The organism is Bradyrhizobium sp. JR4.1, assembly GCF_040548605.1.
Taxonomy (GTDB): domain Bacteria; phylum Pseudomonadota; class Alphaproteobacteria; order Rhizobiales; family Xanthobacteraceae; genus Bradyrhizobium; species Bradyrhizobium canariense.
On the sequence record NZ_JBEPRY010000003.1, the window covers coordinates 447,170 to 504,840 of the forward strand.

General features: G+C 64.7%; 48 protein-coding genes (2 of these 48 running past the window's edge). 24 read left to right on the top strand and 24 right to left on the bottom strand.

From position 1 onward, the window contains the following. The 4 genes from ABIB90_RS10710 to fabA all read left to right on the top strand — a co-directional run. A protein-coding gene (locus ABIB90_RS10710; RefSeq protein WP_354167683.1) for a helix-turn-helix transcriptional regulator crosses the window boundary here: on the top strand, positions 1-829 show its 3' portion. The gene continues 137 nt to the left of window position 1, outside the view; 829 of the gene's 966 nt are visible here — the last part of the coding sequence; the start codon falls outside the window, past its left edge; the stop codon is at positions 827-829. 298 nt (positions 830-1,127) lie between these two features. Then, positions 1,128-2,714 (top strand): DEAD/DEAH box helicase, encoded by a 1,587-nt coding sequence (locus ABIB90_RS10715; protein ID WP_007591547.1) that lies wholly within the window; start codon positions 1,128-1,130, stop codon positions 2,712-2,714. A gap of 166 nt (positions 2,715-2,880) precedes the next feature. Beyond that, positions 2,881-3,948, top strand: coding sequence for a GGDEF domain-containing protein (locus ABIB90_RS10720; protein ID WP_354128166.1), 1,068 nt, complete (start codon positions 2,881-2,883; stop codon positions 3,946-3,948). 108 nt (positions 3,949-4,056) lie between these two features. Next, entirely contained in the window at positions 4,057-4,587 is a 531-nt protein-coding gene (gene fabA / locus ABIB90_RS10725) for a bifunctional 3-hydroxydecanoyl-ACP dehydratase/trans-2-decenoyl-ACP isomerase (protein ID WP_354128165.1), read from the top strand. Positions 4,588-4,661: 74 nt separating this feature from the next. Here the strand turns inward: fabA and ABIB90_RS10730 are convergent, their stop codons facing one another. From ABIB90_RS10730 to ABIB90_RS10765, 8 genes are all read right to left on the bottom strand, one after another. After that, positions 4,662-5,087, bottom strand: a complete 426-nt coding sequence (locus tag ABIB90_RS10730; protein WP_354167678.1) for a TfoX/Sxy family protein — start codon at positions 5,085-5,087, stop codon at positions 4,662-4,664. Positions 5,088-5,217: 130 nt separating this feature from the next. Further along, complete coding sequence (locus ABIB90_RS10735) at positions 5,218-5,628, bottom strand: HesB/IscA family protein (protein ID WP_081747958.1); 411 nt, start codon at positions 5,626-5,628, stop codon at positions 5,218-5,220. Positions 5,629-5,702: 74 nt separating this feature from the next. Further along, a complete protein-coding gene (locus ABIB90_RS10740; protein WP_007591551.1) occupies positions 5,703-6,074 on the bottom strand; it encodes an SUF system Fe-S cluster assembly protein in 372 nt (123 codons plus the stop codon). Next, positions 6,071-7,318: a cysteine desulfurase gene (locus tag ABIB90_RS10745; RefSeq protein WP_354167674.1), complete on the bottom strand. Its 1,248-nt coding sequence runs from the start codon at positions 7,316-7,318 to the stop codon at positions 6,071-6,073. Before ABIB90_RS10745 ends, ABIB90_RS10740 begins: the two co-directional genes overlap by 4 nt. Then, positions 7,315-8,619 (bottom strand): Fe-S cluster assembly protein SufD, encoded by a 1,305-nt coding sequence (gene sufD, locus ABIB90_RS10750; RefSeq protein WP_354167671.1) that lies wholly within the window; start codon positions 8,617-8,619, stop codon positions 7,315-7,317. The genes ABIB90_RS10745 and sufD overlap by 4 nt, the downstream gene beginning before the upstream one ends. Before the next feature lie 11 nt (positions 8,620-8,630). Beyond that, positions 8,631-9,380, bottom strand: a complete 750-nt coding sequence (gene sufC, locus ABIB90_RS10755) for a Fe-S cluster assembly ATPase SufC (RefSeq protein ID WP_027517718.1) — start codon at positions 9,378-9,380, stop codon at positions 8,631-8,633. A 131-nt stretch (positions 9,381-9,511) separates the two neighbouring features. Further along, complete coding sequence (gene sufB / locus ABIB90_RS10760; protein WP_354167668.1) at positions 9,512-11,008, bottom strand: Fe-S cluster assembly protein SufB; 1,497 nt, start codon at positions 11,006-11,008, stop codon at positions 9,512-9,514. A gap of 116 nt (positions 11,009-11,124) precedes the next feature. After that, the gene (locus ABIB90_RS10765) at positions 11,125-12,264 is read right to left on the bottom strand and encodes a cysteine desulfurase family protein (protein WP_354167665.1); all 1,140 of its coding nucleotides are present in this window, start codon (positions 12,262-12,264) and stop codon (positions 11,125-11,127) included. A gap of 344 nt (positions 12,265-12,608) precedes the next feature. On the opposite strand from ABIB90_RS10765, the gene ABIB90_RS10770 reads away from it, so the two are divergent. Together ABIB90_RS10770 and ABIB90_RS10775 are read left to right on the top strand one after the other, a co-directional pair. Beyond that, positions 12,609-13,256: an alpha/beta hydrolase gene (locus ABIB90_RS10770; protein ID WP_007591562.1), complete on the top strand. Its 648-nt coding sequence runs from the start codon at positions 12,609-12,611 to the stop codon at positions 13,254-13,256. Positions 13,257-13,263: 7 nt separating this feature from the next. Continuing rightward, positions 13,264-13,776 carry a DUF1697 domain-containing protein gene (locus ABIB90_RS10775; protein WP_354167661.1) on the top strand — a complete coding sequence of 171 codons (513 nt, stop codon included), beginning with the start codon at positions 13,264-13,266 and terminating at the stop codon, positions 13,774-13,776. On the opposite strand, the gene ABIB90_RS10780 is transcribed toward ABIB90_RS10775, so the two are convergent. The 3 genes from ABIB90_RS10780 to ABIB90_RS10790 form a co-directional block, all read right to left on the bottom strand. Continuing rightward, positions 13,773-14,096 carry a DMT family transporter gene (locus tag ABIB90_RS10780; protein ID WP_354167658.1) on the bottom strand — a complete coding sequence of 108 codons (324 nt, stop codon included), beginning with the start codon at positions 14,094-14,096 and terminating at the stop codon, positions 13,773-13,775. The genes ABIB90_RS10775 and ABIB90_RS10780 overlap by 4 nt on opposite strands. A 10-nt stretch (positions 14,097-14,106) precedes the next feature. Beyond that, on the bottom strand, positions 14,107-14,784 hold the full coding sequence (locus ABIB90_RS10785) for a glutathione S-transferase family protein (protein ID WP_354167655.1): 678 nt from the start codon (positions 14,782-14,784) through the stop codon (positions 14,107-14,109). Between the two features lie 107 nt (positions 14,785-14,891). Then, positions 14,892-15,995 carry an anhydro-N-acetylmuramic acid kinase gene (locus tag ABIB90_RS10790; RefSeq protein ID WP_354200677.1) on the bottom strand — a complete coding sequence of 368 codons (1,104 nt, stop codon included), beginning with the start codon at positions 15,993-15,995 and terminating at the stop codon, positions 14,892-14,894. 164 nt (positions 15,996-16,159) lie between these two features. Between ABIB90_RS10790 and tyrS the strand changes: the two genes are divergently transcribed. From tyrS to ABIB90_RS10805, 3 genes are all read left to right on the top strand, one after another. Then, complete coding sequence (gene tyrS, locus ABIB90_RS10795; RefSeq protein WP_007591570.1) at positions 16,160-17,413, top strand: tyrosine--tRNA ligase; 1,254 nt, start codon at positions 16,160-16,162, stop codon at positions 17,411-17,413. Positions 17,414-17,470: 57 nt separating this feature from the next. Then, positions 17,471-18,742 (top strand): MFS transporter, encoded by a 1,272-nt coding sequence (locus tag ABIB90_RS10800; protein ID WP_354167648.1) that lies wholly within the window; start codon positions 17,471-17,473, stop codon positions 18,740-18,742. A gap of 220 nt (positions 18,743-18,962) precedes the next feature. Continuing rightward, positions 18,963-19,367 (top strand): DoxX family protein, encoded by a 405-nt coding sequence (locus ABIB90_RS10805; RefSeq protein ID WP_007591572.1) that lies wholly within the window; start codon positions 18,963-18,965, stop codon positions 19,365-19,367. Positions 19,368-19,460: 93 nt separating this feature from the next. On the opposite strand, the gene ABIB90_RS10810 is transcribed toward ABIB90_RS10805, so the two are convergent. Then, positions 19,461-19,781 carry a hypothetical protein gene (locus tag ABIB90_RS10810; RefSeq protein WP_219682609.1) on the bottom strand — a complete coding sequence of 107 codons (321 nt, stop codon included), beginning with the start codon at positions 19,779-19,781 and terminating at the stop codon, positions 19,461-19,463. Between ABIB90_RS10810 and ABIB90_RS10815 the strand changes: the two genes are divergently transcribed. After that, a complete protein-coding gene (locus ABIB90_RS10815) occupies positions 19,764-21,458 on the top strand; it encodes a methyl-accepting chemotaxis protein (RefSeq protein WP_354167644.1) in 1,695 nt (564 codons plus the stop codon). The genes ABIB90_RS10810 and ABIB90_RS10815 overlap by 18 nt on opposite strands. A 185-nt stretch (positions 21,459-21,643) precedes the next feature. On the opposite strand, the gene ABIB90_RS10820 is transcribed toward ABIB90_RS10815, so the two are convergent. Then, the gene (locus ABIB90_RS10820; RefSeq protein ID WP_354167788.1) at positions 21,644-25,441 is read right to left on the bottom strand and encodes a YhdP family protein; all 3,798 of its coding nucleotides are present in this window, start codon (positions 25,439-25,441) and stop codon (positions 21,644-21,646) included. 204 nt (positions 25,442-25,645) lie between these two features. Between ABIB90_RS10820 and ABIB90_RS10825 the strand changes: the two genes are divergently transcribed. Then, positions 25,646-26,338, top strand: a complete 693-nt coding sequence (locus tag ABIB90_RS10825; protein WP_354128187.1) for a peroxiredoxin — start codon at positions 25,646-25,648, stop codon at positions 26,336-26,338. A gap of 110 nt (positions 26,339-26,448) precedes the next feature. Beyond that, entirely contained in the window at positions 26,449-27,798 is a 1,350-nt protein-coding gene (locus ABIB90_RS10830) for a M23 family metallopeptidase (RefSeq protein WP_354167641.1), read from the top strand. 18 nt (positions 27,799-27,816) lie between these two features. On the opposite strand, the gene ABIB90_RS10835 is transcribed toward ABIB90_RS10830, so the two are convergent. The 6 genes from ABIB90_RS10835 to ABIB90_RS10860 all read right to left on the bottom strand — a co-directional run bounded on the left by ABIB90_RS10835 (position 27,817) and on the right by ABIB90_RS10860 (position 36,256). Continuing rightward, positions 27,817-29,052, bottom strand: coding sequence for an ABC transporter substrate-binding protein (locus ABIB90_RS10835; RefSeq protein ID WP_354167638.1), 1,236 nt, complete (start codon positions 29,050-29,052; stop codon positions 27,817-27,819). A 125-nt stretch (positions 29,053-29,177) separates the two neighbouring features. Next, positions 29,178-30,053 (bottom strand): DMT family transporter, encoded by an 876-nt coding sequence (locus tag ABIB90_RS10840; RefSeq protein WP_354167635.1) that lies wholly within the window; start codon positions 30,051-30,053, stop codon positions 29,178-29,180. A 13-nt stretch (positions 30,054-30,066) separates the two neighbouring features. Next, entirely contained in the window at positions 30,067-30,948 is an 882-nt protein-coding gene (locus ABIB90_RS10845) for an NAD(P)-dependent oxidoreductase (RefSeq protein WP_007591584.1), read from the bottom strand. Next, a protein-coding gene (gene prfB, locus ABIB90_RS10850) for a peptide chain release factor 2 (protein ID WP_354167631.1) occupies positions 30,948-32,079 on the bottom strand; the annotation gives its coding sequence in 2 pieces (ribosomal slippage) (positions 30,948-32,009 and positions 32,011-32,079; 1,131 coding nt in all). The genes ABIB90_RS10845 and prfB overlap by 1 nt, the downstream gene beginning before the upstream one ends. Before the next feature lie 111 nt (positions 32,080-32,190). Continuing rightward, positions 32,191-34,692 carry a penicillin-binding protein 1A gene (locus tag ABIB90_RS10855; protein ID WP_354167628.1) on the bottom strand — a complete coding sequence of 834 codons (2,502 nt, stop codon included), beginning with the start codon at positions 34,690-34,692 and terminating at the stop codon, positions 32,191-32,193. Between the two features lie 271 nt (positions 34,693-34,963). Next, positions 34,964-36,256, bottom strand: coding sequence for an N-acetylmuramoyl-L-alanine amidase (locus ABIB90_RS10860; RefSeq protein WP_354167625.1), 1,293 nt, complete (start codon positions 36,254-36,256; stop codon positions 34,964-34,966). Between the two features lie 704 nt (positions 36,257-36,960). On the opposite strand from ABIB90_RS10860, the gene ABIB90_RS10870 reads away from it, so the two are divergent. Next, positions 36,961-40,035 (top strand): Rne/Rng family ribonuclease, encoded by a 3,075-nt coding sequence (locus ABIB90_RS10870; RefSeq protein ID WP_502916954.1) that lies wholly within the window; start codon positions 36,961-36,963, stop codon positions 40,033-40,035. Positions 40,036-40,100: 65 nt separating this feature from the next. Here ABIB90_RS10870 and ABIB90_RS10875 read toward each other — a convergent pair whose 3' ends face one another. Further along, positions 40,101-40,784, bottom strand: a complete 684-nt coding sequence (locus ABIB90_RS10875; protein WP_007591591.1) for a helix-turn-helix domain-containing protein — start codon at positions 40,782-40,784, stop codon at positions 40,101-40,103. A 208-nt stretch (positions 40,785-40,992) separates the two neighbouring features. Here ABIB90_RS10875 and ABIB90_RS10880 point away from each other — a divergent pair, with 208 nt between their 5' ends. The 3 genes from ABIB90_RS10880 to ABIB90_RS10890 all read left to right on the top strand — a co-directional run bounded on the left by ABIB90_RS10880 (position 40,993) and on the right by ABIB90_RS10890 (position 45,050). Continuing rightward, positions 40,993-42,489, top strand: a complete 1,497-nt coding sequence (locus ABIB90_RS10880) for an amidase (protein ID WP_354167616.1) — start codon at positions 40,993-40,995, stop codon at positions 42,487-42,489. Between the two features lie 84 nt (positions 42,490-42,573). After that, positions 42,574-43,800 (top strand): MFS transporter, encoded by a 1,227-nt coding sequence (locus tag ABIB90_RS10885; RefSeq protein WP_354167613.1) that lies wholly within the window; start codon positions 42,574-42,576, stop codon positions 43,798-43,800. Between the two features lie 17 nt (positions 43,801-43,817). Then, positions 43,818-45,050 (top strand): NAD(P)/FAD-dependent oxidoreductase, encoded by a 1,233-nt coding sequence (locus ABIB90_RS10890; RefSeq protein ID WP_354167610.1) that lies wholly within the window; start codon positions 43,818-43,820, stop codon positions 45,048-45,050. A gap of 71 nt (positions 45,051-45,121) precedes the next feature. Here ABIB90_RS10890 and ABIB90_RS10895 read toward each other — a convergent pair whose 3' ends face one another. Next, complete coding sequence (locus ABIB90_RS10895; protein ID WP_354167607.1) at positions 45,122-45,958, bottom strand: helix-turn-helix transcriptional regulator; 837 nt, start codon at positions 45,956-45,958, stop codon at positions 45,122-45,124. Positions 45,959-46,047: 89 nt separating this feature from the next. Here ABIB90_RS10895 and ABIB90_RS10900 point away from each other — a divergent pair, with 89 nt between their 5' ends. Beyond that, positions 46,048-46,926: an SDR family oxidoreductase gene (locus tag ABIB90_RS10900; protein WP_007591600.1), complete on the top strand. Its 879-nt coding sequence runs from the start codon at positions 46,048-46,050 to the stop codon at positions 46,924-46,926. A gap of 26 nt (positions 46,927-46,952) precedes the next feature. Here the strand turns inward: ABIB90_RS10900 and ABIB90_RS10905 are convergent, their stop codons facing one another. The 3 genes from ABIB90_RS10905 to ABIB90_RS10915 form a co-directional block, all read right to left on the bottom strand. Beyond that, positions 46,953-48,287 (bottom strand): dicarboxylate/amino acid:cation symporter, encoded by a 1,335-nt coding sequence (locus ABIB90_RS10905; protein WP_354167604.1) that lies wholly within the window; start codon positions 48,285-48,287, stop codon positions 46,953-46,955. A gap of 83 nt (positions 48,288-48,370) precedes the next feature. Then, entirely contained in the window at positions 48,371-48,925 is a 555-nt protein-coding gene (locus tag ABIB90_RS10910; RefSeq protein ID WP_063992558.1) for a biotin transporter BioY, read from the bottom strand. Between the two features lie 87 nt (positions 48,926-49,012). Next, positions 49,013-50,200: a pyridoxal phosphate-dependent aminotransferase gene (locus tag ABIB90_RS10915; RefSeq protein ID WP_219682597.1), complete on the bottom strand. Its 1,188-nt coding sequence runs from the start codon at positions 50,198-50,200 to the stop codon at positions 49,013-49,015. A gap of 202 nt (positions 50,201-50,402) precedes the next feature. On the opposite strand from ABIB90_RS10915, the gene ABIB90_RS10920 reads away from it, so the two are divergent. From ABIB90_RS10920 to ABIB90_RS10950, 7 genes are all read left to right on the top strand, one after another. Next, positions 50,403-51,806: a M48 family metalloprotease gene (locus ABIB90_RS10920; RefSeq protein WP_007591606.1), complete on the top strand. Its 1,404-nt coding sequence runs from the start codon at positions 50,403-50,405 to the stop codon at positions 51,804-51,806. A 112-nt stretch (positions 51,807-51,918) separates the two neighbouring features. Beyond that, complete coding sequence (locus ABIB90_RS10925; RefSeq protein ID WP_354167599.1) at positions 51,919-52,686, top strand: DsbA family protein; 768 nt, start codon at positions 51,919-51,921, stop codon at positions 52,684-52,686. Between the two features lie 200 nt (positions 52,687-52,886). Beyond that, complete coding sequence (locus ABIB90_RS10930) at positions 52,887-53,762, top strand: DUF1236 domain-containing protein (protein WP_354167596.1); 876 nt, start codon at positions 52,887-52,889, stop codon at positions 53,760-53,762. Between the two features lie 228 nt (positions 53,763-53,990). Beyond that, positions 53,991-54,458 carry a type II 3-dehydroquinate dehydratase gene (aroQ, locus tag ABIB90_RS10935; protein ID WP_007591609.1) on the top strand — a complete coding sequence of 156 codons (468 nt, stop codon included), beginning with the start codon at positions 53,991-53,993 and terminating at the stop codon, positions 54,456-54,458. Positions 54,459-54,495: 37 nt separating this feature from the next. After that, a complete protein-coding gene (gene accB / locus ABIB90_RS10940; protein ID WP_354167593.1) occupies positions 54,496-54,984 on the top strand; it encodes an acetyl-CoA carboxylase biotin carboxyl carrier protein in 489 nt (162 codons plus the stop codon). A gap of 60 nt (positions 54,985-55,044) precedes the next feature. Then, positions 55,045-56,403, top strand: a complete 1,359-nt coding sequence (accC, locus tag ABIB90_RS10945) for an acetyl-CoA carboxylase biotin carboxylase subunit (RefSeq protein WP_007591613.1) — start codon at positions 55,045-55,047, stop codon at positions 56,401-56,403. Positions 56,404-56,508: 105 nt separating this feature from the next. Next, a protein-coding gene (locus tag ABIB90_RS10950; protein ID WP_007591615.1) for a sensor histidine kinase crosses the window boundary here: on the top strand, positions 56,509-57,671 show its 5' portion. The gene runs 355 nt beyond the window's last position; only the first 1,163 of its 1,518 coding nucleotides appear in the window; its start codon is at positions 56,509-56,511; its stop codon lies off the right edge, out of view.

The following is a 57,671-nucleotide window of genomic DNA, read 5'->3' on the forward strand; positions in this document are numbered from 1 at the left end:
GCTGCGCCAGCTTGGCGGAGCGGGCCTCGTCGAGCTGAAGGCCTCGCACTACACGGTCGAGCGCAGCCTGACCGACATCGCTCACGCGCCGGGCGACAGCATCTGCGTCTATCAGCAGCTCGGCAGCGGCGGCTGGTTCGGCGGCATGCGCGGCAGCGACTTCACGATCGCCAATGGCAGCTTCGCCACCAGCCACACCGACTTGCCCTATCGCACCGCGCCGATGGGCGCAGGAGGCTTCCACCTGCGGATCCTGAAGATTCCCGTGATCGGCCTCTCCACGCAGGACAAGCGCATGCGCGAGCTGGCGCCCCGGACGTTCGACGATTCCACCCTGGCGCCCCTGCTTGGCGCCTGCTTCGCCGATCTCGGTGCGGTTGCCGCAGGTGACGACGGCGCCGCCGATGCCGCTTCCCTCGTCCAGGCTTTAGCCCATCTGGCGTTGATCGAGCGCGGCATCCTGCGGTCCAGCGGCCGCCTCGGGCAGGCCGCGCTGCGGACCGCCCGGCTCTCGCACGCACGGCGCCTGATCGCGCGCCACCTGCAAGATCCAAATCTGGCGCCGACCATGGTGGCCGACCTGCTCGGCGTCTCCGTGCGTCACCTGCATATGCTGTTCGAAAGTGCCGCCAGGAGTTTCTCGCAAACCGTGACGGACGAACGCCTGAACCAGAGCCGCCGCTTGATGCGCGAAGCCCCGGACCGGTTGATCGCCGACATCGCGACCTCCTGCGGCTTCGACAGCCTCGCGACCTATTACCGGGTCTTCAACGCCGCCTACGGGATGGCCCCCGGCGACTTCCGCGCGCAGGGGCCGGAGGGGCGCTAGCCGGCGTTTGGGCAGTTCCGGCCGATCGCCGGATTGGGCGGAAAACCGCAGCCTCGCCCGCTATTTGGGCGAAAACCTCAGGTTTTTTAGGGCCTTCCCGCGCCTGCTCCATTGACTTTGGCCGATTCCCGCCTATGTTCCGTGGCGACGCGGCTCAGATCGAAGAGCGATTCCTGAGCCTGGCGCTTTGTTCGCGTGAGTCAGCACCCCCAGCTTCTTTGAGAGCGCGCCGTTTTGGGGTGGAACGCGACAGCCTTATTACCCTCGATTCCGAACGGCGGTTTCGACCAGAGGCTCAATGTCTTTTACCCATCTCGGACTATCCGAAAAAGTCCTCGCCGCAGTGGCGGCCACCGGTTACACCACCCCCACCCCCATTCAGGAACAGGCGATCCCTCACGTCCTCGCTCGCAAGGACGTGCTCGGCATCGCCCAGACCGGCACCGGCAAGACCGCGGCCTTCGTGCTGCCGATGCTCACCATCCTCGAAAAGGGTCGCGCCCGGGCGCGCATGCCGCGCACGCTGATCCTTGAGCCGACCCGCGAACTCGCGGCGCAGGTGAAGGAAAACTTCGACCGCTACGGCGCGGGCCAGAAACTCAACGTCGCCCTCCTGATCGGCGGCGTTTCCTTCGGCGACCAAGATGCCAAGCTGACGCGCGGCGTCGACGTGCTGATCGCAACTCCCGGCCGCCTGCTCGACCACACGGAGCGCGGCGGCCTGCTGCTCACCGGCGTCGAGCTGCTCGTCATCGACGAAGCCGACCGCATGCTGGACATGGGCTTCATTCCCGACATCGAGCGCGTCTGCAAGCTCGTCCCGTTCACGCGGCAGACCCTGTTCTTCACCGCGACCATGCCGCCGGAGATCCGGCGCATCACCGAAACCTTCCTGCACAATCCGCAGAAGGTCGAGGTATCGAAGCCCGCCACGACCGCTGTCACCGTTACGCAGTGCCAGGTCCCGGCCGGGCGCGAGGCGCACGAGAAGCGCGAGCTGCTTCGCCGACTGCTGCGCGAGGCCAAGGATCTCCAGAACGCGATCATCTTCTGCAATCGCAAACGCGACGTCGCCGTCGTTCACAAATCGCTGCAGAAGCACGGCTTCAGCGTCGGCGCGCTTCATGGCGACATGGACCAGTCGGCCCGCACGGCGGCACTCGAGCAGTTCCGCAAGGGCGAGCTGCCCCTCCTGGTCGCGTCCGACGTCGCCGCCCGCGGCCTCGACATCCCCGAGGTCAGCCACGTCTTCAATTTCGACGTTCCCCACCATCCCGACGACTATGTCCATCGCGTCGGCCGCACCGGTCGCGCAGGCCGGTCCGGCATGGCGATCTCGCTCGTTACGCCGCTCGACCAGAAGTCGATGGTGGCGATCGAGAAGCTGATCGGCCAGAGCATTCCGCGCGCCGAAGGCGATTTCGAAGTCCGCACCGATGCATCCGATGCGAGCGAGCGTCCGCGCGAGCAGCGCGGCCGTGAACGTTCACGCGGCGGACGCGGCAAGCCGCAGCGCGGTCGCGATCGTGAACGCAGCCATGAGCCGCGCGAACCACGTGGCGAGGCACAGCCTTCTGCCGAAGCACGGTCCGTTCCCGAGGCAAGGCCCGCTTCCGAAGCAAAGCCCGCGCGCGAGGCAAGACCTTCGCGTGAAGCAAGACCTTCGCGTGAAGCCAGACCTTCGCGTGAGGCAAGACCTCCGCGCGAAGCCAGGCCAGCATCCGAGCCGCGTGACGGTGCGCGCCAGCAGGCCAATCCGTCGCATGTGCCGTCGATCGGCCGTCCCGAGCCGCGCCGCCAACGCGAGGCCGACAGCGAGCCGGGCGACCACTCGCATCTGCCGGCATTTCTGCTGCGTCCGGTTCGCTCCCCCGCCGGCGCCTGAAGCACGATACGCGCCCGGCTTTGGTTGAAACCAAGCTGGCGCGCACTTTTTCGGATGCATTCGTGGACGTATATTTACGGGGCGTTCACGATCGTCCGTTAGCCTACGAACATAATTTAAGTATTGCTGCGGTCGCCGGCACGCTGATCGCTGTGGGGTATGTTCCGTGGTCAAGGTGCTCGACGAACACGAACGCACGATGGCGTTCGCCGAGGTAGCGCTCGGTCAGATCCGATCGCTACGGCAGACGGCAATTCCCCGCAATTACGAGATCTGGTACGTCTACGCCACCGGCTACAACGCTCCACTCAACAAGATCATCAACGAGACGCTGGCGCGGAGCGGCAAGCTCACCGAAGCCGATCTCGATCAGATCTACGAGACCTACCTCTCCCACATCAAGACCACCGACCGCATCGACAAGGTCGGCGCGCGCGTCATCGGCGAGATCGACGACGTGATGAAGGTACTCGGCGACGCGCTCGGGATGACCGGCTCCTACGATGCCAGCCTGTCGGGCGCGACCGAAAAGCTGTCATCGGCCAAGAGCCGCGAGCAGCTCAAGTCGATCGTCGAGACGCTGCTGCATTCGACCCGCGAGATGCGCGAGACCAACAAGGCGCTGGAAGACCGGCTGACGCTGTCGAAGAGCGAGATCAGCAACCTCCAGCAGAGCCTGGAGGCGATCCGCGCAGAGAGCCTCACCGATCCGCTGACGGGGCTCGGCAACCGCAAATATTTCGATCGCATGATCGACATGGCCGTGGAAGGCGCGCTCGCCTCCGGTGAGCCGCTGTCGCTGCTGCTGGTCGACATCGATCATTTCAAGTCGTTCAACGATTCCTACGGTCATCTCACCGGCGACCAGGTGCTGCGGCTGGTCGGCCTGTCGCTGAAGCAGACCATCAAGGGCCAGGACATCACCGCCCGCTATGGCGGCGAGGAATTCGCGGTCGTGCTGCCCAACACCGCGCTGCGCCAGGCCCTCACGGTGGCCGATCACATCCGCCGCGCGGTGATGGCGAAGGAATTGAAGAAGAAGTCCACCGGCGAAATCCTCGGCCGCGTCACCATCTCGGTCGGCGTCTCCATGCTCAAGCCGGGCGACGACACCGATGCGCTGATCGAACGCGCGGATGCCTGCCTCTACGCCGCCAAACGCAACGGCCGCAACCGCGTGATCTGCGAGGCCGATCCGGAATTCGCAGTCGAGACGCACAACCGGGTGGCGTGACGCCGAAGCCACGCACCGCCACCCGCGCTTGACATTCTGACCGGACGAACGACATCTCTCTCGCCGCCTTGAGGGGTCCGCCCGCGAGCATCCGGAGGACTTGTCGTCTTGCCCAACCCGCATGATTTTCACACGCCGCAACCGTCCTACACGAGGGATGAGCTGCTGAGATCGAGCGAGGGCGGCTATTTCGGCCCGGGCAATGCGCAATTACCGGCGCCGCCGATGCTGATGATGGATCGCATCACGGAGATCAGCCTGGACGGCGGCGAGTTCGGCAAGGGCCATATCGTCGGCGAGCTCGACATCGCGCCGGGCCATTGGTTCTTCGATTGCCACTATCGCGGCGATGCCACGATGCCGGCCTCTCTGGGGCTGGATGCCATGTGGCAGATGGTCGGCTATTGGCTGGGATGGTCGGGCTCCCCGGGCAAGGGCCGCGCCATCGGCGTCGGCGAGGTCGCGTGCACGGGCGAGGTCACGCCGAACGCGCAACGCGTGCGCTACGAAGTCTCCATGAGGATGGTCCGGCGCGGCAAGCTGGTGCTCGGAATTGCCGACGGTCGCGTGCTGGCCGACGGCATCTGCGTCTTCACCGCCACGGACATGCGGGTTGGTCTGACCAAGACCGTGGAGTGAAGTCGTAGGGTGAGGCAAAGCGAAGCGTGCCCACCATTACAGGTCGCAATCGCGGAAAGATGGTGGGCACGGCGCTAAGCGCCTTTGCCCACCCTACGGACCGCCTTCTTGGTTGTTCGTTTATTCGCCGGGGGCTTCTTCGCAACCTTCTTCGCCGCCTTCTTGACCTTGGGCCGCTTCTTCACCTTGGCGCGCTGGGCGGCGGCGAGCGCGGCCCTCGCCCATTGCGCCAGTTCCGCGGAATCGTCGAACAGGCGCGCGGGCAGCTCCCAATAGGAGTTCACCACCACGGTCTTGGCGCGGGTCGCGTATTGGAACGGCTTCGAGCCTTCCGCTTCAAAGTCCGGGATGGTCATCTCGTCGGCGCGAAAGAACAAGCCGGCACGCAGAGACAGCGCGAAATTGATGCCGTCGGCGGAGATGCCGTAGCCGGAAAACATTTTTCGGATGGCGACGGGGCCGAAATCGGCGAACAGGTCGATCAGGAATTCTCGGTCCATGGCAGGCTTCCCGGGGCGAGCAGCCCAATACCACCGCCGTCATTGCGAGCGAAGCGAAGCAATCCAGGCTGTCGACGCGGAGACAGCCTGGATTGCTTCGTCGCAAGTGCTCCTCGCAATGACGGAAAAACTACCCGTCGATCTGCGCCGGGCGCAGCTCGACCGACTCGCCGCAGCCGCAAGCGGAGATCTGGTTGGGATTGTTGAAGACGAACTGGGCCTGCATCTTGTCGGCCTTGTAGTCCATCTCGGTGCCGAGCAGGAACAGCACGGCCTTCGGATCGACCAGGATCTTGACGCCCTTGTCCTCGACGACCTCGTCGGTCGGGCGGACATCATGGGCGTATTCGACCGTGTAGGACTGACCGGCACAGCCGCCGTTCTTGACGCCGACGCGCAGGCCCACGATCTCGGAATCGGCCCGCTGGGTCAGCTCGTTGATGCGCTGGGCAGCAGCATCCGTCAGCCGCATCACTTGTGGGCGCGGCCGCCGCGGTTTCGGAGTGGATGCTGGTGTCGAGCCCGACGATATCTGTGTCATGTCAATGATGTGGTCCGTTGCCGAGCGAATTCAATGCCAAGGATCTAACGAGTATCTAAAGCCAGGGTTACGCGTCACCACATGTTGAGCACGAGGCGGGCCTCGTCGCTCATGCGTTCCGGCGTCCAGGCCGGCTCCCAGACCACCTTGACGTCGACCACGCCGACGCCGGGGACGCTGGCGACCGCGTTCTCGACCATGGTCGGCAACTCGCCGGCAGCCGGGCAGTTCGGCGTCGTCAGCGTCATTTGCACGTCGACCGAGCGATCGTCCTTGATCTCGACCTTGTAGATCAGGCCGAGCTCGTAGATGTCAGCCGGGATTTCCGGGTCGAACACGGTCTTCAGCCCGGCGATGATCTCGGTGGTGAGACGCTCGGTCTCCTCAGGCGGCAGCGCCGACTGGGTTTCCATCGGATTGGCTTTGATTTCGGCCGTGTCACTCATGCGAACAAATCCCGCGCCTTCAACAGCGCCTGTGCCAGATGATCGACTTCTTCTCGCGTATTATACATGCCGAACGACGCCCGGCATGTGGCCGTGACGTTGAACCGCTCTAAAAGCGGCATCACGCAATGGGTGCCGGCGCGCACCGCGATGCCCTGGCGGTCGATCACGGTGGCGACGTCATGGGCGTGCGCGCCCTTGAGCTCGAAGGAGATCACCGGGCCCTTGCCCCGCGCCGTCCCTACCAGCCGCAGCGAGTTGATCTCGCGCAGCTTGTCCTGGGCGTAGGTGACGAGATCGTGCTCGTGCGCGGCGATGCGCTCCTTGCCGATCGAATTGACGTAGTCGATGGCGGCGCCAAGCCCGACCGCCTCGACGATCGCCGGCGTGCCGGCCTCGAATTTGTGCGGGGGATCGCCGTAGGTGACGACGTCGCGCGAGACCTCGCGGATCATCTCGCCGCCGCCGTTAAACGGGCGCATCGCGACCAGGTGGTCGTACTTGGCCCAGAGCACGCCGATGCCGGTCGGACCGTAGACCTTGTGGCCGGTGAAGACGTAGAAGTCGCAGCCGAGGTCCTGGACGTCGACTGGGATATGCACCGCGCCCTGGCTGCCGTCGACCAGCACGGGAATGCCGCGGGCATGGGCGATCTTCACGACGTCCTTGACCGGAACGATGGTGCCGAGCGCGTTCGACATCTGCGTGATCGCGACCAGCCTGGTCTTCGAGGTCAGCAGCTTTTCGAATTCGTCGATGAGGAAATTGCCCTCGTCGTCGACCGGGGCCCATTTGATCACGGCACCATGGCGTTCTCTGAGAAAATGCCAGGGCACGATGTTGGAGTGGTGCTCCATGATCGAGATGACGATCTCGTCGCCTTCTTTGATGTTCGGCTCACCCCAGGACGAGGCGACGAGGTTGATCGCCTCGGTCGCGTTGCGGGTGAAGATCACTTCCTCAGGTCGCGGCGCGTTAATGAACTGCGCCACCTTGATGCGGCCGCCCTCATAGGCCTCGGTCGCGGCATTGGCGAGGTAATGCAGGCCGCGATGCACGTTGGCGTATTCGGAGGTATAAGCCTGCGTCATGCGATCGAGCACGGCGCTCGGCTTCTGTGCAGATGCAGCGTTGTCGAGATAGACCAGCGGCTTGCCGTAGATCTGCATGGCCAGCGCCGGAAAATCTTCGCGCACGCGCGCAACGTCGTAAGAGCCGTTCTTGACTGCCGGATGCATGCTCATTGGCGCCGCTCCAGCCAGCGCTCGGCAATGCCGATCACGTGCTCGCGCAGATCATCGTCGGCGATCTGCTCGATCGCCTCGCCGACGAAAGCCTGGATCAGCAGCGCCTGGGCCTGCTTCTCCGGCAGGCCGCGCGCCTTCAGATAGAACAGCAGGCTGTCGTCGAGCGCGCCGGCGGTGGCGCCGTGGCCGCAAGAGACGTCGTCAGCGAAAATCTCGAGCTCGGGCTTGTTGTCGGCTTCCGCTTCGTCCGAGAGCAGCAGCGCGCGGATCATCATCTTGCCGTCGGTCTTCTGTGCGTCGGGACGAACGATGATACGGCCCTGAAACACCGAGTGCGCACGGTCGTCGATCACGGCGCGGAAGACTTCCCGGCTGACGCAGTTCGGCACGGCGTGGTCGACCACCAGGGTGGTGTCGCCATGTTCGGTCTTCTGCAACAGGTTCACGCCGTTAACGGAGAGCTCGCTGCCCTCGCCCGCCAGCGTGATGAAGCCTTGCAGGCGGCTGACCGCAGCACCGGTGGTCATGTTGAAGAAATTGAGCTTCGTGTTCGCACCGACCGTGACGAACTGCGAGGTGATGTTCACCGCATCCGGCGAATCGTCCATCAGGCGGATATGCGCGACGTCTGCGTTGTCGCCGACCGCGAGGATGACGGCATCGTTGACCTGGTAGGCCTTGGCGCCGGCCGCGACGAAGCTCTCGATGATGGTGGCACGAGCGCCTTTCCCGACCACGACCTGCGAGCGGGTGAACGTCGATGCCGTAGCAGCGATCGCGATGTGAATGATCTGGATCGGCGCGGACAGCTGCACGCCGTCGGCGATATCAACCACGACACCATCGGTCGCCATTGCCGCGTTCAGCGCGATCACCGCGTCGATAGCCGCGGTCTTCAACAGACCGGAATTCTTCTCCAGCGTCTCCCGCAATGTCTTAAAGCCCGCCTCGGAGGCCATCGCCTTGATGTCCGAGAGATCGGCAGCGAACACGCCGTCCACCAGAACCAGCTTGCGGGCGCCTGCGATGGCATGCGCCTTCACGGCGTCCGCGGCGCGCTTCAACGCGGCCGTATCGGGCGCAGCCGCCAACGGCAACACCTCGCCGACCAGCGCGCGCAGGTCGGTGTATTTCCATTCCTCGATCCGGCGGTGCGGCAGGCCGAGACGCTCATAGGTCTCGAACGCCTCGCGGCGCACGGCGATCACGGAAGGCGAACCCGGCAGACGGCCTTCGGCGCTGGCGAAGAGATCGCTCACCGCGCGGCCATTTCCGGTCTTTGCCACAGCAACGTTCATCGCAAAATTCCTTACGCGTCCTCGTACTGGGCGTAGCCGGACGACTCCAGCTCCAGCGCCAGGTCCTTGGCACCGCTCTTCACGACACGGCCCTTCGACATCACGTGCACGACGTCAGGCACGATGTAGTTGAGCAGCCGCTGATAGTGGGTGATGACGACCATCGCGCGCTTGGGCGAATGCAACGCGTTGACGCCGTCGGCTGCGATGCGCAGCGCGTCGATGTCGAGGCCGGAATCCATCTCGTCGAGGATGCACAGGCTCGGCTCAAACAGCGCCATCTGCAGCACCTCGTTGCGCTTCTTCTCGCCGCCGGAAAAACCGACATTGACGCCGCGCTTGAGCATGTCCTGCGGGATGTTCAGCGACTTCGAGACTTCGCGGACTTTCTTCAAAAAGTCGGGCGTCGAATATTCGCTCTCGCCGCGCGCCTTGCGCTGCGCGTTCAGTGCGGTACGCAGGAAATTCATGGTGGAGACGCCGGGGATCTCGACCGGATACTGGAACGCAAGGAACACGCCCTTGGCGGCGCGCTCGTTGGGGGCCATCGCGAGCAGGTCTTCGCCCTTGAACAGGATCTCGCCGTCGGTCACCTCGTAACCCGGCTTGCCGGCGATGACGTGGGACAGCGTCGACTTGCCGGAGCCGTTCGGCCCCATGATCGCGTGGATCTCGCCCTCGTTCACGGTCAGCGTCAGCCCGTGGAGGATCTCACGTTCCTCAACACGAACCTTGAGGTCTTTCACTTCGAGCAAAGCCATATCTTGTTTCCATCTATCTCCTCATCCTGAGGAGCGCCGCAGGCGCGTCTCGAAGGATTAAGGCCAACAATCTTTTCGTATCCATCCTTCGAGACGGCCGCTTACGCGGCCTCCTCAGGATGAGGTCGGCGCTAGCCGACCGATCCTTCAAGCGAGATCGAGATCAGCTTCTGCGCTTCCACCGCGAACTCCATCGGCAGTTGCTGCAGCACGTCCTTGACGAAGCCGTTGACCACGAGGCCGACCGCCTCCTCCTGCGTGAGGCCGCGCTGGATGCAGTAGAACAGCACGTCCTCGGAGATCTTCGACGTGGTAGCCTCGTGCTCGAACGTCGCCGACGAGTTCTTGGCTTCGATGTAGGGCACGGTGTGCGCGCCGCATTTGTCGCCGATCAGCAGCGAATCGCAGGCAGTGAAGTTGCGCGCGCCGGTCGCCTTGCGATGCGCGGTAACGAGCCCGCGATAGGTGTTCTGCGACCTGCCGGCCGCGATGCCCTTGGAGATGATGCGGCTCGACGTGTTCTTGCCGAGATGGATCATCTTGGTGCCCGAGTCGACCTGCTGATAGCCGTTCGAGATCGCGATCGAATAGAATTCACCACGGGAATTGTCGCCGCGCAGGATGCAGCTCGGATACTTCCAGGTGATCGCCGAACCCGTTTCGACCTGGGTCCAGGAGATTTTGGAATTGTCGCCGCGGCAGTCGCCACGCTTGGTGACGAAATTGTAGATGCCGCCCTTGCCTTCCGAATTGCCCGGGTACCAGTTCTGCACCGTCGAATATTTGATCTCGGCGTCGTCATGCGTGACGAGCTCGACCACGGCCGCGTGCAGCTGGTTCTCGTCGCGTTGCGGCGCGGTGCAGCCCTCGAGATAGGAGACGTAGGAGCCCTTGTCGGCGATGATCAGCGTGCGCTCGAACTGGCCGGTGTTGCGCTCGTTGATGCGGAAGTACGTCGACAGCTCCATCGGGCAGCGCACGCCCGGCGGCACGTAGACGAACGAGCCATCGGAGAACACCGCCGAGTTCAGCGTCGCGTAGAAATTGTCCGAGGTCGGCACCACGGATCCCAGATATTTCTGCACCAGCTCGGGATGCTCGCGGATCGCCTCCGAGATCGGCATGAAGATCACGCCGGCCTTCTTCAGCTCCGCCTTAAAGGTGGTCGCAACCGAAACCGAATCGAAGACGGCATCGACCGCGATCTTGCGACGCGTGGGATCTTCCTCGCCGGGCTTCGGCTCGACGCCTTCGAGCATGGCGACTTCCCGCAAGGGAATGCCGAGCTTCTCGTAGGTCTTCAGAATCTCTGGATCGATCTCGTCGAGCGAGGTGATCGTCTTCTTCGGCTTCGGCGCCGAATAATAATAGAGGTCCTGGAAGTCGATCTTGGGATAATCGACGCGCGCCCAGGTCGGCTCGGTCATGGTCAGCCAGCGCCGATAGGCTTCGAGCCGCCACTGGAGCATCCAGGCGGGTTCGTTCTTCTTCTCGGAGATGAACTTGACGGTCTCTTCCGACAGCCCCTTGGGGGCCTTGTCGGACTCGATCAGGGTCTCAAACCCATAACGATACTGATCGACGTCGATGCGCTTCACGCGCTCGACCGTCTCTTGCACGGCTGGCATTCTATCCTCCGCTCGCGGTTTCAAGGACCGCGGTGGATCATCAAACTCGGACGACTATTACGATGTTTCTTGGCGGGAAGCACGCGCTTAGAACCGTTCAAGCCGTGTTTCATCGCTTATCCCTTAAGTAGGGTATTACCGAGCTTTCGCCAAGCCTCTAACGCCCTGTTGATGTCATCCGGCTCCGTGGACCAGCCCAGACTAAGACGCACCGCTCCTTGGGCGACGGTCGGATCATACCCCATTGCCGACAACACGTGGGACGGCTGAACCTTGCCCGAGGAACAGGCAGAGCCTGAGGACACGGCGACGCCTTCGAGGTCGAAGCCGATCACCGCGGTCTCGGCCTTAAGGCCGGGGGCGGTGAACAGAACGGTATTCGGCAACCGCTTGACGTCACTTGAGAAGACCGTTGCGCCGGCCATGGAGCGAATGCCATTTTCCAAGCGATCTCTGAGACTTGCCATCCGCGCTGCATCCTCCGACAAAGCCTGAAGGGCGACCCGCACCGCTGCCCCGAAGCCGGCAATGCCGGCGACATTCTCGGTTCCCGCGCGCCGGTTCATCTCCTGCCCGCCGCCCCGCAGCAACGGCTCAAGCCCGGCCACGCCCTCGGCCGCGACCAGCGCGCCAACACCCTTGGGACCGCCGATCTTGTGCGCAGAAAAGGTCGCAAGGTCTGCGCCGATAGCTTTGATATCGAAAGGGATTTTTCCAAACGCCTGGATTGCATCGACGTGCAGGAGGCCGCCAGCCGCGTGAACGATTGCCGCGGCCTCGGCGATAGGCTGCAGCGCGCCCGTCTCATTGTTGGCCGCCATGATGGAGACCAGCGCCGGCGGGCCGTCGCCGAGCAGCGCCTTCAAATCGTCGAGGTCGATCACGCCGGAGCGCGTAACCCTGACCTGACCGATCCTATCGGCCGGGAACCGGCCGCCCGCCAGCACCGACGCATGCTCGACCGCCGAGACCAGGAGCCGCTCGACAGGCCCGCCAGACGGCCCCCGAAGCCCCGGCGACAGCGCCAGCGCGTTAGCTTCGGTTCCCGTGGAGGTGAAGACGACGTTCCGCGGCAACGCGCCGACGGAGGTCGCAAGCAGGGCCCGCGCGTCCTCGACAAGCCGTCGCGCCTCGCGCCCCTCGGCATGAACCGAGGAGGGATTGCCGATGAGCTCGGAGGCTGCGAGCATTGCGCTTCGGGCCTCGGGACGAAGCGGCGTGGTCGCATTCCAGTCGAGATAGATGCGGCTCGGCATAGACTACTATATTACCTGCGATTGTGGTTGTTGCGCCAGCGCTGGTACCCGACATGGGCTCCCCTGGAGCACTTGGCAATCTCGATTCCGGATTCCCCATCGCGCGAGGGCGCGGCCATGACGCTAACATCTTGAGCTCATTGGGCGATGTTCAAGATGCTTGCTTTTTGACCCTCGCCTCATGTTAGAACGCGCGCGTCAGTTCGCCGCGCGCCGCTCGCGCATCATCCGAGGGCGCCGCTCCACCCTTCCATTCGCGGCTTGATCGGCCCAGCAGCCGATGAAATCCGCACAATCGGTTGATTGTTGAAGAGCGTCTTCAAGGGATCAATCAAGAGATCATCATGCCTGAAGTTATTTTCACCGGCCCCGCCGGCCGTCTCGAAGGCCGCTACCATCCGGCCAAGCAGAAGAACGCGCCGATCGCGATGGTCCTGCATCCGCATCCGCAGTTCCACGGCACGATGAATCATCAGATCATCTACCAGTGCTACTATGCGTTCGCGCATCGCGGCTTCTCCGTGCTGCGGTTCAATTTCCGCGGCGTCGGCCGCAGCCAGGGCTCGTTCGACCACGGCACCGGCGAATTGTCGGACGCGGCCGCGGCGCTCGACTGGGCGCAGACCATCAATCCCGAAGCGCGCGCCTGCTGGGTTGCCGGCTTCTCCTTCGGCGCCTGGATCGGCATGCAGTTGCTGATGCGCCGCCCGGAGGTCGAGGGCTTCATCTCGATCGCGCCGCCCGCCAACCTCTACGACTTCTCGTTCCTCGCGCCCTGCCCGTCCTCTGGCCTGATCGTGCATGGCGAGAAGGACGCGGTGGTGCCGCCCAAGGACGTCAACACGCTGGTCGAGAAGCTGAAGACGCAAAAGGGCATCGTGATCGACCAGCAGGTCATCCCCGGCGCCAACCACTTCTTCGACGCCAAGCTCGAGCCGCTGATGGAAACCATCACCGCCTATCTCGACATGCGCCTCGCCAACGTGCGCTGAGCTTTCCGTGGGCGCGTTCATCGCATTGCTGCGTGCCGTGAATGTCGGCGGCACCGGCAAACTGCCGATGAGCGAACTCAAGGCCATTTGCGAGGAGCTCGGCTACGCCGCTGTGCGCACCTATATTGCAAGCGGCAACGTCGTCTTCACAAGCCGCAAGTCGCAATCTGCGATCAAGACCGCACTCGAAAAGCGGTTGCACGCCTATGCCGGCGCGCCGGTCGGCGTGCTCGTGCGCAGCGCCACCGAGATGGCGCAGGTCTTGGCCGATAATCCGTTTCCAAAGGCCGCACCCAACCGCACCGTCGCGATCTTCCTCGACAAGGCGCCGCCGGCGGATGCGCTCGCCGGCATTCGCGGCCAGAACAAGGAGGAGGTCCGCCTCGGCCACCGCGAGATCTACGTGCATTACGGCGACGGCATGGGCACGTCGAAGCTGGTCATCCCCGCCGCCAAGACCGGCACCGCGCGCAACATGAACACGATCGCGACGCTCGCGAAAATGGCCGCAGAGCTCTAGGCCAGCTTGAGCGCCGCGATCCCCGTCAGCACCAGCACGATCCCCGCGATCTTCATCGCGCTCAGGGTCTCGCCGAATAGCACGACGCCCATGATGAAGGTGCCGGCGGCGCCAATGCCCGTCCACACCGAATAGGCGACGCCGACCTCGAGCACCTTCAAGGCGCGTCCGAGCAGGAACACAAAGGCGGCGAGCAGCACCAGCGAGACGATACTCCAGCTCACACGCGTGTAGCCCTCCGCATATTTCATCGAGATCGCCCAGCCGACATCGAGGAGGCCGGCGATCACCAGCATCAGCCAGGCCATGGATTGCGACATCGGCGAGGGCTCAAGCCGCGAGCTTGAGCAGATGCGCGTCATGCCGCACCAGGAAGGCGCGCAGCAATTGCGGATAGTCCGCGCCGACCGCGGTGCGGACGCTCGGACGCTTCGCCAGTTCGGCGCGCCATGCGCGGACCTTCGGCACATCGCGGAAAATGCCGTGCTCGGTCAGCTCGTCGAACAGATCGAAATAGCGGAAGACGGGCGCGAACACTGCGTCGACCAAACTGAACGCTTCGCCGGCAAAATAAGGACCGGCGCCGAGCGCCGCCTCGACCCGCGCGAATTTTGCAACGAGCGCCTGGCGCTTGCTCTCGAACGTCGCCGGATCGGTCGTGGTCTCCAGACCCCAGAGGTCGCCGAGCACTGCTGAACCAAACTCCATCCACGCCCGGTGCTCGGCACGCTTCAAGGCATCCGCCGGATGCAGCCTCACACCGCCTTGCGTCTCCTCGGTGTACTCGCAGATCACGTTGCTCTCGAACAGCGCGACCTCGCCCTTCTCGCTCGTCACGACCAGCACCGGCACCTTGCCAAGCGGCGACAGTTTGAGAAACCAGTCCGGCTTGTTGGCGAGATCGATGTCGACCCGCTCGAACGGAACGCCCTTCTCCTTGAGCGCGATCACCGCGCGCTGCACGTATGGGCAAAGCTTATGGCTGATCAGTTTGAGGGAAGCGGTCATGGCACGATCCCGGTAGTTGGATGCAACTGCATCCAAGATAGATGCATTTGCATGCACTCGTCAAGTTCAATGCATTTGCATCGACCGGTCTCGATCTCAGGATTACCTCAAGGCCGCGCGATCACCCCGCCCGTCATCGGCATCGGCACGCCCGTGGTCGCGGGATAAGACAGCGGCAGGCCCTTCAGGCCGCGCGCGGCAAGGAAGCCGAAGGCCTGCGCCTCGATGGCATCGGAGGCCCAGCCGACTGTCGCGGCGGCCTCGACAGTGGCGGACCCCACGCGCTCCCGCAGCATCTGGAGCATGGTCCGGTTGCGGGCGCCGCCGCCGCAGACGATCCAGCTTCGCGGCCTGCGTGGCAGCAGCGGGATGATGCGGGCGATGGCCGCCGCGGTGAAGGCGGTCAGAGTCGCGGCGCCGTCGGCCGGCTGCACCTCGCCGAGCTTTAGTGCGGCAAAATCGTTGCGGTCGAGCGATTTCGGCGGCGGGCTTGCGAAGAACGGCAACTCCAGCGCCCGCGCGATCCACGCTTCGTCCGCCTTGCCGAGGGCGGCGAACTTTCCGTCCGCGTCGAACGCCTGGTTCATGGTGCGGTACATGAAATCGTCGAGCAGCGCGTTGCCGGGCCCGGTATCGCAGGCGATCAGCGTGTCGTTGCCGTCGATATAGGTGATGTTGGAGACGCCGCCGATATTGACGACAACGATCGGCCCTTCGCGCTCCAGCGACTGGACGAGCGCCCTGTGGTAGACCGGCACGAATGGCGCGCCCTGCCCGCCAGCTTCGACGTCGGCGGCGCGGAAATCATGCATCACGGGGATGTGGATCGCCTTGGCCAGCGCCGGCGCATCGCCGATCTGCACCGTCAGCCGTTTCTCGGGGCGATGCAGCACGGTCTGGCCGTGGAAGCCGACGATGTCGATGTCTTCCGGCCTCATCCGATTCTGGGCGACAAAGGCGGCGACCGCCTCAGCATGCGCCTGGGTCACCGCGCGCTCGGCCTCGGCCAAAATCCCCGGCCGGGCATCGCGCTGCGGCAGGTGCACCGCCTCGCTCAGCGCCTGGCGCAGCAGGTTGCGCTCCGCCGGGCTATACGGCCGGTAGCCGGAGGGCCCGAATGCCTTCACCTGCTTTCCGTCGGTTTCGATCAGCGCGACATCCACCCCGTCCAGCGAGGTGCCGCTCATCAAACCGAGTGCCGTCAACATCATGGATCAGCGTCCTCAAGAGACCCTTCCGGCATGCCGATCTTGTGCCAGAGGGACACATCTTATAATGCCACAGGCCAAAGTGGCGGGCAGCAATCGAGTTCCCATAGAAGACCCTTAAATTGCTCCCAAAACAGTAAACCAAGAATTGTCAGGCGCGCCGACAAATGACTGCATTCAAATCGGATTTCCTCAACACGCTGCAGGAACGGGGATTCGTCCATCAGTGCTCCGATTTCGAGGGGCTGGACGCACTCGCCGCCAAGGGCGAGGTGACCGGCTATGTCGGCTACGATTGCACCGCCCGCTCGCTGCACATCGGCAACTACCTGACCATGATGATGCTGCACTGGCTGCAGCAGTCCGGCAACAAGCCGATCACCCTGATGGGCGGCGGCACCACCATGGTCGGCGATCCCTCCGGCAAGGACGAGACGCGTGCAATCCGCTCTGTCGCCGAGATCGAGGCCAACAAGGAATCGATCCGCGGCGTGTTCGCAAAAGTGCTGCGTTATGGCGACGGCAAGAGCGACGCCATCATGCTCGACAATGCCGAGTGGCTGACAAAGCTCAACTACATCGAGATGCTGCGCGACGTCGGCCGGCACTTCTCGGTCAACCGTATGCTGACCATGGACTCCGTGCGCCTGCGCCTCGAACGCGAGCAGGAGATGAGCTTCATCGAGTTCAACTACATGATCTGCCAGGCCTACGACTATGTCGAACTCGCCAGGCGGACCGGCTGCAACTTGCAGATGGGCGGCTCCGACCAGTGGGGCAACATCATCATGGGCGTCGATCTCGGCCGCCGCATGGGCACCCATCAGCTGTTCGCGCTGACGACGCCGCTGCTGACGACGGCATCGGGGGTCAAGATGGGCAAGACCGCGCAAGGCGCGGTCTGGCTCAACGCCGACCAATTCTCGCCGTATGATTTCTGGCAGTACTGGCGCAACACCGAGGATGCCGACGTCGGCAAATTCCTCAAGCTGTTCACGACGCTGCCGATGAGCGAGATCAGGAAGCTCGAGGCGCTCGGAGGCTCCGAGATCAACGAGGCCAAGAAGGTACTCGCCACCGAGGCGACCGCGCTCCTGCATGGCCGCGACGCCGCGAACGAGGCGGCCGAGACCGCGCGCCGCACCTTCGAGGAAGGCGCGCTGGCCGAGAGTCTCCCGACCGTGGAAATTCCGCGCGGCGAGTTCGACGCCGGCCTCGGCGTGCTCAATGCCTTCGTCAAGGCGGGCCTCGTTGCCTCCAATGGCGAAGCACGGCGCCAGATCAAGGGCGGCGGCCTGCGCGTCAATGACGAGCCTGTCACGGACGAGAAGATGGCGTTGTCGGCGGCCAACCTGACGCCGGAAGGCGTGGTCAAACTGTCGTTCGGCAAGAAGAAGCACATCCTCCTCAGGCCTGCATAGGCGTATGAGCTTTTCGCTGCTTGTCAGGGCGCGCTGAAGCGCGCTCCCTGATCGGCAATGGACCAGAACGCGCTAGAGGAACAGTCCAAGCAAGCGACCAGGGAACGCGTCACGGCGACGCCGCAGGGCGTCGTGCGCACCGCGCTGGTGGTGCTCGCGCTCTGCTTCACACTCGCCGTGCTCGGCCGCGGCCTCAGCGAAAGCTTCACCGTCTTCCTGAAGCCGATCTCGGAAAACTTTGGCTGGGATCGCGCCCAGGTGGTCTCGATCTATTCGCTGACCTGGCTCGTCAGCGGACTGATGGCGCCGTTGGTCGGGCGCCTGTTCGATCATTCCGGACCGCGCATCGTCTATGCACTGGGCCTTTTGCTGCTCGGCTCGGCCTTCCTGATCGCAAGCCACGCGCAGTCACTCTGGCAGTTCCAGCTCTCGATCGGACTCTGCGTCGGCATCGGTGTCGCCTTCATCGGCAATGTGCCGAACTCGATCCTGCTGGGCCGCTGGTTCGGCCCAAAGCTGCCGACCGCGATGGCGGTGGTCTACTCGGCCATGGGGGGCGGCGTGCTGGCGCTGCTGCCGGCCTCGCAGCTTTTGATCGATCATCTCGGCTGGCGCGAAACCTACCAGCTGTTCGGCTTCGCCGCGCTCGGCCTGCTGGTTCCGCTGATGCTGCTGCCATGGCGGCTGTTCGCCTCGGGCTCGCCCCATATCGCGAAGAAGACCGATCCGGATTTCGTCGATCACGGCTGGACCCTTCCGAGCGCGATGCGCCATCACGCCTTCTGGGCGCTGTTCTCGACCTTCTTCTTCACCGCGGTCGGCATGTACGCGATCGCCGCACAGATCGTGGCCTATCTGATCGACGCCGGCTTTCCACCGCTGCAGGCCGCGACGGCCTGGGGCTTCTCCGGCGTCGTGCTGGTGTTCGGCATGCTCGGCGTGTCAGCGCTCGACGGCCTGATCGGACGCCGGCCGTCGGTGCTGCTCAGCTACGCGGTCTCGATCCTCGGCATCTTCCTGCTGTGGCTGTTGCAATACTCCGCCAATCTCCTCCTGCTCACCGGATTCGTGGTCTGCTTCGGCAGCATGATGGGCTCACGTGGACCGCTGATCACGGCGACTGCGATGAAGATCTTCGGGGGCAAGCGCGTCGGCACCATCTACGGCACCATCTCGATCGGCAGCGGACTCGGCTCGGCGTTCGGCTCCTGGAGCGGCGGCCTGATCCACGACGCGACCCACGGCTACAACGCGCTGCTCGCCTTCGCGCTTGCGAGCGTGGTGCTCGGGATGATCCCGTTCCTGGTCGTGCCCGCCTTGCGGCGGTAGGTGTCTCAGAGGTAACCTGCGGGCATTCGCGTCACCGGGAAATTACGGATGGGCATGGCGCGAACAGCTGCAAAAGATGTGGATGGCGCGCGGCTGAAAGTCCCTCCCGCGGTGTTTTGTCCGACATGACAAAAATGTCAGCGCAAATTGCCCTTGGGCGGCTTGCAGCGCAGAACTGAATGCGGTCCTAGTCGCAGCATTGGATGGAGGGCACAAACCAATGAACTTTCCCTATCTCGTTCGCTTTCAACCGGTTCTCTTGAGCCTGTTTCGTTTCGTCACCGGCCTGCTGCTGTTCCAGTACGGCATCGCCAAGCTGTTCAAGTTTCCGGTGCTTCCCTACTTCGCAAACATCCCGCCGATTATCTACGCAGCCGGTACGCTTGAGCTCGTGCTTGGCGCGCTGCTGATGATCGGCCTGTTCACCCGCCTCGCGGCATTCATCCTCTCGGGTGAGATGGCCTTCGCCTATTTCATGGGGCACATGTTCAAGGGCGAAACGCCGGTGTTCCTGCCGCTGCTCAATGGTGGCACCGCGGCGATCCTGTTCTGCTTCGCCTGCCTCTACCTCTCGGCAGCCGGCGGCGGCTCGGTCAGCGCCGATGCGGCGATAGGCAAGGACTAGCGGCACAACCGGCGGCGCGTTCGCGCGGCGCTGAGGCGTCAGCAATTGATCCGCGAATAAAGAGATGGCACCCGTACATTTGCGGGTGCCATCTCAGCGCGAGCCCAGCACGTTCCAGACGAGGACGAGGACCGCGACCAGCAGCATCGACATGATGAGGCGGTGGACGAATCGGTTCATGTCCGCTCCCACCGGATTCGGTCGGGACTGAAGACCCACACAATCTTTCTCCCAGTTGACTTGCCATGCGCCCACGCGGCGCATTTCCGCATGGATGTTTGCGCATGCAGCTCGCGGACGCCGCTTGCGCGGCAGCCGTCGCACGCGTCCATTCATGATTGGTAAGAATTTCATGCTACCGACGCGAGCAACAATAATCATTCCGTCGAGGCCGTGATGAAGCTGCTGAGTCACCTCAAGATCCGCACCAAGCTCGCCAGCATGGTCTGTCTTTCGGCACTCACGGTCACGGCCATCATCGGGGTGTCGTCCGTGCTCAGCAAGAGCCGCATGCTGGAGGACCGTGTCCAGCAGATGCGGACCGCGGTCGATATGCTCCACAACTTCGCCCAATCACTTGAAGAGGAAGTCGGCGCCGGCAAGCTGACGCAGGCCGAAGCGAAAATCCAGTTCCACCAGCGCGGTCGCCGCATGAGCTTCAATGGCGGCCAAGGCTATCCGGTGGTCTACAACGCCGATACGTCCCTCATCGTCAACGGCGCCAACCAGCAGCTCGAAGGCAAGATCACCGGTGCGAAGGACTCCAATGGCGTCCTGATTGCCGACGCCATTATCAAGGCCGGCGCCGAGACCGCACAGGGTGGCGTGACCTCCTATCTCTATCCCCGTCCCGGGCAGACGGAGCCCGTCCGCAAGACCGTGTTCGCGCGCAAATTCGCGCCCTGGAACGCGACGATCAGCTACGGCCTCTATGTCGACGACATCGACGCCGACGTGCGAGCCTTGACGCTGGAGCTGGGGGCGATCGGCATCGGCCTGATGCTGCTGATGGCGACCCTGTCCTGGCTGATCGCCCGCGACGTGCTCGGCGCGCTCGACCGCCAGAAGAACCGCATGCAGGCCATTTCCGAAGGCGCGATCGACACGGCGGTCGAGGAGACCGGTCGCGGCGACGAGATCGGCCGCATGGCGGAGACCCTCGAAGTGCTCAGGCAGACCGCCTTGACGGCGCGCAAGCTGGAGGCCGAGCAGGTCGCCACCAAGTCCCGCAGCGAACAGGAGAAGCGCGACGCGCTGATCTCGCTTGCCGACCGGTTCGATGCCTCCGTCGGCCAGCTCGTCGGCCTGATGGCCTCGGGCTCCGGCGAGCTGGAGGTCACCGCCAAGTCGATGTCGTCGACCGCGGAAGGGACCAACCGCCGCGCCGCCGTCGTCGGCTCGGCCGCCACCGAAGCCAGCCAGCGCGTCCAGACGGTCGCGGCCGCCGCCGAGGAGCTGTCCTCCTCCATCACCGAGATCAGCCGTCAGGTCGCGCAGTCCGCCGTGGTCACCGGCCGCGCCGTGGACAGCGCGCGCCGCACCGACACCATCGTCCGCGCGCTCTCGGACGGCGCCCAGCAGATCGAGCATGTCGCCGAGCTGATTTCCAGCATCGCGGCGCAGACCAACCTGCTCGCGCTCAACGCCACTATCGAGGCCGCACGCGCCGGTGAAGCCGGCCGCGGCTTTGCTGTCGTCGCTTCGGAGGTGAAGTCGCTGGCGAGCCAGACCGCGGAAGCCACCCGCGAGATCGGCGACAAGATCGCCCAGATCCAGGGCGCGACCAAGGAAGCGGTGGACGCCATCGGCGGCATCACCGCCACCATCGAAGAGGTCAGCCGGATCGCCACCTCGATCGGCGCCGCGATCGAGGAGCAAGGCGCCGCCACCGCCGAGATCGCCCGCAGTGTCTCGCAGACGGCCGAGGCGACCCAGGAGGTCACCACCAATATCGGCGGCGTCAGCACGGCAGCGAACGAGACCGGCAATGCCGCAGGCATGGTGCTCGCCGCAGCCTCGAACCTCTCCAAGCAGGCAGAGCAGCTCTCTGGCGAAGTCGGGACCTTCCTGGCAGGCGTGCGCGCGGCGTAAGGCGGCGCACGGGCCTCGTGGTTCGAGACGCCCGCTCCGCGGGCTCCTCACCATGAGGATCCAAGATTTATCCGTGGAACAGGACCTCATCCTGAGGAGCCCGCGGAGCGGGCGTCTCGAAGGATGGCCGCGCGCAAACCACCATCCGCATTCATTCTCGGAGACGTGAAGGGCGTAGCTCGCCGCTATCGCCGCGCGAGGGTGCAGCCGCTCGAGAGCTGGCGCGTCGTTCCGGTCGAGCCATCGCTCGACTGCGACGGAAATTCCTCGAACGGCGAGTTCTGTTTGCCGGTGTTGAATTCGAAGATCTTGCGGAACAGACCGGGCGCCATCGCCGAAATCGGATTGACGCGCATCACGGGTGCGGCCGGCGTGCCGACGACCTCGTAGGTCACGCCGATCAATCCTTCATTGTTGCCGCCGCCGAGGAAGATGCCGAACAACGGGATCTGGCCGAAGATGTTGTTGACGCCATACATCGGCACGAAGGTGCCGCTCATGCAGACCTGATTGCCGGGAAAGTCGATTGAGCCCTCGATGGTGGCGCCGATCATGGGGCCCTTGACCACGCCATCCCGAATCGTGAGCGCGCCGTTCTGCCGCGTGAACTCCGCGCGCAACGCCGTGAAGGCCACGCCGCTCTGCGCGCCGTTGGGAGCGCCCGCCGCGACGCGATCGAGTTGATCCATGCCCTTGACCGAGAAGTCGCGCACGTTGATCAGGCCTTCCCGCGTCGTAGGCTCTGACGTCGGCGGCTCCATGGCCACCACCATCTGGCCGCCGAAGACCTTGTTGGTGGTGTCTGTGAAGCGCAGGAAGTTGCCGGCATCGCTGGTCTGGAGATAGATCACCTCGCGGTTGCCCTGGGCGCGGCCGCCGCGCAAATCGGCGGCCACAGGCGTGTCTTTTCCGATCCTGCCGCTCAGCGTGAAGGCTTTGACCGCGCCATTGCGCCGCGACATCTTGGCCTCGACGCTGCGCATCGCCTCGCCGTTGAACCCCATGACGGCGCCGAGCTTCACGTCCATGTCGAAATCGACGTTCTTCGTCTTGCTCTTGGCATCGTCCTTGGAATTGCCGGAGATTGCCGACTTCAGGAAGCCGCGGCCGTCGAATACGTCGCCGCGCATCGTGCCCTTCAGCACGCCCTCCTGGCTGCGCTCCACCTTCAGCGACGCCTTGTCGCCGTCGGACGGCGCGTAGGTCGGGAAGTTCGCGTTCATGAGATCGCCATTGGCATCGACCTCGAGAGCCCCCCTGATCGAGGCGCCGCCGCCTTCGATGACGATGTCCTCCAGGCGCGTCGATTGCGCCGTCGGCACCACCTTGAAGCTGGCCTTGCCCGCTCTGCCCGGCAGCTTGACCCAGCCGGGCAGGATGTTGTCGAGCTTGACCGAGGTCAGGTCGGCCTCGATGCCGAGCTTCGTCGTCTGGTCGGGTCCCCCGGCGATCTTGCCTGACAGCTTGATCGGCACCGATCCGCTGACGGCGGGGCCCAGATCGAACCCGAGGCGCGCGCGGCTCGCATCGTCCAGCGTGGTCTGCAATTTGACGTCCGCATCGCCCTCGGCCGGCTTGCGATAATCGAGCGAGGCCGCCTGCCCGTTGATCTTGACGTCGCCCTTGACCTGATAGCCCTGGTTGCTCGCGACGATCTTGAGGTTGTTGGCCTCCAGCTTCTGGTTCATCACCAGCTTGTCGGCACCAAAACCGTTGAGATCGGCGGTAACGCTGTAGGTAGTGTCGGCTTTGGTCAGCTCGCCCTTGACCGGCAGCCCAAGCTGGACGTTCGCCAAGAACGTCCCCTTGCTCGTATTGGGATCGATGACGGTCGACGACAGATCGCTCAGGCGATCGTTGGAAAGCATTTCGGCGGCAGCAGGCACCGGGCCTTCGACACGGAACCTGGTCCGCGACGGCGACGGCTTGGGCGCCATATCGGGCACCTCGAAGACGAAGTCGGAAATCGTGATCTTGCGGCCCGCTGGCGTATCGGCGATGCCCTGCCCGATATTCACGGTCGCGGTGCGGCCGGTCACGCGCGCCTTCAAATCTGCATCGTGCACCACCGGCAGGCCATCGACGGGGCGAACCGTGACACCGCTCGCCACGATGTTGACCGACAGACCGTCGTCGGGAATGGGGGGCCCCTTGCGCGGAAGATTCTTCGTCGGCGAATTAACGCCGATCTCGATGCGCTGGAGCGTTCCACGCTCGATCCGCTCGATCACCCATTCGCGCAACTCGGGAACCACAAGCGTCGGCCACATCCGCTTGAGCGCGGAGGCTGACATCGGCGTTCCCGCAAAGCCCAGCGTCAGCCGCGGCTCGCCCGAATAGTCGATAGCGCCGGTGCCGGCGACGCCGACCTCTCCGTTGGAGATATCGGCCTGCGTCAACAGCAGCCTCTTGTGGTCGGTATCGAAGCGGAAGCCGATCGCAATACGGTTGAAGACCAGGGGCGGTTCGTTGTCGATGCCGCCGAGCAGGATCGAACCGCCGCTGAAACCGAGCTGCCAGTCGTTGACGGTGCCGTTGGGCGGCTCGACATGAGCCAGAAGCGTCAGGCGGTTCGCACCCGAGAGGATCTTGAACGGAGCCACCAACACGCGCCGATTGGCGTCCCACTCGACATTGATCTCGGCCGAGTCGATCGCCATCGGATAGTCGGGCGTATCGGTGTCGATGATGTTGCCCGCACCCACCGTGATCTTGCCGCGAAAGAAGGTCGGCACGCCGTCGCGGCCGAGCTCGCCCTTGAGCTCGCCGGTCAGCGGCAGGTCGGCGGTGTAGGTGAGGTCCTTCACCCGCAGCGCCAGCAGGATGTTGGCGGTCGAGACCTTGTCGGCGCGGATATCGACCGAGCGCACGCCGTTCTCGGTGGGTCCGATCGTGGCACGCAGCGACCACGGACGCGCGCCCTCCTCGCCGAGGCTGAGCGCGACGCCGCCATGGCTCGGCCGGCGCAGGCTGAGCGTGATGTTCTCGAATGTCCATTTGCTGCCGCGCTGCTGGTCGTCGACGATCAGATTGCCGTTCTTCAGACCGATCTCATTGAGGTTCTGGCCGTCGAGGCCGGTCATGCTCAGACTGTCGAGCCAGTCGAGGCCCTGAAGAATGCCGGTCGGGGCCGTGACCTGGGTCGCGGCTTGCGATGTGTCGGGGGTCGCAGGCTCGGTTGCGAATGGCGGCGGTGGGACACCGTTGCGCGGGAAAGTCGGCGGCAGCCCCGCGTCCTTCTTGGAGGCGACGCCGGTGGCGAGCGGCTTTGCGGTGTCGCCAGCCGACACTGTGACCGTCCCGTCAGGCGCGATCCGGATCGCGAGCTCGGCATCGACGAGGTTGAGGCTTTCGGCGCGCAGATGCCCCATCAGCAGGCCTGCACCCGACAGCTTCACCTCGGCCTTCGGTGCGGTGGCGACAATGACGTGATCGTGGTCGCGCACGACGATATCACGGATACGCACGGCGATGCGGATCCGCCCGGCCCGTTCGATCTGCGTGCCGCCGACCTCCACGGTGTTGCCGTGACCGATATTGTCCTCGATCGCGGCGGCGAGCCACGGCGTCGCAATGTCGAGATTGATGGGACCGGCACCGAGCCGCCACCACAGTGCGCCGAAACAGCCGACGAAGATGACAACCAGGGCACCGACGACCACGGCCACGCGCTTCAGCCAGCGACCGCCGCCCATCCAGCGGCGCAGCGGCCCAAACCCGTCAGCGAACCGATGGAAGCCCGAATTGGAACGCGACAACAGCCGGCGCGCTCGATGGCCCGCCGCCGCTTCCTGATCCGGATCCCAATCGGCGTCGTCCCATTGCTGCTGCTCTGGTTGGCTGCCGCGCCGATCCAAATCCCGATTGTAATCCTGGGGCGACGTATTCCTTGCCATTGCCTCTCGATACAGGCGCCCGTCGTGGGATTGAGCGCCGCCGGGGCCGCAGCCGTCGACGGGAAGCGAAGCTCCCTGCGCCGGCATTGCCGCCATACCTCGAATATTCCTTCTGTTCGTCATGTCGCCCCGGGAGCGCGTTCAACGAGCAGTGGGGTGGTGCGTGGAATTCCTTGTAACCAGACTCCGGCGTCGTCAGACTCGCCCAGCCGAGGGCACGATTCCGGTAGACCGGAAGAGGGCTGCAATACCGCTTTGGTTGACCCGCCGAAAGCGACGAAAGGAAGGCGTATGTCCAAGAAATCCCGAAAGAAATCGTCCAAAACGCCCTCCGGCAGTCCGACGGCTAAAAAGACGCCCGTGAAAGCGCGGGCTGCGACTCAAACCAAGTCCGCGAAAACACAGCGGACACCGGCGAGCAAATCAACTGGGACCATAGCAAAGACAGCATCGCATAAGGCCGCATCGAAACGGTTAAATTCTTCCAAATCGGCGTCCGCGCCCGAAACGGCGGCGAAGGCCGGCTTGGCCGAGGGGCAGAAGGCTCCCGCCTTCCGCCTGCCCCGCGACGGTGGCGGTGTCGTCGCGCTGTCGGATTATACCGGCCAGAAGCTGGTCCTGTTCTTCTACCCCCGCGCCGACACGCCGGGCTGCACCAGGGAGGCCATCGATTTCACCCGGCTGACCGGCGCCTTCGCCACGGCTGGCACCGCCGTGCTCGGTATCTCCGCTGATCCAGTCAAGGCTCAGGACAAGTTCCGCGACAAGCATGGTCTCGGAGTGCCCCTCATCTCGGACGAGACACACGAGATGCTGGAAGCCTACGGCGTCTGGGGCGAAAAGTCCATGTATGGCAAGAGCTTCCTGGGAGTTCTTCGTACCACGATGCTGCTTGGCGCCGACGGCAAGATCGCCCGGATCTGGCGCAATGTCCGGGTCGACGGCCACGCCGACGAGGTGCTGGAGGCCGCAAGAAGCCTTTAACCAATCCTTTAAATTCAAGCGGTTCCGTTTCCGGAAAATTAACCATGACTGGCCCAGATTGCCGCGGCAATTAGGCCGTACGGACTCATCCGACCGGCGCGGGAGTGCCGATGTCGAAAAGTTCTGCCCAATTCTCGCAGTACCCCCAACATCACCCCCACGACCACGGACGAGCCTTTCATCGCCGTGCCGCCGCTGTGGCAACAGCGCTTCCCCTTCCGGATACCGACGACGCCTACACCATCGTGCATCACGGCAAGCAGGTTCGCCTGGGACCTGTGGTGTTCTGGATCGTGGTCGGCACCGTCGTGTTGCTCGGGCTCTGGTCCGCCGCAACCGCGACCTATTTCGCCTTCCGCGACGACGTCCTCACCCGGCTGATCGCCCGGCAGGCCGAGATGCAATACGCCTATGAGGACCGCATCGCCGAGCTGCGCGCCAAGGTGGACCGCACCACCAGCCGGCAACTGCTCGACCAGGAGCAGTTCGACCAGAAGCTCGACCAGATCATGAAGCGCCAGACGGCGCTGGAGTCCCGTGCCACGGCGCTCGGGTCCATGCCGGACGTGACCGGATCGATTCCCCGCTCCACCCCGCAGCGTGGCGATGCCAGCCAGACGACGCCAAAACCCTCGCCGATCAGCGACACCGTGATCTTCGTGGCGCCGCCGGATCGCGAAGCGCGGCTCGAATCGCGCGCGCCGATCCTCGCAGCTCCGCCCGTCAATCAGTTCGCCAAGAATCAAGGGTTCGACAACGTCGTCGTTCGGCTCACGACCTCGCTTGACCAGGTCGAGCGTCGCCAGATGGCGGCGCTCAACGCCGTCGAGGAAGGCATGGACTCACGCATGCGCCGGATGCGCGGCGTCGTCAGCGATCTCGGCCTGAACCTCGCAAATCTCGAAGCCGCCGTGCCGCGCACGGCGATGGGCGGGCCTTTCGTACCCGTAAAACTCACCGCCAGTTCGGGGCCGTTCGAAAAGCAGCTCTATCGCATCAACAGCACCCGCGCCGAGATGGACCGGCTCAATCGCACCCTCGCACTCGTGCCCTATCGCAAGCCCGTCATCGGCGAGGTCGAGTTCACCTCCGGCTTCGGCGTGCGCAGCGATCCGTTCCTCGGCCGGCCCGCGATGCACACCGGGCTCGACTTCCGCGCCGCGAGCGGCGATCCCGTTCGCGTCACCGCCAACGGCAAGGTCGTCTCCGCCGGCTGGTCCGGCGGCTACGGCCGCATGATCGAGGTCGATCACGGCAATGGCCTTGCGACTCGCTACGGCCATCTCTCCGAGATCAACGTCAGGGTCGGCGAGATCGTGAGAATCGGCCAGGTCGTTGGTCTCGTCGGTTCGACCGGCCGTTCCACCGGCCCGCATCTACACTACGAAACCCGGATCGACGGCGAAGCGGTCGATCCGCAGAAATTCCTGCGCGCCGGCGTGCGGCTCAGCGCGGGCTAGGCCCGCGCTTTTCGCATTCTACTGGCCGCGCTCGTGGCCGACCTCTCCTGTGATGACGTCGCCGAACAGCTCCCAGGCCTGCCCGTTGAAGCGCATCAGCTGCATCTGCTCGATCGGGAAATAATCGTCGGCCGAGGTGTTGACCATGATGCCGGGCAGCATCAGGTCGGTGTGGAAATCCTTCAGGTTCGAGGCCTGCTTCATCACGTTGTCACGCGTGAGATTGTCGCCGCACTGCTTCAGCACCTGCGCCATCGCCTCGGCCTGCACGTAGCCGTAAAGATTGTTGGCGTTGGTCTTGTCCCCTTCGGGATAGTACTTGTCCATGAAGGTACGCCACGCGATGACCGCCGGATCTTTGTCCCAGGTCGGGTCGGTCGGATCCTTCAAATATGCGGTCGAGATGATGTCCTTGGAGTAGTCGAGCCCGGCGGGCTTGAGCACCGAGGCGATCGACGTAGCCGTATTGGCGAGGAAGAATTTTGGCTTCCAGCCGAGCTCGCCGACCTTCCGGATCGCCTGTGCCGATCCCTTTGGCGCAGCCCATGAGAAGAAGATGTCGGCGCCGGAATCGTGAAGCGCAACGATTTGCGAGTCGATCGAGGGATCGCTGACCTCATAGGATTTGTCGGCGATGATCATATTGGCCTTGTCGCCGAGCCCATCCTTCAGGCCCTTGAACTGGTCCTTGCCGGCGTCGTCGTTCTGCCGGAACACCGCGATCTTGCTGTTTGGAAAGTTGTCACGGATATATTTTGCGTAGATCCGCCCCTCGCTCTGGTAGTTCGGCTGAAATCCCATGGTCCATGGGAAATTCTTGGGGTCGCCGAACTTGGTGCCGCCGGAGGCGACGAAGAGCTGCGGTACCTTCTTGGCGTTCATGTATTTCATGATCGCGGAGTTCGAAGGCGTGCCGAGCGGCTGGAAGATCAGCAACACCTCGTCGCTCTCGACCAGCTTGCGCGCCTGCTCGATCGCCTTTGGCGGCGAATAGGCGTCGTCATAGCTGATGAAATTGATCTTGCGCCCGTTGATGCCGCCCTGGTCGTTGATCATCTTGAAGAACGCGGCCTCGGTCTTGCCGATCACGCCATAGGACGACGCCGGCCCGCTATAGGGCATGATGTTGCCGAGCTTGATTTCGGTATCGGTGGCGCCGGGATCGTATTTCTTCTGCGCCAGGGCTGGTGTCGTGACGAGCACTCCGGCAACAAGAATGGCGAGGGCAGCAAGGCTTTCGCGACGACCCGGCATCGTTCTCTCCCCTGTTTTGTAGTCTTGTTTTGCCGAGAGTGTCGCAAGGGGAGCGGCGGCTGGCAAGCCGCGCAATATTCCGTGGAGTGAAAGTGTGGACCGGGAACTTGCGCGACGCGACGCGTTTACGACCGCTCGCGCGAACGTGCATCGCCGGCAATATCGGCGACGACCGCGCCGATCACGAGAGCCCCGCCAACGAGCGCATGCACGAGCGGTACCTCCCGAAAGGCAACCCAGATCCAGAACGGCATCAGCGGCGTTTCCAGCGTCGCGACCAGGGAAGCCTGGCTCGACGGCAGAAGGCGCGAGCCGAGCATGTAGAATGTCAGCCCCAGCGCCACCTGAAAGCAGCCGAACATCGCGAGGATCGCGAGGTTGGCGCCGTCGACACGGGCGATGTCGTGCGCGAAAGGAAGGCTGACGAGACTTCCCAGGAAATTCGACAACGCCGCCGCTGCCACCATCGATGTCTCCCGGTAGCGTCGGATCACAACCGTCATAGCCGAGATGGCGAGCACCATGAGGCAGCTCAGCGCCACGCCTCCAACATCAGGCCCGGCTTCGATGCCTCCGACCGTGATGGCAACGCCGGCAAAGGCAACGAGGCTTGCGACCAGGGTACGCCATGTCGCGGCTTCGCCAAGCCACAGCCACGCCAGCGCCGCGGCGACGAACGGCTGCGTGGCGATCAGGACGGCCACGTTCATCACCTTGGTTATCTGAAGCGCAGGGATGAAGGAAACCATGCCAAGCGTGGACAACGAGGCGACGAGCAAGCCGCCGCGCCCCGGCGCCACCAATTGCCGCAGCGCGCCGCGTCCCTGCATCACAACGAGAAACACCGAGATCAGACTGCCGCCGAACAGGCCGCGCCAGAACAGGATGGTCCAGGGATCGAACGGCAACAGACGTGTGAAGAATGGCGCGGTGCTCCAGGCAATGGCGGCGGCGACGACGAGAGCAATGCCGAGACCGCGTTCTGATCGAGGCTGCCCCATGTGATACGGCCAGTTAGGACGGCTTCTTCGGCCGCGACACCAGCTCGATCATCTTGCCTTCATCGTCGTCAGGCATCGCAGCCTTCGCCTGCGCGTAGGCCTCGACGGCGGCGCGCGCGACCAACGGCTTGTCGGCCAGCAGGCTCTCGGCGAGCTTCACTGCGTAGGCGGCATCTTTGTGCCGCAGCGCCGCCGTGAACGTTGCGCCGGAAAAATCGCGGGCGACCATGCGCTTGGAGTGGCGCTGCACCTGCGGGCTTGCGGCGACGCCCGCCTGAATTGATTCCAGCACCAGATTCATGTCGAGCCCGGCCTGCTCGGCGATGGCGAGTCCCTCGGCGAGGCCGGCGATCTGGATCGCGCCCATCAGATTATTGATCAGCTTGTAGACGGTGCCGGCACCGACCGCGCCGAAATGGCGGATGGTCGAGCCGATCGGTGTCAGATAGGGCCGCGCGCGTTCGAGATCGGCGGGATCGGCGCCAACGAGCAGCGTCAGCTTTCCGCTCGCTGCCGCATCCGGCAATCCCGTCACGGGGCAATCGATATAGATTAGCCCGCGCGCATTCATTTCGCGGCCCATCTCGCGGGCGTGGTCATAGGAAACGGTGGAGCATTCGATCGCGATGGTGCCTGATTTCGCCGTCTTGGCTGCGCCCTCGGGCCCGAGCCAGACCGCGCGCGAGGCCTCGTCATCGGCGACCATCGTCACGACCGCGTCGGCGTCGATCGCCGCGTCCTCAGGCGAGGTCGCCCACAGCGCGCCGCGCGCGATCAGGTCTTCCGCTTTTGTTTTGCTGCGATTCCAAACCGTCACCGTGAAGCCGGCATCGAGATAGCGGCCGGCCATGCCATGGCCCATCCGCCCAAGCCCGATGAAGGCGATCCGGGGCATCAGTCGACGTCCTCGATGTCGGCGCCGGGAGTGCCGAAGGCGCGCTGCGCCAGGGTCGCGGCCATGAAGTCGTCGAGATCACCACCGAGCACGCCTGATGTATCGGAGGTCTGCACACCGGTGCGCAGATCCTTCACCATCTGGTAGGGCTGGAGCACGTAGGAGCGGATCTGGTGGCCCCAGCCGATGTCGGTCTTGGCGGCCTGGTCGGCGGCGGCCTTCTCTTCACGCCGCTTCAGCTCGATCTGGTAAAGCCGTGCGCGCAGCATGTCCCAGGCCTGCGCCTTGTTCTTGTGCTGCGAGCGGCCGGCCTGGCAGACCACCGCGACGCCGGTCGGAATGTGTGTCAGCCGTACCGCGGACTCGGTCTTGTTGACGTGCTGGCCGCCGGCGCCGCCTGAGCGCATGGTGTCGACGCGGACGTCGGATTCCTTGATGTCGATCTTGATGGTGTCGTCGATCACCGGAAACACAGCGACGGACGAGAACGAGGTGTGCCGCCGCGCGTTGGAATCGAATGGCGAGATCCGCACCAGGCGGTGCACGCCCGCCTCGGTCTTGAGCCAGCCATAGGCATTGTGGCCGGAGACCTGGATCGTCGCGGACTTGACGCCGGCCTCTTCGCCCTCGGACTCTTCCAGCACCTCGACCTTGAAGCCGTGGGTTTCGGCCCAGCGCGAGTACATGCGGAGCAGCATCTGCGCCCAGTCCTGGCTCTCGGTGCCACCGGCGCCGGCATGCACTTCGAGATAGGAATCGAAACCGTCGGCCTCTCCCGACAGCAGCGCCTCGAGCTCGCGCCGGGCGACTTCCTTCTTGAGGCTCTTCAGTGCGGCTTCGGCTTCCTTGACGACGCCCTCATCGCCCTCGGCTTCGCCGAGCTCGATCATGCCGATGTCGTCTTCGAGCTCCTGCTCGACCTTACCGATGCCGGAGAGCGAGTCCTCAAGCGAGGTGCGCTCTTGCATCAATTTCTGGGCTTTCTGGGGATCGTTCCAGAGGTTGGGATCTTCTGCGAGCTTGTTCAGCTCAGCGAGGCGCGCCGTCGATTTCTCGACGTCAAAGATGCCTCCTCAGCAGCCCGACCGACTGCTTGATCTCTTCTACCAACCGTTCGATTTCGGCGCGCATGTGGTTCTCTGGTCTCGCGGAATTGTTCCGCGTCTAATGACAACGGGATGTAGCGGCGGCGGCTGAAAAGCGCAACCGCCGCGGCGACGAACGTCTGTCTTGTCCTAAGCCTTAGTACAGCCCGCCGGTGCCCGGCCGCATGAAGAAACCGGAATCCGGCTGCTGCTGCTGCGACGCCGGCATCCGGCCGTCGGCATCGGCAACGCCGATGACCGAATAATTATCCGGCGGCGCCGTGCCCGGCTTGAAGGCTTCGAGGATGGTTCCGCCGGTCTCGCCCGGACCGGCGCGCATGCCGGTCTTGGCGACGACGCGCACCAGCTTGATGCCGGCCGGCACCTTGAATGGGACCGCGGGCTTGTCGGCGAGCGCGAGCTGGAGGAAGTCGCGTGCGATGGGAGCTGCGAGATGACCGCCGGTCGCGGCGTTACCCTTGCCGAGCGGACGCGGCTTGTCGTAGCCCATGTAGATGGCGACGGCGACGTCGGGCGAGAAACCGACGAACCAGGCGTCCTTGGCCTCGTTGGTGGTGCCGGTCTTGCCGGCGATCGGCTTGCCGACCTGCTTGACCACGGTCGCGGTACCGGCCTGGACCACGCCTTCCATCAGCTCGGTGATCTGATAGGCGGTCATGGAATCCAGCACCTGCTCGCGGCGGTCAATCAGCTGCGGCTCGTTCTGGTTCTTCCAACCACCCGGCGCGTCGCAGCCGCGGCATTCGCGCTGGTCGTGCTTGAAGATGGTGTGGCCGTAGCGATCCTGGATGCGGTCGATCAGGGTCGGCTTCACCCGGCGGCCACCATTGGCGAGCATCGAATAGGCCGTGACCATGCGCATCGCCGTGGTCTCGCCGGCGCCGAGCGCGTAGGACAGATAGTTCGGCAGTTCGTCATAGACGCCAAAGCGGCGGGCATATTCGCCGATCAGGGGCATGCCGATGTCCTGGGCGAGGCGCACCGTCACCGTGTTGAGCGACTGCCGCAGCGCGTTGCGCAGCGTCACCGGCCCCTGGAACTTGCCCGAGGAGAAGTTTTCAGGCCGCCACACGCCCGCGCCCTGGCCTTGGTCGATTTCGATCGGGGCGTCGAGCACGACAGTCGAAGGCGTATAGCCGTTGTCGAGCGCGGCCGAGTAGACGATCGGCTTGAACGACGAACCGGGCTGCCGATAGGCCTGCGTGGCGCGGTTGAATTGGCTCTGGTCGAACGAGAAGCCGCCGACCATCGCCAGCACGCGACCGGTCCAGGGGTCCATCACCACCATCGCGCCGGACACTTCGGGGATCTGGCGCAGCCGGTACTGACCTTCGACGGGCTGGGCGTCCTTGTACAGCGGATCGGCGTAGATCACGTCGCCGGGCTGGAGCACCTGCGACACTGCGCTTGCCGCCCTACCCTTCGCTGCCCCGGAGGCCGCTCTTGCCCATTTGATGCCGTCGAGCGTGATGAGGCCGGTCTCGCGCTGCTTGCTGATGGCGCCGCCGAGCTCGCGGCTCGGCTGGAAGCCGATGCGCGCCGACTGATCGCTGGTCTCCAGCACCACGGCCATGCGCCATGGCGAGATATCGGAAAGAGACTTGATCTCGGCGAGCTTCACGCCCCAGTCGCCCGAAATGTCGAGCTTGCTGATGGCGCCGCGATAGCCCTGCTGCTCGTCATAGTTGACGAGACCGGCGACCATGGTCTTGCGCGCCATGACCTGAATCTTGGGATCGAGCGTAGTGCGGACCGAGAGGCCGCCCTCGTAAAGTTTCTTCTCGCCATAGCGCTCGAAGATGTCGCGGCGCACTTCCTCGGCGAAATATTCGCCGGCGAAGGTGTGGGCGCCATTGGAGCGGCTGGTAACGACCAGCGGCTCCTTGCGCGCCTTGTCGGCGTCGGCCTGCTTGACCCAGCCGTTCTCAACGAGACGATCGATCACGTAGTTACGGCGCTCGATGGCGCGGTCGCGGTTGCGGACGGGATGCAGCGTCGCAGGCATCTTCGGCAGCGCCGCGAGATAGGACGCTTCCGCCACCGTCAGCTCGTTCACTGATTTGTCGAAATAAACCAGCGACGCAGCGGCGATTCCGTAGGCGCCGAGACCCAGATAGATTTCATTCAGATACAGCTCGAGGATCTTGTCCTTCGAGTAGGTCTTCTCGATCCGCATGGCCAGCAAGGCTTCCTTGATCTTGCGCGCGAAGGAGACCTCGTTGGTCAGAAGGAAGTTCTTGGCGACCTGCTGGGTGATCGTCGAAGCGCCCTGCGGCCGGCGGTTGGAGCCGTAGTTTTGGATGTAGACCACGCCGGCGCGCGCCATGCCGGTGTAGTCGATGCCGCCATGCTCGTAGAAATTCTTGTCCTCGGCCGCGAGGAAGGCGTTGATCACGAGTTTCGGCACCGCCTGGATCGGCAGGTACAGCCGCCGCTCCTTGGCGTATTCGCCGAGCAGCGAGCCGTCGGTCGCGTGCACGCGGGTCATCACCGGCGGCTCGTAATCCTGAAGCTGAGAGTAGTCCGGCAAGTCCTTGGAGAAATGCCAGATCAGGCCTGCGACGGCACCGACCCCGACAAGGAACAACACCGTTCCCGCGGCGAACAGGAAGCCCATGAACCGCACCAGCAAGCGCATTATCTGTTTATCCGTTCAAACTCTGGATCAGCCCAAAGATCAGCCCTGGCGCCCGAAACAGGCGCCAAACCATCGCGAATTCACCGGCCTTACTCAATACTATCAGTGCCGGACCCAAGACGCTTGCCGAGCGGGATTCTCGCCGATTCCGGAACCCCCTGCGGCGTTTTTATAGAGCGCCCGCTGTGGCCAAACTAGGGCTTTTGCGGCGGGACGGAAAATCACTCTCAATTGGATGATCCCGATCGTCAGTTCGGCGATCCCCCGGTCGTCAATTTGACGATCCGGCCGTGGCCATCCGCTTCGCCAAAAACCCGTCGATCGCCTGTGCCATCGAGCCCACGGCACGCGAACGCCATCCCTCGGAGACCAGATGCTCGAGGTCGCCCTTGTTGGAGACATAGCCGATCTCGACCAGGACCGACGGCACGTCGGGCGCCTTCAGCACCCGGAAGCCGGCCGATTTCAGGGGATGCTTGTGCATCCGCACGGTCGACTTCATTTCGCCCATCAACAGGTGGGCAAAACGACTTGAAAAGGTGCGGGTTTCCCGCTGGGTGAGATCGATCAGGATGTCGGCGACATCGGTCGGCTCCTCCGCGAGGTTGAAGCCGGCGATGGCGTCCGCCCGGTTTTCCGCGTCCGCCAGCCGCTGCGCCTCGGCGTCGGAGGCCTTGTCGGACAACGTGTAGATGGTCGCGCCCTGCGCATCGCCCTCGGCGCGCGGCAGCGCGTCGGCATGGATCGAGACGAACAACGCCGCCTTGAGGCTGCGGGCGACTTTGACCCGGTCGTTGAGCGGGATGAAGGTGTCGTCGTCGCGTGTCATCACCACGCGATATTTGCCGGTCTTTTCCAGCCGTTCGCGCAGAGCCAGGCCAAAGGCCAGCACCAGATTCTTCTCGCTCTCGCCGCTCGACTGGGTGCCGTTGTCGATGCCGCCATGGCCGGGATCGATGACGACCACCGCGCGGCCATCGGCCTTCTGCCCGGCTTCAGGATGTGCAGATGCGGGAACCGTCGCGGGCGGCGGATCGGCAATTGCCGGCCGCAGCTCAGGACGGTTTTCCGGAGCCAGCGACGGTACGAAGGCGGTGCGCTCGACCTCCTCCAGTTCGAGCACCAGTCGCGCGGGCTGACCGTTGGCAGCCTCCACCACGTAGGAATTGGCGATCTTGGCCGGGCCCGTCAGGTCGAACACGATTCGGGAGCCGCCGGGCATCACCAGCCCATAGCGGAAGGCCTTGACCAGTCCCCGTCCGCCGGACCCGGTGCCGGCGGGGAGTTGAAAATTGACCTGGGGAACGTCGACCACCACCCGATACGGGTCGGCCAAGGTGACGGCGCGGAAGCTAACGGTCTGGTCGATGTCGAGGACAAAGCGGGTTTGCCTGCCGTCACCGGCCAGCCGGGCGGCCGAGGCCGTCGGGAAATTCGCTGATGCAACAGCGGGTTGAGGCTGACTTTCCGCAGCCTTCAGGCGCGAGGAATCAGCACAGGGCAATGCTGCCGCGCAGAGCAGCACGCATCCCAGCAAGATCCTTTGATTTGCGCGGCTCGCCACCGATTCCGTGCCTCCGAGCAGCCTCTTTAACGCAATAGAACCACAGGGTTAAACGATCCTTAATGACGGACACGCGAAACTCGCTGACTGTGACCGCCGTGCGACGCTCCTTGCACGGATGGCCCAATCCACGTATGTACGGAATGCTGACGGCCGATATTTCCGGTTGTGTCGCATTCAGCCTCCCGGTGCAGCGCCGGAACTCTCAAGGTTTGGGAATTCCAGCGTTTTTCCGTTCCCCTCTAAGTCCAGCGCGGTGCGCGGCAGCAAGGTGGAGCGGGGCAAGCCCCGGCGGCGGACGGTTCCCGGTTACCACCACGTTTCCGGGACGGTTCTGACAGCGGCGCGACCCGTTACCCGGTCCCTTAATCCCAAGGGAGCGGTTCGTAATACCCAAGGCGAGCGCGCTCGCGCCATGCCTGGCCAACAGCAACTGATTGAGGGGCGGCCCCGCCGCCCAATGTTTCATACGGGCCGACGCTTGATGCGCCAGACTGTGCCGACCAATTCTGAAGGACCATTCGCGACGCTGCGGAGTGAAAATTCCGCGCGCCACTTTGGTGCTCCGGCTTCCGGTTCGGCAAGGCGCGAGAGACGGCGTTTCGGCCTTCCCCTCACCCCCGAATCAGGTGGACCGTCGCGTCACCCGGCAGCGCTGATGGCGCCCCCGGTGAATCGCGCCCGCCGCCGCCAAGAGTTAAGACATGCCCAACAAGATGTTGATCGATGCCACCCACCCGGAAGAGACCCGGGTCGTCGTGGTCCGCGGCAATCGCGTCGAAGAGTTTGATTTCGAGACCGCGCAACGCAAGCAACTGCGCGGGAATATCTACCTCGCCAAGGTCACAAGGGTCGAACCCTCGCTCCAGGCCGCTTTCGTCGAATATGGCGGCAACCGCCACGGCTTCCTCGCCTTCAGCGAAATCCATCCCGACTACTACCAGATCCCGGTTGCCGACCGGCAGGCTCTGATCGAAGCCGAAGAGCAGGCCCATCGCGAGGCCGAGGAAGAGAGCGAGAACCGCTCTCAGGGCCGCCGCCGTTCCCGCCACCGCAATTCCCGCCGCCGTAGCCATGGCGAGCGCGTCCGCAGCGAAATCGTCGAAGGCACCGATCCCGCGGCCCGGCAGGTCCAGGGCGAGGCCCTGCCCGAAGGCGCTTCGCACGAGGGCGAGCACCTGCACGCCGGCGCAGAGCATCACGGCGAGCACGAAGGCCACGATCATCACGGCCACGAAGCACATGACCACGAAGGGCATGACCACGACGACCATCATCATGCCCATGGTGACGATCATCACGCCCACGACCATGGCGACCACGATCATCATGGCGAGCACGACCATCACGACCATGATCATGCCGACGAGACACCGGCGCCTGTCGCAGCGATCGGCGCCGAGCCCGCGGTCGCCACCGAAGCCGTTGCCGAGCCGCAGGAGTTTGCCTCCGACCCACACGCCGACGATCTTGCCGAGGCCGTGACGTCGGCTACTGAACCTGCCGACGCCGTATACGCCTCCGGCGAGAATGCGCAGGCTCCGCATCACGAATCCGAAGCGACGGCCGAGGATGACGACGAAGACGAGGACGACGAGGAAGCCGAAGAGGACGTCGTTGAATCCGTCGGCGGCGACGATGTGCTGGAAGAAGTGCCGGAGCGCACCTTCCGTCCCCGCCGCCAATACAAGATCCAGGAAGTCATCAAGCGCCGCCAGGTGATGCTGGTGCAGGTCGTCAAGGAAGAGCGCGGCAACAAGGGCGCGGCGCTGACGACCTACCTCTCGCTCGCCGGCCGCTATGCCGTCTTGATGCCGAACACCGCACGCGGCGGCGGCATCAGCCGCAAGATCACGAGCGCGCAGGACCGTTCGCGCCTGAAGGAAGTGGTGCAGGATCTCGACGTGCCCGAGGGCATGGGGATCATTCTGCGCACCGCGGGTGCCGCCCGCACCAAGCCCGAGATCAAGCGCGATTTCGAGTACCTGATCCGGATGTGGGAGACGGTGCGCGATATGACGCTGAAGTCGCAGGCCCCGACCCTCGTCTACGAGGAAGGCTCGCTGATCAAGCGCTCGCTGCGCGACCTCTACAACAAGGAGATCGACGAGATCTCAGTTGCCGGTGAATCCGGTTACCGTGAAGCGCGCGACTTCATGAAGATGCTGATGCCGGCGAATGTGAGCGCGGTGAAGCAGTATCGTGACGGCCAGCCGCTGTTCTCGCGCATGGGCGTCGAAAGCCAGCTGGATGCGATGTTCTCGCCGACCGTGCAACTGCGCTCCGGCGGCTACATCGTGATCAACCAGACCGAAGCGCTGGTCTCGATCGACGTCAACTCCGGTCGTTCGACGCGCGAGCATCATATCGAGGACACCGCGCTCAAGACCAATCTCGAAGCCTCCGAGGAGGTTGCGCGTCAGCTTCGGTTGCGCGACCTCGCCGGTCTGATCGTCATCGACTTCATCGACATGGACGAGAAGCGCAACAACCGCGCGGTCGAGCGCAAGCTGTCCGATTGCCTCCGGCAGGACCGCGCGCGGATCCAGGTCGGACGCATCTCGCATTTCGGCCTGCTCGAAATGTCGCGCCAGCGCATCCGCGCCAGCGTGCTGGAGTCCTCGACCGATCCCTGCACGCATTGCGGCGGCACCGGCCATGTGCGCTCGGTGTCCTCGGTTGCGCTCCAATTGCTGCGCGGCCTCGAAGAGATCCTGATGAAGGGCGCGACCCACAACCTCGTGGTCCGCACCCGCACCGACGTCGCGCTCTATGTGCTGAACCACAAGCGCGGCCATCTGCGCGACCTCGAGAACGGCTTCAAGGTCACGTTGTCGGTCATCGCCGACCCGAGCGTCAACGGGCCGCAGGCCTATGTCATCGACCGCGGCGAGCAGGTGCATACGCTGGAAGCCGCCAAGGCTCTGCTGGCGGCGCAGGCGGCCGCAAGCCCGCCGCCCCTGGTCGAAGAGGCCTATGAAGACGAGGAATTCGATCCGGAGACCGAATCCGAGGTCGAGACCGAAGAGACCGAAGGTCTCGCCGAGGAGCAAACCGCAGGCGACGCCGCTACCGAGCAGGACGGCCAGCGCCGCAAGCGTCGCCGTCGCCGCCGCGGTCGCGGTGGCCCGCGCGACGAGGAGACGCGCGAGGATGGCGCTCCCGCTCTTGCCGAGACGGCCATGGCGGCCGGCGAAGGCGAAGAGGATGCCGAGGCCGAGCCGGATGGCGAGGAAGGCGAGGAACAGGGAGCCCGTGGCGAGCAGCAGGGCAGCGCCGATCGCCGTCGCCGGCGTGGTCGCCGTGGCGGACGTCGGCGTCGTGGTCCTGGCGAGGAAGGTCTCGCCGGCTCCATCGGCGACGAGCTCGCGGCCAGTGCGCCGTCGGAAGCGACCGATGCAGTCGCCGATTTCGACGGTTTTAGCGGCGAGGCTGCGCCCTCGATCGCGCAGGCCGAGCACACGTCGGAACCTCAGGTCACCCAGCCTGAGCCGCGGGCCGAAGCACGGATTGAGGCAACGGCCAGGCCTGAGCCGGCTCCTGCTGCCGCGGACGAAGAGCACGCCGACGACAAGGCCGCACGACGCCGTTCGACGGTTCGCGAAAAGGTGAGCTTCCTGTCGAGCAGCCAGAGTGAACCGGCACCGGTCACGCAGGCGGCCGAGCCGGTTGCCCCGCCCGCACCGGCTCCGGAGCCCGCGCCCGCAGCGGCAAGCGAAACCTCGGCCGCACCGCGTCGCGCCGGCTGGTGGTCGCGCCGCTTCGGCGGCGGCGAATAGACGAGCCCCAATCAAAAACGCCCGGCTTCGGCCGGGCGTTTTTCGTTCCACGCTCTCTTTGCTGTTCAGAGCGACGGTGGATCGCCTTCGATCGGCGCCACGTCGCGCGATGCGATCCTGCGGAGCTGATCGTAGAGGTCAGGCGCCTCGCTGGTGCAAAGGCAGACGCCTGTCGCAGCAGGCCCTTCGCCGGCGTTGAGGTAGGCGTGGCCCATGGTGCTGTCGAGATAAATGCCGTCGCCCTCGCCCAGGATCTCCGGCGCGTAGAACTCGGTGTGGACGGCAACGCGTCCGCTCGTCACCACGAAATATTCCTCGCCGGCGTGGCGCAGCAGCGGACCGAACTCCTCCAGCGAGCGCGCCCTGACTTCGGCCAGGATCGGCACCATGCGTTTGCCGATCAGATCGGTGCATTGATAGGTGTAGGTGTAGAATCCGGTCGTGATCACCTGCCCCTGCCCGGCGCGGCTGATGCTCCGTCGCGCCGTGACCGGTCTGCTCTGCTCGGGACGCGGGGGCACCGGATTGAACAGCTCGGCGATCTCCATCTTCAAGCCGGAGGTGAGCTGGAGCAGCTTGTCGTAGGTCAGCGACATCAGACCGTTCTCGACCTTGGACAGGGTCGACAGCGCCATGCCGGTCCGCTCCGCCACCTGCTTGAGCGTCAGCCCCCGCGCCTGGCGGGCAGCCTTGAGGCATTGGCCCAGCTGGGAGTTGGCGCCCTCCGGCGTCGTCACGATCTCGCTCATCCAGCGAGGCTATCACGGCGGCAGAAAAATGTTTGATCGATCCACCTAATCTTTTCGACTGAAGCCGGCCCTGGGTTCCGCATCTGGTCGCCGTTTGGGCAGGCAAACCAGCATTTGTGCATGAAATGGCCGGTTCTGACGAATATTGGTGCGCGGCCTCCACTTTCCGATATGCTAAATCGTTTTCAAATTTTGAAAGGGATTGGCATTGTCCGACCTTTGCGATTCCAGCGCCGTTGAGCTGCGCCGCCGCCTGTCCGCCCGGGACATCTCGCCCGTCGAGCTGCTGGAGTCGTGCCTGTCGCGGATCGCCACCGTCAATCCCGCCGTCAATGCCGTCGTGACACTGGACGAGCCTGGCGCTCGCGCCGCTGCCAAGGAAGCCGAGGCCGCCATCCTGCGCGGCGAGGATCATGGCGCCCTCCACGGGCTCCCCGTTCTCATCAAGGACACCCAGGACACCGCTCGACTGCGCACCACCTATGGCAGTCCGTTGCTGAGGGACAACGTCCCACTCGCTGACCAGGGCTCGGTGGCACGGCTGCGCGCGGCTGGCGCCATCATCTTCGGCAAGACCAACACACCGGAATGGGCGGCCGGCGGCAACACCCGCAACCCCGTGTTCGGGGCGACCGGCAATCCGTTCGATCCGATGCGCTCGGCGGCCGGCTCCTCCGGCGGCTCGGCGGTGGCGCTCGCCTGCGGCATGGCTCCGCTCGCCTCGGGCTCGGACACCGGCGGCTCCTTGCGCAATCCGGCCGGCTTCGCCGGCATTGTCGGCATGCGCCCGTCCTTCGGCCTCGTCGCCAGCGAGAAGCGCGTGTTCGGCTGGTCCAATTTGTCGACCGACGGGCCGATGGCGCGCAATGTCGCCGACACCGCGCTGATGCTGTCGGTGATGGCGAGCGACGATGCCCGCGATCCGCTCGCCTATACGCTGCCCGGCGAGCCCGTGCGCGGGCATGCCGAACGCTGGGCCGCGCCGCGCCCCGCAGAACTCGGCAGGCTGCGCCTGGCCTTCACCGAAGACTTCGGCTTTGCCCCGACAGAGCAGGCGATCCGGCGCGTGTTCCGTCAGCACGTGAGCAAGCTTGCACCTCTCTTCGCCGAATGCCGCGAGGCGACGCCGGATTGCTCCGGCGCCGATGACGCCTTCGCCGTGCTGCGCGCCGGCATGTTCCTGGCGACGCATGGCAAGAACTACAAGGAGCGGCCCGAGATGCTCGGGCCCAATGTCCGTGCCAATGTCGAGGAAGGCCTCGGCTACACGCTCGAAGATCACGCGCGCGCCGCAACGACGCAGACGCGGATCTATCGCGCCTGGCAAAGCTTCTTCGAAAGCTGCGACGTGCTGATCAGCCCCACCATCACGCTTAGTCCGCGGCCGTGGTCGGAGCCGCATCCCGCGGAGATCGACGGGGTAGCAACGAAATCCTACTTCCATTGGCTGGCGCTCGCTTATGCCGTGACGCTTCCCGGCCATCCCGCCATCAGCATTCCTCTCGGCCTCGATGAAGCCGGGCTGCCTTTCGGCCTGCAGATCGTCGGTCAGCGTGGCGGCGACGCCGCCGTGCTCGCGGTGGCCGCGAGCCTCGAAGCAGCGTTCGCCGGCGACGCGCAATTGTGCCGGCCGGCGCCCGATCTGGCCCGGCTTGCCGTGGCGCCGCCGCTCTCGGCTGCACCCGGCTTCCTGACTTGGGAATGAAGAACGTGGGAATGATCAGAACTCGGGCATGACCTGAACTCGGCAACGACCGATACCAGCCCTGGCGGCGCGATGGAGACGAGGATGACGGAATTGCCGAGGAAGACCAGCGTCATCGCATTCGTCCTGCTCTACGTCGCCTACTGCATCTCCTATGTTGACCGCGCGGCGATCTCGCTGGCGCTGGCGCAGATCGGCAAGGACTTCAACCTCCAGGCCGCAGATCTCGGCATCGTCATCAGCGCGTTCTTCCTCGGTTACGCCGCGATGCAGGTGCCGGGCGGATGGCTCTCCGACCGCTTCGGATCGAAATATGTGGTGATCATCACCATCGTGATGTGGTCGCTGTTCACGGCGTTCACGAGTCTGGCCTGGTCGCTCACCTCGCTGATCGCGATCCGCTTCCTATTCGGCATCGCCGAGGGCGGCTTCCCGCCGGCGAGCATCCGCGCCGTCGCGGAGGTGTTCAAGAAGGACAGCCGGCCGAAGATGTCGGCGCTGCTGCTGTCATCCAACTATGCCGGCAGCATGATCGCGCCGCTGATCATGGCGCCGTTGATCCTCTGGCTCGGCTGGCGCCATGCCTTCAACGCGATCGGCATTGCGGGCATCGTCTTCGCGGTCGCCTATTTCGTCTTCGTCCCGTATCTGGGCCGCCCGGGCGCGAACGATCCGAACCTGTCCGGGACGAAAGCCGAGAACCGTGCACCGATGCGCGAGCTCATGAAGAATCCGCTGCTGTGGCAGCTGATGGTGGTGTGGTTCGGCCTCAGCTGCGTCAACAAGGGCCTGGATTCCTGGATGCCGCTCTATCTGCTCCAGCAGCGCGGGCTCGACCTCAAGACCGTCGGCATCGTGGCGCCGATCCCGTTCGTGATGGCGACGATCGCGACCGCGATCGGCGGCTGGGTGATGACGACCTTCTTCGCCGAGCGCGAAAAATATCTGCTAATCGGCGCCTCCGCATTGACCGGCATCTTCCTCTACGCCATGTACAAGGCGGAGACGATCGCGATGCTGATCACCTACCAGTCGGTGGTCTATTTCTTCAAATCCTTCGTGCTGGCCTCGGTGATTGCGCTCCCGACCAAGCTGCTCCGCGACGACCAGATCGGATCCGGCATCGGCATGGTCAACCTCGGCGGCCAGAGCGCGGGCTTCGTCGCCCCCGTCGCGATCGGCTTCATCGTGACCGGAACCGGATCGTTCGATGCAGCCTTCGGCTTTCTCGTGGCGATGACGGCGTTATCAGTCGTGGTCGCCGCAACCATCAACACGGCCCAGCCGAAGCTCATGCCGCAGACGGCCTGACAGGAGAATTTCTTCCGATGCAAAGCGCGATCGTCCTCGGCGGCGGCATGATCGGCGTCAGCGCGGCGCTGCACCTCCAGCAGCGCGGCTGGTCCGTCACGCTGATCGACCGCAGGGAGCCGGGCCGTGAGACCAGCTACGGCAATGCCGGGATGATCCAGGCGGAAGCGGTGCGCCCCTATCCGATGCCGCGCGACCTCGCCACGCTCCTGAAGATCGCGACCGGCCGCACCAACGACGTGCGTTACAGCCTGTCATCTCTTCATCTTCATATCGAACCCCTGCTCCGCTATTGGTGGCATTCGGCGCCGAAGCGGCATCGCGAGGCGATCGACGCCTGGGCGCGGCTGATCGCCTACGCGACGGCGGAGCACGACATCCTCATTCGCGAAGCCCATGCCGACAATCTGATCCGCCGCGCGGGATACCGGCACCTGCATCGCGACGCTGCCTCGTTCGATCTCGCCGTCAAGGCGGCGGAAGCGGACCAGCGCGAATTCGGCGTGAGGTTTCGTGCGCTCTCGGGCATCGAGCTTGCCAAGGCCGAACCTGTCCTGCGCGACGACCTGCCCGGCGCGATCCATTGGCTCGACACCTGGACTGTGTCTGATCCCGGCGCTCTGGTTACGGCCTATGCCGATCTGTTCGAGCGCCTCGGCGGCACCATCGTGCTCGGTGATGCCCAAAGCCTGCAGCAGACCGCCACCGGCTGGTCGGTCAAGACAGACCATGGGCGCGTCGACGCCGCCCACGCCGTCGTGACGCTCGGGCCGTGGTCGCCCGATCTCCTGCTCAAATTCGGCTATCGCATCCCGCTGGTGCGCAAGCGCGGCTACCACATGCATTACAGCGGCGGCGCCTCGCTCGATCTGCCGCTGGTCGACAAGGCCGGCGGCTACGCCATGGGTCCAATGGCCAAAGGCATTCGCATCACCACCGGCGCGGAGCTGACCGGCCTGGACGCGCTCGCAACGCCCGTGCAGCTCGCCAGCGCGGAAGCCTCCGCGCGCGAGCTGATCGACCTCGGCAAGCGGGTCGAGCCCGACCCATGGTTCGGCACCCGCCCCTGCACGCCCGATATGCTGCCGGTGCTCGGCCCCGCCCCACGCCATCCCGGCCTCTGGATGAACTTCGGCCACGGCCACCAGGGCTTTACGCTGGGACCCGCGACCGGGCGCCTCCTCGCCGAGATGATGAGCGGCGAAACACCGGCGATCGATCCGACGCCGTACCGGCCGGAGCGGTTCTAGATCAGGGTTGACGGCAAGCACCGCGTGCGCGTCGCCAGATGCAGGTTGAACGCGCGAGTTCGCAACTTCCGTCAGTCGGCGCGCTCGGCGAGCAGTGTCCTGATGCGTTCGGCGTCGTCGGGAGTCGCGGGGTTGTAGACGATCATGCTGAGATCGGAGCGTCCCTCGACGATAAAGCTCGAATATTCGAACGACATCGTGCCGTGAACGGGGTGCCGCAGCCGCTTGGTGCCGTCGCCGTGGTAACGCACGTCATTGTCGCGCCAGAGCGCGGCGAATTCCGGGCTGGTCCGGCACAGCTCGTCGACAAAATCGGCGACATGCGAGACTGCGCCGGCCCGCGCGGCGTCCGCCCGGAAAGCCGCGACCACGAAGCGCGCCACGCTGTCCCAATCGTATTGCGCGGCGCGCACGCGCGGATCGCAGAAGATGAAGCGCAGGATGTTGCGCTGTCCCGGCGGGATCGCGCCGTAGTCGGTCAGCACGGCGCTTGCGGCACGATTCCAGGCGACGACGTCCCAGGTCGCGGTCCGCACCAGCGCCGGGCTGAACGCGAACGCATCGAGCACCCGCTGCAACCGCGGCGAGACGCCTTCGCTCGCCTGGTAGCGCACCTCGGGCGGACGGCCGAGGCCGATCAGGAACAGGTGCTCGCGCTCGACATCGGTCAGCATCAGCGCTCGCGCGATGCGGTCGAGCACATCGGGCGACGGCGCGCCGCCGCGGCCCTGCTCGAGCCAAGTGTACCAGGTCGGGCTGATATTGGCGCGCTGCGCCACCTCCTCGCGGCGGAGTCCCGGCGTACGCCTGCGGCTACCCGCGAAGCCGAACGCGGTGGCATCGAGCCGGGTGCGGCGGTCCTTGAGGTAGGCCCCGAGCAGGTTTTCGGCTGAAGCGGTCTCGCTCATCCTGTTAGCTATTATACCCCGATAATGTCACTACTTTACCCGGATAATCCTAGCGCGGATGGTCGTCTCCACCAACCCTGGAGATACTCATGCGTGTTTTCGTCACTGGCGCCACCGGCTTCGTCGGCTCCGCCGTCGTTCGCGACCTGATCGCTGCCGGCCACCGGGTCACGGGCCTCGCCCGCTCCGACGCGGGAGCCGCGACGCTCGCCGCGATGGGCGCCGAGATCCACCGCGGCTCGCTGGAGGATCACGCGTCCTTGCGCAGCGGCGCGGCCGCCTCCGACGGCGTCCTGCACCTCGGCTTCAACCACGACTTCTCGAAGTTTCTGGACAATTGCGAGCTCGACCGCCACGCGATCCTGGCGATCGGCGAGGAGCTCAAGGGCTCCGGTCGCCCTCTCATCGTCACCTCCGGCGTCGCGCTGCTTGCGCCCGGCCGCCTCGCCACCGAGGACGATGTGTCGGCGCAGCGCTTTCCGCGCGTGTCGGAAGCGACCGCGCTGTCCCTGGCCGGCGTCCGCGCCGCCGTTGTGCGTCTTCCGCCCTCCACGCATGGCGAGGGCGACCACGGCTTCGTTCCGATCCTGATCAACCTCGCGCGCCAGAAAGGCGTATCGGTCTATGTCGGCGATGGCAGCAACCGCTGGCCCGCCGCGCACCGCTTCGATGCCGCGCGCGTCTACCGGCTGGCGCTGGAGCAAGGCGCAACCGCGAAGCACTATCACGCGATCGCCGAGGAAGGCGTGCCGTTCAAGGCGATTGCGGAAGTGATCGGCCGGCGGCTCGGCGTGCCCGTGGTGTCCCAATCGCCCGAGGAAGCGACCGCGCATTTCGGCTGGTTCGCACAGTTCGCGGGCGCCGACGTTCCGACCTCGAGCGCGAAGACGCGTGCTGCTCTCGGCTGGTCGCCGCAAGAAAAAGGGCTGATCGAGGATCTCGACCAGCCCTATTACTTCAAGATCTGACGGCGCCCGGCACCGTCAAATGCAGATCAGTCCGTCGTGACAGCCGTTTCCATGTCGGTCGGATCGATCTGCCTGGCGAGGTTGGCGTTGAGCTTGTCGCGATCGAGTTCGCCCTCCCACCAGGCGACGATCACGCAGGCAACGCCGTTGCCGCACAGATTGGTCAGCGCGCGGCACTCACTCATGAACTTGTCGATGCCGAGCACGATCGCCATGCCCGGCACGAGGCGCGGATCGACCACGGCGAGCGTCGCCGCCAGCGTGATGAAGCCTGCGCCCGTGATACCGGAGGCGCCCTTCGAGGTCAGCATCGCCACCACCAGGATGGTGAGCTGCTGGCCGAAGGTGAGATCGAAGCCCAGCGCCTGCGCGATGAACAAGGTCGCCAGCGTCATGTAGATGTTGGTGCCGTCGAGATTGAACGAATAGCCCGTGGGCACCACGAGGCCGACCACCGACTTCGAGCAGCCGAGGCGCTCGAGCTTTTCCATCAAGGACGGCAACGCGCTTTCCGAGGACGAGGTGCCGAGCACGATCAGCAGCTCGTCCTTGATGTAGGCGAGGAACTTGAAGATGGAGAAGCCCGCGAAGCGCGCGATGATACCGAGCACGACGAACACGAACAGCGCCGCGGTCAGGTAGAATGTCGCTATCAGGCCGATCAGGTTGAGGATCGCCCCGGTGCCGAACTTGCCGATGGTGTAGGCCATCGCGCCGAAGGCGCCGATCGGCGCCGCGCGCATCACGATGGAGATGACGCCGAACACCGCATGCGCGGCGTCGTCGATGAAACTGCGGATGGTGTGGCCGCGTTCGCCGAGCCCCATGATGGCGAAGCCGAACAGCACCGAGAACAGCAGCACCTGCAGGATCTCGCCTTGCGCGAAGGCGCCGACGACGGTGTCCGGAATGATGTGCAGCACGAAGTCGACCGACTTCTGGCCTTCGGCCTGCTTGGCGTAGTTGGCGACGGCCTGCGCGTTGGCGGCGGCGCCGCCGAAGCCCGCACCCGGCTTCACCAGATTGCCGATGATGAGTCCGATCACCAGCGCGAAGGTCGAGACGATCTCGAAATAGACCAGCGCCTTGACGCCGATGCGGCCGACCTTCTTGGCGTCCTGGATATGGGCGATGCCCGAGACCACGGTGCAGAAGATGATCGGCGCGATCACCATCTTGATCAGCTTGATGAAGCCATCGCCGAGTGCCTTGATCCACTCGTTGGTGGCGATTGACGGCCAGAGCCAGCCGACGATGGCGCCGAGCACGATCGCGATCAGCACCTGGATATAAAGTACCTTGTACCACGGCTTGGCGGCGGGCGGCGCGACCGGCGCCCCCACCATCGTTGTCGTCGTCATTGTTTCACTCCCCCTCAAACGCCGGGCCAGCCAAGATCAACTTGGCCGGCCCTGTCAATCGGAACTGCTCGTTATTGCGCGCTTTACCCGCGATCGACCACCCGGCGTATCGCCGGCATCAACGTCGCGCCCAGCGCGTTCTTGACCAACGACGCCGCAACGAACGGCATCAGGCCGACCTGCCAAGCCTTTGCGGCGCCAAGGCCGAGGCCGAAGGCCAGCCAGCCAAAGCCCGCGGCCAGAATGAGGATGTGGCCGACGGCCATGGCCGCAAACAGCAGCATGACGCTGCGATCCCAGCCGCGCTCGGCGAGCCAGCCGGTGACGAAGGCGGCGCCAATGAAGCCGAACAGATAGCCCGCGGTCGGGCCGACCAGCGGTGCGATTCCACCAACGGGACCGGCGAACACCGGCAGGCCCATTGCGCCCTCGGCGAGGTAGGCAATCATGGTTGCGCTGCCAAGCCGCCAGCCATAGGCGGCGCCGATCATCAACACGACCAGCGTCTGCAATGTCATGGGCACGTAAGGCAGCGGCAGGTTCACCTTGGCTGACAGCGCCATCAAGGCGGTGCCGAGCGCAATCAGCACGACAGCGCGCAAGGCGCCGACGGTTTCACCGGGCCGGACTGGCCACATCAATGCGGCGAGAGGAGAATGCGTGGCGGTAGACGGGACGGAACGGTCAGACAAGTTGCACTCCAGAAGGCTGTCGAAAACTGGCGGCTATTTAAGCCAGTGAGCGATCCGGTCAACTGCTTCCCGCATCTCCGCAGCCGAACGCGCATAAGAGAGCCGTATGAATGAACGGCCATGGATGGGATCGAAATCGAGCCCCGGCGTGACCGCGACATGGGCCTGTTCGAGCATCTGCTTGGCGAAGTCGAAACTGTCTGAGGTGAAGTCCGAGACGTCCGCATAGAGATAGAACGCGCCGTCGGCCGGCAGAAACCTGGTCAGGCCGGCCTTGGGCAATCCCTCGATCAGGATGCGCCGGTTTTCCTGATAGCCGTGCTTGATCTCCTCCATCTCGGCCGCGCCGTCGAAGGCCGCTTCGGCTGCGATCTGCGACAGCGACGGCACCGAGATCGACAGGTTCTGCTGCAGCCGCTCGATCGGCCGCACCAGAATCTCGGGCACGACCATCCAGCCGACGCGCCAGCCGGTCATGCAGAAATACTTCGAGAACGAGTTGATCACGAGCGCGTGGTCCGACAGCGCCGCAGCCGTCACCGCGGGAAACGCGTAGTCGAGCCCGTGATAGATCTCGTCCGAGATGAAACGGATGCCCGCGTCTTCCGCCGCAGCGATCAGGCCTGCGAGCGCCTCGCGGGACATCATGGTCCCGGTCGGATTGGCCGGGCTGCCGACCAGCACGCCCTTCAGCGGCGCCTTGCGATGGGCGACCAGCAGCGCCTCGCCGGTCAGCGCATGGCGCGTCTCGTTCGTAGTCTCGATCAGCACCGGCTCGCAGCCGAGCGCGGTGAGAATATGACGGTACGGCGGATAACCCGGCACCGTCACGGCGACGCGGTCGCCCGGCTCGAACATCGCCAGGAAAGCCAGAATGAACCCGCCGGAGGAGCCGGTGGTCACCACGATTCGCTCGGGGCTGACGTCACAGCCATAGGCATCGCGATAATGCCGCGCGATGCGCGCGCGCAAGGAGGGGATGCCCAGCGCGGAGGTATAATCGATCCGCCCTGCCTCGAGCGCCGCATGGGCGGCCGCAATCGCGGTCTTCGGCGCGCCGGCGGCGGGCTGGCCAACCTCCATGTGGATGACATGGCCCCCGGCCGCCTCGATCCGGGCCGCCGCGGCCATGACGTCCATCACCATGAACGGGGGAACATCGCTACGGCGGGAGGGCTCAAGCCACTGCCCCAACCGGTTCCTCAAGGTCGCATCGTGCATCGATTTCTGCTATTCGCTGGCGGACTGATCCGTCCGGCCTGAGAACGGGGTTCTTGCGCCCCAGACTGGCCGCATTGTACGGCTCATAAGGGGAACGGCTCAAAAGGGCATATCGCGTATCCGGTCCGCCGCCAATCGTCAAAACCAATCACGAAACTGCTCGACCAGCCTGCTGACAAGACCCTTTGACCCAGACCGATTGATGTTGTTCCAGATCGCATTGCGCAAGAAGGCCACCGCCCTCATCTCCCTCCTCGCGGCGGCTGCGATCGCGCTGACGCCGTTCTCGGCCGCGCATGCGCAGGCCAAGGGGCCGCCGGTCCTGCGCGACACCGAGACCGAGCAGCTGCTGCGCGAATACACCCGCCCGATCCTGCGCGTCGCCGGTCTGGAGAAGCAGAACATCCAGATGGTGATCGTCAACGAGGGCTCGTTCAACGCGTTCGTCGCCGACGGCCGCCGCATCTTCGTCAATTACGGCGCGATCCTCCAGTCGGAGACGCCGAACCAGATCATCGGCGTGCTCGCGCACGAGACCGGGCATCTGGCCGGCGGCCATCTGTCCAAGCTGCGCGAGCAGCTCGCCAATGCCCAGACCCAGATGATCATCGCCATGCTGCTCGGCGCCGGTGCGATGGCCGTGGGCAGCACCCGCGGCAGCGGCAGCGCCGGCAACAATGGCCTTGCCAATGCCGGAGCCGCCGCCCTCGCCGGCCCGCAGGAGATGATCCGCCGTACCTTGCTGTCCTACCAGCGGCAGCAGGAGGAGAACGCCGATCGCGCCGGCGTGAAATTCCTGACTGCGACCCAGCAGTCGCCGAAGGGCATGTACGAGACCTTCAAGCGCTTCACCAGCGAGAGCCTGTTCGCAGCACGGGGCGCCGATCCCTATCTCCAGTCGCACCCGATGCCCGCCGAGCGCGTCGCTTCACTGCAGGAGTTCGCCAGCGCCAGCCCCTATTGGGACAAGAAGGACGATCCCGCGCTTCAGCTGCGCCACGACATGGTGCGCGCCAAGATCTCCGCCTTCATGGAGCGGCCGGAGACGGTGTACCGTCGCTATCCCCTGACCAACGACAGCCTGCCGGCGCGCTACGCCCGCGCCATCAGCACCTATCTGCACGGGGATTTGCGTAGCGCGCTCACCCAGATCGACGCGCTGATCCAGGTCCAGCCCAACAATGCGTATTTTTACGAGGTGCGCGGCCAGGCCCTGCTGGAGGGCGGCAAGCCGGCCGAGGCGATTCCGGCCCTGCGCAAGGCTGTCGCACTTTCGAACAACGCGCCCCTCATCGAGATGTTACTTGGGCAGGCTCTGGTTGGGTCCGATAATAAGGCCTACACCGATGACGCCGTTCGGATTCTCCGGGCCGCGGTGGCACGGGAACCGGAGGCCGTGCTCGGCTACATGCAGCTCGCGATGGCTTATGGCCGGAAGGGCGACTATGCCGAGGCCGATCTGGCGTCGGCCCAGGCCGCTTATCTGCGCGGCGACAACAAGACCGCCCGCGAGCTTGCGACGCGCGCGAAAACCCGTTTCGCCGTCGGCACGCCCGGATGGGTCAAGGCCGACGACATCGTGGCGTCGAAACCGCCGCGCAACTGACAAGACCAGAACGACGCCTTACGCTACGACGCCTTGCACCACGACGTCACGACACCGAGCTTAAGTCCGCCGGGACGTTTTCCGAACCTGCTTTGGATAAGAGGATTTGCCTATGCCTTCGCTGCGCCTGCTTGCTCCCGCGCTGTTTGCGCTCGCCATGTTCGGCGCAGCCGTGCCCGCGTCGGCCGACAGCTTCTCCGATGCCCAGCGCACGGACATCGAGGCGATCATCAAGAACTATCTCGTCACCCATCCCGAGGTGCTCGAGGAAGCGATGACCGAGCTCACCAAGCGCCAGGCCGCGGCTGAGACGCAGAAGCACGAAGCCAGCGTCGCCCAGAATTCCGATGCGATCTTCAACTCGCCGCGCCAGGTCGTGCTCGGCAACAAGGACGGCGACGTCACCTTCGTCGAGTTCTTCGACTACAATTGCGGCTACTGCAAGCGCGCGATGGGCGACATGCTCGACCTCATGAAGGCCGATCCGAAGCTGAAAGTGGTGCTGAAGGAGTTTCCGGTGCTGAGCCAGGGCTCGGTCGAAGCAGCGCAGGTCGCGGTCGCCGTGCGCATGCAGGATCCCTCCGGCAAGAAGTACCTCGACTTCCACCAGAAGCTGCTCGGCGGTCGTGGTGCGGCCGACAAGGCGCGCGCACTTCAGGCGGCCAAGGAAGCCGGCCTCGACGTCGCGAAGATCGAGAAGGACATCGGCAGCGCCGAGGTACGCACCACCATCGAGGAGAACTTCAAGCTCGCCGAAGCGATGGGGATGAACGGCACGCCGAGCTATGTCATCGGCAAGCAGATCGTTGTCGGCGCCGTCGGTGTCGAAAGCCTGAAGGAAAAGATCGCTGTGGCCCGCTGCGGCAAAGCGACTTGCTAATAAGCGATTTGCTCTACAACTCACGCACGCAAAAGGCCGGCTGAAACGCCGGCCTTTTCATTGCGCCGAAATCTGGCGCGCGCATTCATCTGGCATTCAACAAACAAAAGCCTCGGAACCACCGAAGTTCCGGAACAACTCAAATCTCCTTTCGTTGTCGGCGCGGGCAATGACGCAAACGAACACGTGAGGAGAATTCCATGTCTAACCGCTTTATGATCTCGGTTGCCACACTCGCGCTCGTCGCGGGCACCGGTCTGGCGAACGCACAGGGCACCATGAACCGCGACAGCGGTGGCGGCGCCGGTGGTGCGCAGATGCAGCATTCGCAGCCTTCCGGCGGCGCCGCCGAACGCGGCGGCTCGATGGGTAAGGAATCCGCCCATGAGAAGGGCACCGTCGGCCAGGCCGGCGGCTCCAGCAGCATGAAGTCCGGCGCGTCCGCCGAGGACAAATCCTCCGGCGCGACCAAGGACGAGCACTCCGGCCGCGAGATGAACAAGAACGCGGCTGAGGACAAGTCCGGCGCTACCAAGGGCCAGCGCACCGACGAACGCGCGCAGGGTCAGCAGGACAAGTCCAAGAGCATGAGTCAGGACACGAGCAAGGACTCGAGCAAGACCGGCGCCAAGGACCAGAAGGACATGAAGGCTGAGGGCGCCAAGAGCGGCACCAGCAGCACCAACAATGCCGAGAACCAGAAGGGTACCGAGACGCGCACCAACCAGAACGCTCAGGGCCAGACCGGCACCAGCACCAACCAGAATGCGCAGGGTCAGAGCAGCACCAACACGACGGTCGGTCAGGCCGGCGCGGGCGCCAAGCTCTCGACCGAGCAACGCACGCAGATCACCTCGGTGATCCGCGAGGAGCATGTGCGTCCGGTGACGAACGTGAACTTCTCGATCTCGGTCGGCACTCGCATTCCGCGCGAGGGCGTCGAGCTGCACACCCTGCCGTCCCGTGTCGTGACGATCTATCCGGAATGGCGGACCTATCGCTACGTCCTGGTCAAGGACGAGATCGTGATCGTCAATCCGGACACCTATGAGATCGTGGCTGTCCTGAACACGTAAGACGATACCCGGCAACCATCGGGGGCGGGCAGCAATGCCCGCCCCTTTGCCGTTCGGCCGGCAGCCATGCTTCGGACTGGTTAACAAGCAATTTCCGTAGCTTGCGCACAGATTTTTGCACCCCGGATGAGGCATCTGAAGCCACCTCGGAGGTCCTTCAAGGCTTCCCCTCACGCGCTTTGTTACCTATAACCCCCGCCACGCCGAAGCACCTCTTGCGGGATTGGAATGGCCGAACCAGCAACCGACACGATCCTTGTCCTGAACGGGCCGAACCTCAACATGTTGGGGACGCGCGAGCCCGAGAAGTACGGGCATGCGTCGCTGGCCGACGTTGAGGCGCTGTGCCGGGAGACGGCGGCCACGTTCGGCCTCAAGGCCGACTGCCGGCAGTCCAACCGCGAAGGCGAGCTGATCGACTTCATCCACGAGGCACACGCCCGCAAGATGAAGGGCATCATCATCAATGCCGGCGGCTATTCGCACACATCCATCGCGCTGCACGACGCACTGCTGGCGGTGCAGATCCCGACGGTCGAGGTGCACGTCACCAACATCCACGCCCGCGAGAATTTCCGGCATCACTCCTACACCGCGCGCGCGGCGTTCGCCTCGCTCTGCGGTTTCGGCATCGAGGGCTACCGCCTCGCCATCCAGGGCCTTGCCGCCAAGCTCGGCATCAAGCCCAAAGCCTGACGCTCCCCCTTCACACAGAACATTCGGATCAAACAACATGGCGCGCCAGCCAGACGACAAAGCAGCCGCAAAGTTTTCCAGCGAGGATTCCGCCCTCGTCCGCGAGCTCGCCTTGCTGCTTGATGAGACCAGCCTCACCGAAATCGAGATCGAGCGTGCCGGCCTGCGCCTGCGCGTCGCCCGCAACATCAGCGTCGCCGCGACCATGCCGATGCAGACGGCGGCCGCCCCCGCCGCCCTCCCGGCGACCGCAGCTGCCGCCGCACCTGCCGCTGCCGACCTGTCGAAGCATCCCGGCGCCGTGACCTCGCCGATGGTCGGCACCGCCTATTGGGCGCCGGAGCCCGGCGCCAAGCCGTTCATCGAGGTCGGCAGCAAGGTCTCGGTCGGCCAGACGCTGCTGATCATCGAAGCCATGAAAACCATGAACCAGATCCCCTCGCCGCGCGCCGGCACGGTGACGCAGATCGTGATCGAGGATGGCCAGCCGGTCGAGTACGGCGAGCCGCTCGTGATCATTGAGTGACGGTCGAGGGCGGTCTCATCGCCCTCGCCGCTTTCCGCGCGTCAGTCCAATAAGGACACCATGTTCGACAAGATCCTCATAGCCAATCGCGGCGAGATCGCCCTTCGCATCCTCAGGGCCTGCAAGGAGCTCGGAATCGCGACCGTCGCCGTGCACTCCACGGCCGACGCCGATGCCATGCATGTGCGCCTGTCGGACGAGAGCGTGTGCATCGGGCCGCCGGCGTCCAAGGACAGCTATCTCAACGTGCCCGCGCTGCTCGCGGCCTGCGAGATCACCGGGGCCGATGCCGTGCATCCCGGCTACGGCTTCCTGTCGGAGAACGCGCGCTTCGCCGAAATCCTCGCCGAGCATAATCTGCATTTCATCGGCCCGAAGGCCGAGCACATCCGCCTGATGGGCGACAAGATCGAGGCCAAGAGGACGGCCAAGAAGCTCGGCATTCCCGTGGTGCCCGGCTCCGACGGAGGGGTCGGCCCCAACGACGACGCGATGGCGATCGCCAGGAAGATCGGCTTCCCCGTGCTGGTCAAGGCCGCGGCAGGCGGCGGCGGTCGCGGCATGAAGGTGGCCGAGAGCGAGGCCGATCTTCAGGTCGCGCTGTCGACGGCGGCCAACGAGGCCAAATCCGCCTTCGGCGATGCCTCTGTCTACCTCGAGAAATATCTGCAGAAGCCGCGTCACATCGAGATTCAGATCCTCGGCGACGGCCGCGGCGGCGCGATCCACCTTGGCGAACGCGACTGCTCGCTGCAGCGACGCCACCAGAAGGTCTGGGAGGAAGGCCCCTCGCCCGTGCTGACCGCGGCTGCACGCGCCAAGATCGGCGAGACCTGCGCCAAGGCGATGCGCGAGATGAAATATCTCGGCGTCGGCACGATTGAATTCCTGTTCGAGGACGGCGAGTTCTACTTCATCGAGATGAACACGCGCATCCAGGTCGAGCATCCCGTCACCGAGAGCATCACCGACATCGACCTCGTGCTGGAGCAGATCCGCATCGCCGCCGGCGGCGACCTGCCGGCGAAGCAGGAAGAGGTCCAGGTCATCGGCCACGCGATCGAGTGCCGCATCAACGCCGAGAATCCGGAGACCTTTCGTCCTTCGCCCGGCCGCATCACGCAATATCACCCGCCCGGCGGGCTCGGTGTGCGGATCGATTCCGCAGTCTATCAGGGCTACACGATCCCGCCTTATTACGACTCGCTGGTCGGCAAGCTGATCGTGCACGGCAAGACCCGCGGCGAGTGCCTGATGCGGCTGCGCCGGGCGCTGGACGAGATGGTGGTCGAGGGCATTGAGACCACCCTGCCGCTGTTCCGCGCTCTGGTGCGCGAAGACGACATCATCAACGGCGACTATCACATCCACTGGCTGGAACAATATCTTGCCGGCAAGGCGGAACCCGCCCCGAAGTAGCCGTCCCTGCCTATGGAACCCTTTGGCCCCAATCGCGTTTGGCACGATGGGGACAGTTCCGAGGGGGCATTTTGAAGTCCGCAATCCTGATCGAGCGAGACCGTCGTGATCGCTGACGCGCAGCGACGGCGTACATTTTGGCAGATCCTGCTGTTCGCAGCGGGACTGCTGGTGCTGACCGTGATCAGCGCCGGCTCCGTCTACCTCGTCAACAAGGCGAGAGACGACAGCAAATGGGTGATTCACACCATCGAGGCGGAGAACCAGATCAACGCGCTCCTGCTGGAAATCCGCCGCGCCGAGAGCACCGCCCGGGGCTACCTTCTGACACAAGGCGAGGATTTCAAGGTCGACCATGACAAGGCCGTGGCAGCGATCATCCCGGCTCTCGACAGGCTCACGCGCCTGATCGGCGACAATCCGGAGCAACGCCAAAGCATCGAGAAGCTGAGCGCGGCGATCGAGACCAGGCTCGGCCAGTTCGTGCAGGAGATGGATTTCATCCGGAAGGGCGAGCCGGAGAAGGCCGCAGCACTGGTCCGCGAGATCGCCTCCACGGACACCACGGCTGCGATCGCCAATGTCGCGACCGGGATGATCCAGGAAGAAGAACGGCTGTTCCGGCTCCGAACGGTCAATTCGGACCACAGCCAGACCCTGGCCGCGTCGATGACCGGCATCGGCTCCGGCCTCGTCGTGCTGCTGGCCCTGATCTCGATCTGGCTGGTGCGGCGCTCGGCCCTTGCCCGCGACGATGCCGAGGGACGCCTGCGCGATGCCAATGTCAATCTGGAGGCCGTGGTCGACGAACGCACGGGCGATCTGCGCGAAGCCAACAACGAGATCCAGCGCTTTGCCTATATCGTCAGCCACGATCTGCGCTCGCCACTCGTCAACATCATGGGCTTCACCAGCGAGCTCGAAGAGCTCGGCGGCGACATTTTCCGCCGTATCGGCAGCCTCACCCATGTCCCGGCCGACGGGCCGCCGTTGCCGGACGGCGAGATCGCGCTCGAAGGTCCCGACAAGCAGCTGTCAGAGGATTTTTCCGAAGCGCTGGGCTTCATCAAGTCGTCGATCGCCAAGATGGACCGCCTGATCTCGGCGATCCTCAATCTCACCCGCGAGGGCCGGCGCGAGTTCCAGCCGCAGAAGATCGACACGCGCGAACTGATCGAAGCGATCGTGTCGACGCTGGCGCATCAGGCCGCCGAGGCGCAGGCGGACATCCATGTCGCGCCGCTGCCGGATCTCGTCAGCGACCGCCT

Coding starts and splice junctions, on each gene's coding strand:
- sufC (WP_027517718.1), bottom strand. CDS start 9,380: ATGGCTTTGCTCGAAGTGAAAGACCTCAAGGTTCGTGTTGAGGAACGT.
- ABIB90_RS10715 (WP_007591547.1), top strand. CDS start 1,128: ATGTCTTTTACCCATCTCGGACTATCCGAAAAAGTCCTCGCCGCAGTG.
- ABIB90_RS10835 (WP_354167638.1), bottom strand. CDS start 29,052: ATGCCGGGTCGTCGCGAAAGCCTTGCTGCCCTCGCCATTCTTGTTGCC.
- ABIB90_RS10745 (WP_354167674.1), bottom strand. CDS start 7,318: ATGAGCATGCATCCGGCAGTCAAGAACGGCTCTTACGACGTTGCGCGC.
- ABIB90_RS10910 (WP_063992558.1), bottom strand. CDS start 48,925: ATGTGGCCAGTCCGGCCCGGTGAAACCGTCGGCGCCTTGCGCGCTGTC.
- ABIB90_RS10815 (WP_354167644.1), top strand. CDS start 19,764: ATGAAGCTGCTGAGTCACCTCAAGATCCGCACCAAGCTCGCCAGCATG.
- ABIB90_RS10895 (WP_354167607.1), bottom strand. CDS start 45,958: ATGAGCGAGACCGCTTCAGCCGAAAACCTGCTCGGGGCCTACCTCAAG.
- ABIB90_RS10730 (WP_354167678.1), bottom strand. CDS start 5,087: ATGGACCGAGAATTCCTGATCGACCTGTTCGCCGATTTCGGCCCCGTC.
- accB (WP_354167593.1), top strand. CDS start 54,496: ATGGCGCGCCAGCCAGACGACAAAGCAGCCGCAAAGTTTTCCAGCGAG.
- ABIB90_RS10925 (WP_354167599.1), top strand. CDS start 51,919: ATGCCTTCGCTGCGCCTGCTTGCTCCCGCGCTGTTTGCGCTCGCCATG.
- sufB (WP_354167668.1), bottom strand. CDS start 11,008: ATGCCAGCCGTGCAAGAGACGGTCGAGCGCGTGAAGCGCATCGACGTC.
- ABIB90_RS10900 (WP_007591600.1), top strand. CDS start 46,048: ATGCGTGTTTTCGTCACTGGCGCCACCGGCTTCGTCGGCTCCGCCGTC.
- sufD (WP_354167671.1), bottom strand. CDS start 8,619: ATGAACGTTGCTGTGGCAAAGACCGGAAATGGCCGCGCGGTGAGCGAT.
- ABIB90_RS10825 (WP_354128187.1), top strand. CDS start 25,646: ATGTCCAAGAAATCCCGAAAGAAATCGTCCAAAACGCCCTCCGGCAGT.
- ABIB90_RS10770 (WP_007591562.1), top strand. CDS start 12,609: ATGCCTGAAGTTATTTTCACCGGCCCCGCCGGCCGTCTCGAAGGCCGC.
- ABIB90_RS10740 (WP_007591551.1), bottom strand. CDS start 6,074: ATGAGTGACACGGCCGAAATCAAAGCCAATCCGATGGAAACCCAGTCG.
- ABIB90_RS10735 (WP_081747958.1), bottom strand. CDS start 5,628: ATGACACAGATATCGTCGGGCTCGACACCAGCATCCACTCCGAAACCG.
- aroQ (WP_007591609.1), top strand. CDS start 53,991: ATGGCCGAACCAGCAACCGACACGATCCTTGTCCTGAACGGGCCGAAC.
- ABIB90_RS10805 (WP_007591572.1), top strand. CDS start 18,963: ATGAACTTTCCCTATCTCGTTCGCTTTCAACCGGTTCTCTTGAGCCTG.
- ABIB90_RS10840 (WP_354167635.1), bottom strand. CDS start 30,053: ATGGGGCAGCCTCGATCAGAACGCGGTCTCGGCATTGCTCTCGTCGTC.
- ABIB90_RS10830 (WP_354167641.1), top strand. CDS start 26,449: ATGTCGAAAAGTTCTGCCCAATTCTCGCAGTACCCCCAACATCACCCC.
- ABIB90_RS10780 (WP_354167658.1), bottom strand. CDS start 14,096: ATGTCGCAATCCATGGCCTGGCTGATGCTGGTGATCGCCGGCCTCCTC.
- ABIB90_RS10905 (WP_354167604.1), bottom strand. CDS start 48,287: ATGACGACGACAACGATGGTGGGGGCGCCGGTCGCGCCGCCCGCCGCC.
- tyrS (WP_007591570.1), top strand. CDS start 16,160: ATGACTGCATTCAAATCGGATTTCCTCAACACGCTGCAGGAACGGGGA.
- ABIB90_RS10890 (WP_354167610.1), top strand. CDS start 43,818: ATGCAAAGCGCGATCGTCCTCGGCGGCGGCATGATCGGCGTCAGCGCG.
- ABIB90_RS10855 (WP_354167628.1), bottom strand. CDS start 34,692: ATGCGCTTGCTGGTGCGGTTCATGGGCTTCCTGTTCGCCGCGGGAACG.
- ABIB90_RS10765 (WP_354167665.1), bottom strand. CDS start 12,264: ATGCCGAGCCGCATCTATCTCGACTGGAATGCGACCACGCCGCTTCGT.
- ABIB90_RS10920 (WP_007591606.1), top strand. CDS start 50,403: ATGTTGTTCCAGATCGCATTGCGCAAGAAGGCCACCGCCCTCATCTCC.
- ABIB90_RS10845 (WP_007591584.1), bottom strand. CDS start 30,948: ATGCCCCGGATCGCCTTCATCGGGCTTGGGCGGATGGGCCATGGCATG.
- ABIB90_RS10785 (WP_354167655.1), bottom strand. CDS start 14,784: ATGACCGCTTCCCTCAAACTGATCAGCCATAAGCTTTGCCCATACGTG.
- ABIB90_RS10930 (WP_354167596.1), top strand. CDS start 52,887: ATGTCTAACCGCTTTATGATCTCGGTTGCCACACTCGCGCTCGTCGCG.
- ABIB90_RS10820 (WP_354167788.1), bottom strand. CDS start 25,441: ATGCCGGCGCAGGGAGCTTCGCTTCCCGTCGACGGCTGCGGCCCCGGC.
- ABIB90_RS10790 (WP_354200677.1), bottom strand. CDS start 15,995: ATGATGTTGACGGCACTCGGTTTGATGAGCGGCACCTCGCTGGACGGG.
- ABIB90_RS10915 (WP_219682597.1), bottom strand. CDS start 50,200: ATGCACGATGCGACCTTGAGGAACCGGTTGGGGCAGTGGCTTGAGCCC.
- ABIB90_RS10870 (WP_502916954.1), top strand. CDS start 36,961: ATGCCCAACAAGATGTTGATCGATGCCACCCACCCGGAAGAGACCCGG.
- ABIB90_RS10875 (WP_007591591.1), bottom strand. CDS start 40,784: ATGAGCGAGATCGTGACGACGCCGGAGGGCGCCAACTCCCAGCTGGGC.
- accC (WP_007591613.1), top strand. CDS start 55,045: ATGTTCGACAAGATCCTCATAGCCAATCGCGGCGAGATCGCCCTTCGC.
- ABIB90_RS10800 (WP_354167648.1), top strand. CDS start 17,471: ATGGACCAGAACGCGCTAGAGGAACAGTCCAAGCAAGCGACCAGGGAA.
- ABIB90_RS10885 (WP_354167613.1), top strand. CDS start 42,574: ATGACGGAATTGCCGAGGAAGACCAGCGTCATCGCATTCGTCCTGCTC.